General features: G+C 70.8%; 56 protein-coding genes and 1 pseudogene (2 of these 57 running past the window's edge). 36 read left to right on the top strand and 21 right to left on the bottom strand.

From position 1 onward, the window contains the following. The 7 genes from coaD to mutM form a co-directional block, all read left to right on the top strand. Positions 1–422 carry the 3' portion of a pantetheine-phosphate adenylyltransferase gene (gene coaD / locus A4R43_RS18955; RefSeq protein ID WP_113693556.1) on the top strand. Its footprint begins 61 nt before the window's first position, so the window shows 422 of its 483 coding nt (coding positions 62–483); its start codon lies beyond the left edge, outside the window; its stop codon occupies positions 420–422. 99 nt (positions 423–521) lie between these two features. Next, positions 522–941 (top strand): guanyl-specific ribonuclease, encoded by a 420-nt coding sequence (locus tag A4R43_RS18950; protein WP_113693555.1) that lies wholly within the window; start codon positions 522–524, stop codon positions 939–941. A 130-nt stretch (positions 942–1071) separates the two neighbouring features. Next, entirely contained in the window at positions 1072–1788 is a 717-nt protein-coding gene (locus A4R43_RS18945; protein WP_113693554.1) for a flotillin family protein, read from the top strand. Positions 1789–1886: 98 nt separating this feature from the next. Continuing rightward, the gene (locus A4R43_RS18940) at positions 1887–2480 is read left to right on the top strand and encodes a YceD family protein (RefSeq protein ID WP_113693553.1); all 594 of its coding nucleotides are present in this window, start codon (positions 1887–1889) and stop codon (positions 2478–2480) included. Positions 2481–2549: 69 nt separating this feature from the next. Further along, positions 2550–2732 (top strand): 50S ribosomal protein L32, encoded by a 183-nt coding sequence (gene rpmF / locus A4R43_RS18935; protein WP_113693552.1) that lies wholly within the window; start codon positions 2550–2552, stop codon positions 2730–2732. A 12-nt stretch (positions 2733–2744) separates the two neighbouring features. After that, complete coding sequence (gene rnc, locus A4R43_RS18930) at positions 2745–3491, top strand: ribonuclease III (protein WP_113693551.1); 747 nt, start codon at positions 2745–2747, stop codon at positions 3489–3491. Next, positions 3475–4341 carry a bifunctional DNA-formamidopyrimidine glycosylase/DNA-(apurinic or apyrimidinic site) lyase gene (gene mutM / locus A4R43_RS18925; RefSeq protein WP_113693550.1) on the top strand — a complete coding sequence of 289 codons (867 nt, stop codon included), beginning with the start codon at positions 3475–3477 and terminating at the stop codon, positions 4339–4341. Before rnc ends, mutM begins: the two co-directional genes overlap by 17 nt. Before the next feature lie 4 nt (positions 4342–4345). Here mutM and A4R43_RS18920 read toward each other — a convergent pair whose 3' ends face one another. After that, positions 4346–4807 (bottom strand): winged helix-turn-helix transcriptional regulator, encoded by a 462-nt coding sequence (locus A4R43_RS18920; RefSeq protein WP_205215376.1) that lies wholly within the window; start codon positions 4805–4807, stop codon positions 4346–4348. Between the two features lie 52 nt (positions 4808–4859). Between A4R43_RS18920 and A4R43_RS43365 the strand changes: the two genes are divergently transcribed. The 5 genes from A4R43_RS43365 (at position 4860) to A4R43_RS18905 (ending at position 7651) form a co-directional block, all read left to right on the top strand. Next, the gene (locus A4R43_RS43365; protein WP_205215375.1) at positions 4860–5402 is read left to right on the top strand and encodes a hypothetical protein; all 543 of its coding nucleotides are present in this window, start codon (positions 4860–4862) and stop codon (positions 5400–5402) included. A 101-nt stretch (positions 5403–5503) separates the two neighbouring features. Next, complete coding sequence (locus tag A4R43_RS44400) at positions 5504–5593, top strand: DUF899 domain-containing protein (protein ID WP_250645302.1); 90 nt, start codon at positions 5504–5506, stop codon at positions 5591–5593. 43 nt (positions 5594–5636) lie between these two features. Then, on the top strand, positions 5637–5999 hold the full coding sequence (locus tag A4R43_RS43360) for a DUF899 family protein (RefSeq protein WP_335645168.1): 363 nt from the start codon (positions 5637–5639) through the stop codon (positions 5997–5999). A 111-nt stretch (positions 6000–6110) separates the two neighbouring features. Next, positions 6111–6434 (top strand): PadR family transcriptional regulator, encoded by a 324-nt coding sequence (locus A4R43_RS18910; RefSeq protein WP_113693548.1) that lies wholly within the window; start codon positions 6111–6113, stop codon positions 6432–6434. Further along, a complete protein-coding gene (locus A4R43_RS18905; protein ID WP_162788515.1) occupies positions 6431–7651 on the top strand; it encodes a DUF1700 domain-containing protein in 1221 nt (406 codons plus the stop codon). The genes A4R43_RS18910 and A4R43_RS18905 overlap by 4 nt, the downstream gene beginning before the upstream one ends. 71 nt (positions 7652–7722) lie before the next feature. Here the strand turns inward: A4R43_RS18905 and A4R43_RS18900 are convergent, their stop codons facing one another. From A4R43_RS18900 to asnB, 3 genes are all read right to left on the bottom strand, one after another. Next, on the bottom strand, positions 7723–8241 hold the full coding sequence (locus A4R43_RS18900) for a YflT domain-containing protein (protein WP_113693547.1): 519 nt from the start codon (positions 8239–8241) through the stop codon (positions 7723–7725). Between the two features lie 234 nt (positions 8242–8475). Further along, complete coding sequence (locus A4R43_RS18895; protein WP_113693546.1) at positions 8476–9774, bottom strand: ROK family protein; 1299 nt, start codon at positions 9772–9774, stop codon at positions 8476–8478. A gap of 96 nt (positions 9775–9870) precedes the next feature. After that, a complete protein-coding gene (gene asnB / locus A4R43_RS18890; protein ID WP_113693545.1) occupies positions 9871–11709 on the bottom strand; it encodes an asparagine synthase (glutamine-hydrolyzing) in 1839 nt (612 codons plus the stop codon). A 342-nt stretch (positions 11710–12051) separates the two neighbouring features. Here asnB and kdpF point away from each other — a divergent pair, with 342 nt between their 5' ends. Genes kdpF through A4R43_RS18860 form a run of 6 tightly spaced genes read left to right on the top strand, consistent with a single transcriptional unit; the run spans position 12052 to position 19690 of the window. Further along, complete coding sequence (gene kdpF / locus A4R43_RS18885; protein WP_113693544.1) at positions 12052–12153, top strand: K(+)-transporting ATPase subunit F; 102 nt, start codon at positions 12052–12054, stop codon at positions 12151–12153. After that, entirely contained in the window at positions 12153–13814 is a 1662-nt protein-coding gene (gene kdpA, locus A4R43_RS18880) for a potassium-transporting ATPase subunit KdpA (protein WP_113693543.1), read from the top strand. Before kdpF ends, kdpA begins: the two co-directional genes overlap by 1 nt. Continuing rightward, a complete protein-coding gene (gene kdpB / locus A4R43_RS18875) occupies positions 13811–15838 on the top strand; it encodes a potassium-transporting ATPase subunit KdpB (RefSeq protein ID WP_113693542.1) in 2028 nt (675 codons plus the stop codon). Before kdpA ends, kdpB begins: the two co-directional genes overlap by 4 nt. 5 nt (positions 15839–15843) lie before the next feature. Further along, positions 15844–16419 (top strand): potassium-transporting ATPase subunit C, encoded by a 576-nt coding sequence (locus A4R43_RS18870; protein ID WP_113697716.1) that lies wholly within the window; start codon positions 15844–15846, stop codon positions 16417–16419. Positions 16420–16445: 26 nt separating this feature from the next. Next, positions 16446–18965 carry a sensor histidine kinase gene (locus tag A4R43_RS18865; RefSeq protein ID WP_113693541.1) on the top strand — a complete coding sequence of 840 codons (2520 nt, stop codon included), beginning with the start codon at positions 16446–16448 and terminating at the stop codon, positions 18963–18965. 29 nt (positions 18966–18994) lie between these two features. Continuing rightward, the gene (locus A4R43_RS18860; protein ID WP_236809117.1) at positions 18995–19690 is read left to right on the top strand and encodes a response regulator; all 696 of its coding nucleotides are present in this window, start codon (positions 18995–18997) and stop codon (positions 19688–19690) included. 104 nt (positions 19691–19794) lie between these two features. Here A4R43_RS18860 and A4R43_RS42805 read toward each other — a convergent pair whose 3' ends face one another. After that, positions 19795–20355 carry a hypothetical protein gene (locus A4R43_RS42805; protein WP_162788514.1) on the bottom strand — a complete coding sequence of 187 codons (561 nt, stop codon included), beginning with the start codon at positions 20353–20355 and terminating at the stop codon, positions 19795–19797. Between the two features lie 164 nt (positions 20356–20519). Here A4R43_RS42805 and A4R43_RS18850 point away from each other — a divergent pair, with 164 nt between their 5' ends. The 4 genes from A4R43_RS18850 to A4R43_RS18835 all read left to right on the top strand — a co-directional run bounded on the left by A4R43_RS18850 (position 20520) and on the right by A4R43_RS18835 (position 25962). Next, positions 20520–20807 (top strand): acylphosphatase, encoded by a 288-nt coding sequence (locus tag A4R43_RS18850; RefSeq protein ID WP_113693538.1) that lies wholly within the window; start codon positions 20520–20522, stop codon positions 20805–20807. Positions 20808–20904: 97 nt separating this feature from the next. Then, positions 20905–24681 carry a chromosome segregation protein SMC gene (gene smc, locus A4R43_RS18845; protein WP_113693537.1) on the top strand — a complete coding sequence of 1259 codons (3777 nt, stop codon included), beginning with the start codon at positions 20905–20907 and terminating at the stop codon, positions 24679–24681. Positions 24682–24724: 43 nt separating this feature from the next. Beyond that, positions 24725–25114, top strand: coding sequence for a VOC family protein (locus tag A4R43_RS18840; protein ID WP_113693536.1), 390 nt, complete (start codon positions 24725–24727; stop codon positions 25112–25114). Between the two features lie 56 nt (positions 25115–25170). Beyond that, positions 25171–25962, top strand: coding sequence for a DUF3239 domain-containing protein (locus tag A4R43_RS18835; RefSeq protein WP_113693535.1), 792 nt, complete (start codon positions 25171–25173; stop codon positions 25960–25962). 61 nt (positions 25963–26023) lie between these two features. Here the strand turns inward: A4R43_RS18835 and A4R43_RS18830 are convergent, their stop codons facing one another. Both A4R43_RS18830 and A4R43_RS18825 read right to left on the bottom strand, forming a co-directional pair. Further along, positions 26024–27601 carry a sodium:solute symporter gene (locus tag A4R43_RS18830; RefSeq protein ID WP_113693534.1) on the bottom strand — a complete coding sequence of 526 codons (1578 nt, stop codon included), beginning with the start codon at positions 27599–27601 and terminating at the stop codon, positions 26024–26026. A gap of 9 nt (positions 27602–27610) precedes the next feature. After that, positions 27611–28819: an anhydro-N-acetylmuramic acid kinase gene (locus tag A4R43_RS18825; RefSeq protein WP_113693533.1), complete on the bottom strand. Its 1209-nt coding sequence runs from the start codon at positions 28817–28819 to the stop codon at positions 27611–27613. Positions 28820–28961: 142 nt separating this feature from the next. Between A4R43_RS18825 and ftsY the strand changes: the two genes are divergently transcribed. Both ftsY and A4R43_RS18815 read left to right on the top strand, forming a co-directional pair. Continuing rightward, positions 28962–30404: a signal recognition particle-docking protein FtsY gene (gene ftsY / locus A4R43_RS18820; RefSeq protein WP_113693532.1), complete on the top strand. Its 1443-nt coding sequence runs from the start codon at positions 28962–28964 to the stop codon at positions 30402–30404. 319 nt (positions 30405–30723) lie between these two features. Then, positions 30724–31218 (top strand): GNAT family N-acetyltransferase, encoded by a 495-nt coding sequence (locus A4R43_RS18815; protein WP_113693531.1) that lies wholly within the window; start codon positions 30724–30726, stop codon positions 31216–31218. Here the strand turns inward: A4R43_RS18815 and A4R43_RS18810 are convergent. Then, complete coding sequence (locus A4R43_RS18810; protein WP_113693530.1) at positions 31205–31966, bottom strand: IclR family transcriptional regulator; 762 nt, start codon at positions 31964–31966, stop codon at positions 31205–31207. The two genes, A4R43_RS18815 and A4R43_RS18810, sit on opposite strands and share 14 nt — an antisense overlap. Positions 31967–32020: 54 nt before the next feature. Here A4R43_RS18810 and aceB point away from each other — a divergent pair, with 54 nt between their 5' ends. Both aceB and A4R43_RS18800 read left to right on the top strand, forming a co-directional pair. Continuing rightward, on the top strand, positions 32021–33598 hold the full coding sequence (aceB, locus tag A4R43_RS18805) for a malate synthase A (RefSeq protein ID WP_113693529.1): 1578 nt from the start codon (positions 32021–32023) through the stop codon (positions 33596–33598). A 4-nt stretch (positions 33599–33602) separates the two neighbouring features. Next, positions 33603–34814: a DUF6986 family protein gene (locus A4R43_RS18800; RefSeq protein WP_113693528.1), complete on the top strand. Its 1212-nt coding sequence runs from the start codon at positions 33603–33605 to the stop codon at positions 34812–34814. 4 nt (positions 34815–34818) lie between these two features. On the opposite strand, the gene A4R43_RS18795 is transcribed toward A4R43_RS18800, so the two are convergent. Beyond that, positions 34819–36270 (bottom strand): helix-turn-helix domain-containing protein, encoded by a 1452-nt coding sequence (locus tag A4R43_RS18795; RefSeq protein ID WP_113693527.1) that lies wholly within the window; start codon positions 36268–36270, stop codon positions 34819–34821. A gap of 122 nt (positions 36271–36392) precedes the next feature. Here A4R43_RS18795 and A4R43_RS18790 point away from each other — a divergent pair, with 122 nt between their 5' ends. The 4 genes from A4R43_RS18790 to pucD are packed head-to-tail and all read left to right on the top strand — an operon-like array spanning position 36393 to position 41327. Further along, a complete protein-coding gene (locus A4R43_RS18790) occupies positions 36393–37274 on the top strand; it encodes an FAD binding domain-containing protein (RefSeq protein ID WP_113693526.1) in 882 nt (293 codons plus the stop codon). Continuing rightward, positions 37265–37735, top strand: coding sequence for a (2Fe-2S)-binding protein (locus tag A4R43_RS18785; protein ID WP_113693525.1), 471 nt, complete (start codon positions 37265–37267; stop codon positions 37733–37735). Before A4R43_RS18790 ends, A4R43_RS18785 begins: the two co-directional genes overlap by 10 nt. Further along, entirely contained in the window at positions 37732–39087 is a 1356-nt protein-coding gene (locus A4R43_RS18780; RefSeq protein ID WP_113693524.1) for an 8-oxoguanine deaminase, read from the top strand. The genes A4R43_RS18785 and A4R43_RS18780 overlap by 4 nt, the downstream gene beginning before the upstream one ends. Continuing rightward, positions 39084–41327: a xanthine dehydrogenase subunit D gene (gene pucD, locus A4R43_RS18775; RefSeq protein WP_113693523.1), complete on the top strand. Its 2244-nt coding sequence runs from the start codon at positions 39084–39086 to the stop codon at positions 41325–41327. Before A4R43_RS18780 ends, pucD begins: the two co-directional genes overlap by 4 nt. 81 nt (positions 41328–41408) lie before the next feature. Here the strand turns inward: pucD and A4R43_RS18770 are convergent, their stop codons facing one another. Next, the gene (locus tag A4R43_RS18770) at positions 41409–41672 is read right to left on the bottom strand and encodes a hypothetical protein (protein ID WP_113693522.1); all 264 of its coding nucleotides are present in this window, start codon (positions 41670–41672) and stop codon (positions 41409–41411) included. Positions 41673–41912: 240 nt separating this feature from the next. Here A4R43_RS18770 and A4R43_RS18765 point away from each other — a divergent pair, with 240 nt between their 5' ends. After that, on the top strand, positions 41913–43091 hold the full coding sequence (locus A4R43_RS18765) for an IS4 family transposase (RefSeq protein ID WP_162788513.1): 1179 nt from the start codon (positions 41913–41915) through the stop codon (positions 43089–43091). A gap of 239 nt (positions 43092–43330) precedes the next feature. Here the strand turns inward: A4R43_RS18765 and A4R43_RS18755 are convergent, their stop codons facing one another. The 7 genes and pseudogenes from A4R43_RS18755 to A4R43_RS18725 form a co-directional block, all read right to left on the bottom strand. Then, positions 43331–43903, bottom strand: coding sequence for a TetR/AcrR family transcriptional regulator (locus A4R43_RS18755; protein WP_472240951.1), 573 nt, complete (start codon positions 43901–43903; stop codon positions 43331–43333). 15 nt (positions 43904–43918) lie between these two features. Further along, the gene (locus A4R43_RS18750; RefSeq protein WP_113693518.1) at positions 43919–45229 is read right to left on the bottom strand and encodes a nucleobase:cation symporter-2 family protein; all 1311 of its coding nucleotides are present in this window, start codon (positions 45227–45229) and stop codon (positions 43919–43921) included. Beyond that, a complete protein-coding gene (pucL, locus tag A4R43_RS18745; RefSeq protein WP_113693517.1) occupies positions 45226–46098 on the bottom strand; it encodes a factor-independent urate hydroxylase in 873 nt (290 codons plus the stop codon). The genes A4R43_RS18750 and pucL overlap by 4 nt, the downstream gene beginning before the upstream one ends. Positions 46099–46101: 3 nt before the next feature. Further along, complete coding sequence (gene uraH, locus A4R43_RS18740) at positions 46102–46416, bottom strand: hydroxyisourate hydrolase (protein WP_113693516.1); 315 nt, start codon at positions 46414–46416, stop codon at positions 46102–46104. Continuing rightward, positions 46413–46904 carry a 2-oxo-4-hydroxy-4-carboxy-5-ureidoimidazoline decarboxylase gene (gene uraD / locus A4R43_RS18735; protein ID WP_113693515.1) on the bottom strand — a complete coding sequence of 164 codons (492 nt, stop codon included), beginning with the start codon at positions 46902–46904 and terminating at the stop codon, positions 46413–46415. The genes uraH and uraD overlap by 4 nt, the downstream gene beginning before the upstream one ends. 61 nt (positions 46905–46965) lie before the next feature. After that, a complete protein-coding gene (locus A4R43_RS18730; RefSeq protein WP_113693514.1) occupies positions 46966–47361 on the bottom strand; it encodes a helix-turn-helix domain-containing protein in 396 nt (131 codons plus the stop codon). Between the two features lie 18 nt (positions 47362–47379). Further along, positions 47380–47607: pseudogene (locus tag A4R43_RS18725) on the bottom strand (helix-turn-helix domain-containing protein); the annotation flags it as partial. A 111-nt stretch (positions 47608–47718) separates the two neighbouring features. Between A4R43_RS18725 and allB the strand changes: the two are divergent. Both allB and alc read left to right on the top strand, forming a co-directional pair. Further along, positions 47719–49041, top strand: a complete 1323-nt coding sequence (gene allB / locus A4R43_RS18720; protein WP_113693512.1) for an allantoinase AllB — start codon at positions 47719–47721, stop codon at positions 49039–49041. A 14-nt stretch (positions 49042–49055) separates the two neighbouring features. Then, a complete protein-coding gene (alc, locus tag A4R43_RS18715) occupies positions 49056–50054 on the top strand; it encodes an allantoicase (protein WP_113697715.1) in 999 nt (332 codons plus the stop codon). Positions 50055–50142: 88 nt separating this feature from the next. On the opposite strand, the gene A4R43_RS18710 is transcribed toward alc, so the two are convergent. Together A4R43_RS18710 and A4R43_RS18705 are read right to left on the bottom strand one after the other, a co-directional pair. Then, entirely contained in the window at positions 50143–50619 is a 477-nt protein-coding gene (locus A4R43_RS18710; protein WP_113693511.1) for a CoA-binding protein, read from the bottom strand. Then, complete coding sequence (locus A4R43_RS18705; RefSeq protein WP_113693510.1) at positions 50616–51905, bottom strand: O-acetylhomoserine aminocarboxypropyltransferase/cysteine synthase family protein; 1290 nt, start codon at positions 51903–51905, stop codon at positions 50616–50618. The genes A4R43_RS18710 and A4R43_RS18705 overlap by 4 nt, the downstream gene beginning before the upstream one ends. Before the next feature lie 84 nt (positions 51906–51989). On the opposite strand from A4R43_RS18705, the gene A4R43_RS18700 reads away from it, so the two are divergent. Next, the gene (locus A4R43_RS18700; protein WP_113693509.1) at positions 51990–52859 is read left to right on the top strand and encodes an aldo/keto reductase; all 870 of its coding nucleotides are present in this window, start codon (positions 51990–51992) and stop codon (positions 52857–52859) included. Between the two features lie 4 nt (positions 52860–52863). Here the strand turns inward: A4R43_RS18700 and A4R43_RS18695 are convergent, their stop codons facing one another. Together A4R43_RS18695 and A4R43_RS18690 are read right to left on the bottom strand one after the other, a co-directional pair. After that, positions 52864–53484, bottom strand: coding sequence for a (2Fe-2S)-binding protein (locus tag A4R43_RS18695; protein WP_113693508.1), 621 nt, complete (start codon positions 53482–53484; stop codon positions 52864–52866). Next, positions 53481–54299: a putative RNA methyltransferase gene (locus A4R43_RS18690; RefSeq protein WP_113693507.1), complete on the bottom strand. Its 819-nt coding sequence runs from the start codon at positions 54297–54299 to the stop codon at positions 53481–53483. The genes A4R43_RS18695 and A4R43_RS18690 overlap by 4 nt, the downstream gene beginning before the upstream one ends. A gap of 64 nt (positions 54300–54363) precedes the next feature. On the opposite strand from A4R43_RS18690, the gene A4R43_RS18685 reads away from it, so the two are divergent. After that, positions 54364–55161, top strand: coding sequence for an alpha/beta fold hydrolase (locus tag A4R43_RS18685; RefSeq protein WP_113693506.1), 798 nt, complete (start codon positions 54364–54366; stop codon positions 55159–55161). Between the two features lie 225 nt (positions 55162–55386). After that, on the top strand, positions 55387–56213 hold the 5' portion of the coding sequence (locus A4R43_RS18680) for an ammonium transporter (RefSeq protein WP_113693505.1). It continues 505 nt past the right edge of the window; 827 of the gene's 1332 nt are visible here — the first part of the coding sequence; the start codon lies at positions 55387–55389; its stop codon lies off the right edge, out of view.

The following is a 56213-nucleotide window of genomic DNA, read 5'->3' as shown; positions in this document are numbered from 1 at the left end:
TCGAGCGGGCGGCCAAGCTGTTCGACGAGGTCGTGGTCACGGTCATGGTGAACCCGAAGAAGCACGGCCTGTTCTCCATCGACGAGCGGATGGACCTGATCACCGCCGCGGTCACCGGCATTCCCAACGTGCGGGTGGACTCGTGGCAGGGGCTGCTGGTGGACTACTGCCGGGACAACGACATCGTGGCCATCACCAAGGGCCTGCGCGCGGTCAGCGACTTCGACTACGAGCTGCAGATGGCGCAGATGAACCACCGGCTGACCGGGGTGGAGACGCTGTTCATGCCGACGAACCCGGAGTACAGCTTCCTGTCCAGCTCGCTGGTCAAGGAGGTGGCCACCTACGGCGGTGACGTCTCGCACCTGCTGCCGGACGTGGTGCACACCAAGCTGATCGAGCGGCTCGCGGAGAACCGCTAGTCCATTCGGAGCAGCGGGCCCCCTGAATGGTCCCGTTCGCTCGGACCGAGTTCACGTTCGTGTCTCCCGGTGATCACGTGATCGGGCTACGGTTCGTGAATGATTAACCAAAAGTCGCGTGTAGCAGGCGTTCTGCTGGCAATCCTGGTCGCCCTCTTCGGCGGCGCCACGGCGGTCTCGGCGGCTCCGGTGGCACCGGCCGCTCCGGTGACGGTGCAGGCCGAGTGCGGGGACACCTCCGGCTTCGAGCAGGCTCCGCTGGACTCCCTGCCCGCCGAGGCCGGTGAGACCTACGACCTGATCCAGCAGGGCGGCCCCTACCCGTACCCGCAGGACGACACCGTCTTCCAGAACCGCGAGCGGCTGCTCCCGCTGTGCGACTCCGGCTATTACCGCGAGTACACGGTGGAAACGCCGGGCAGCCCGGACCGCGGTGCGCGCCGCATCGTCAAGGGCGAGGGCGACGAGTACTTCTACACCGCGGACCACTACGAGAGCTTCGTGCTGATCACCGTCTGAAGGCACGCGGGCGCACGGGTCACCCGGTCGTGGCGGACACGCCGGGTGGCCCTTCTTCACGCCGTTCCACCCGGTGGACGGGCAGACTGGGGTCCGGCGAAGTGCGAAGTTCTGCCGTGAGGGAGTTGCCGTGTACCGGGTGTTCGAGGCCCTAGACGAACTGGTCACCATCGTGGAAGAAGCACGCGGCGTGCCGATGACGGCCAGTTGCGTGGTCCCGCGCGGTGATGTCCTCGAACTGCTCGACGACGTCCGCGACGCGCTGCCCGGCGAGGTCGACGACGCGCAGGACGTGCTGGACAAGCGGGACGAGCTGATCAACAAGGCCCGCCACGAGGCGGAGACCACGGTCACCGGCGCGAACGCCGAGGCCGAGCGGACCATCGCCGACGCCACCGCCGAGGCCGAGCGGCTGCTCGCCGACGCCCGCGCCCGCGCCGAGCAGATGGTCGCCGACGCACACGCCGAAGCCGATCGCACGGTGGCCGCGGGCCAGGCCGAGTACCAGAACCTCACCGAGCGCTCCCGCGCCGAGTCCGAGCGGATGATCCAGGCCGGCCGCGACGCCTACGACCGCGCGATCGACGAGGGCCGGGCCGAGCAGGCGCGGCTGGTCGCGCAGACCGAGGTGGTGCAGGCCGCGCACGCCGAGGCCGCGCGCATCGTCGACGAGGCACACGGCGAGGCCGACCGCCAGCGCGCCGACTGCGACGCCTACGTCGACGGCAAGCTCGCCGAGTTCTCCGAGCTGCTGGCGACCACGCTGCGCACGGTCGACTCCGGGCGCAACCACCTGCGTGCTCCGACCGGTCTCGGGCGCAACACCGTGTACGACTACCAGGCGTGATGCCGGCGCGCGTCGTCGCGTACAGTGGTGAGGTTGCGCACTCCGGTTTCGAGTGCTGCCCTATTTGCGCACCCTCTAACCTCGTAGCAGAGAGAGTCATGTCTGAAGACAAGAGCGCGCCGCACGTCGACGCGCGCAGTCCCTGGGTGCTCGACACCCGCGAACTCGGCCGCCGGGCGGGCCTGAGCCGCCCCGTGCAGCGCGACGTCGAGGTCACCAAGCCGCTCGGCGTGCCCGACGTGATCGTCGTGCCCGAAGGCGCCAAGGTGGAGCTCGACCTGCTGCTGGAGTCCGTGGTCGAGGGCGTGCTGGTCACCGGCGGGGCGGTGGCCCCGGTGTCCGGGCACTGCGCGCGCTGCCTCGACCCGATCACCGACGAGGTCGAGGTCGAGCTGACCGAGCTGTACGCCTACCCGGACTCGACCACCGAGGAGACCACCGACGAAGACGAGGTCATGCGCCTGGTGGACGACCGGATCGATCTCGAGCCGGTGGTCCGCGACGCGGTGGTGCTCGCGCTGCCGCTGGCCCCGCTGTGCACCGAAGACTGCGCTGGTCTGTGCAGCGAGTGCGGGGTGAAGTGGGCCGATCTCGAGCCCGGACACGGGCATGAGACCATAGACCCTCGGTGGGCCGCGCTGGTCGAGCGTTTCGACGAGAATCCGGCGTCCGGCCCGGACAAGCAAGCCTGACGAGCGCCAGCTCGAAGACCGCAAGCATGCCCGCGCACGCGGGCAGATCGTGATTGAGGAGAACCAGTCGTGGCCGTCCCCAAGCGGAAGATGTCGCGTTCCAACACCCGCTCGCGCCGCGCCCAGTGGAAGGCCGCCCCGGTGCAGCTGGTGCCCTGCTCCAACCGTGCCTGCAAGGCGCCCAAGCCGCAGCACATCGCCTGCCCGACCTGCGGCCAGTACGACGGTCGTCAGGTCGTCGAGCCCGCCTGAGGTAGCTGAGACATGGGGGGAAAGTCGCCCACCGGTCCGGCCAGCGATCCGACGCCCTTACTCGAGGCGCTCGGCGTCACCCTCGACGCCGAGCTCCTCCGGCTCTCCCTTACCCACCGGTCCTACGCCTACGAGAACGGCGGGCTGCTGCCGAACGAGCGGCTCGAGTTCCTCGGCGACGCGGTGCTCGGCCTGGTCGTCACCGACCACCTCTACAACGAGCACCCGGACCTGCCGGAGGGCCAGCTGGCGAAGCTGCGCGCGAGCGTGGTGAACATGCACGCGCTGGCCGGGGTCGCCCGCGGCCTCGGTGAAGGCGGCCTCGGCGCGCACCTGCTGCTCGGCAAGGGCGAGGAGCTGACCGGCGGCCGGGACAAGGCGAGCATTCTCGCCGACGGTCTCGAAGCCGTCATCGGCGCCACCTATCTCGCGCACGGCATCGAGACCGCGCGCAAGCTGGTGCACCACCTGTTCGACAACCTGCTCGCCGAGGTGCCGCTGCGCGGTGCCGGACTGGACTGGAAGACCAGCCTCCAGGAGCAGACCGCGTCGGCTGGGCTCGGCGTGCCCGAGTACCAGGTCGAGGACACCGGTCCCGACCACCGCAAGGAGTTCAGCGCCAAGGTGATCGTTGCCGGGCGCACCCTGGGCCACGGAGTCGGCACCACCAAGAAGGAAGCCGAGCAGAAGGCCGCCGAGGCGGCGTGGCGCACCCTCAACGACGAACTCACCCAGCAGGGCGATGCCGGAACTGCCTGAGGTCGAGGTCGTCCGGGCGGGCCTCGAGAAGCACGTTTCCGGGCGCACCATCGCCGAGGTGAGCGTGCTGCACCCGCGGGCGATCCGGCGGCACGTGGCGGGTGAGGCGGACTTCTCCGGCAGGCTCGCGGGGGAGCGGGTGCTCGCGGCTCGCCGTCGTGGCAAGTACCTCTGGCTGGAGCTGTCCGGGCAGGACGCCGTGCTGGCGCACCTCGGCATGAGCGGCCAGATGCTGATGCAGCCTGAGGACGCGCCGGACGAGAAGCACCTGCGGATCCGCGTGCGGTTCGACGACGACGGGCCGGAACTGCGGTTCGTCGACCAGCGCACGTTCGGCGGGCTGGCGCTGTCCGAACTGGTCGAAGCCGACGGCACGCTGCTGCCGAGCACCATCGCGCACATCGCGCGTGACCCGATGGACCCGGCGTTCGACCCGGTGGCCGCGGTCAAGGCGCTGCGCTCGCGGCGCACCGAGGTCAAGCGCGCGCTGCTGGACCAGACGCTGGTCTCCGGTGTCGGCAACATCTACGCCGACGAGGCGCTGTGGCGCTCACGCCTGCACTGGGCGCGGCCAACGGACAAGCTCACCACCAAGCAGGGCGCGGCCCTGCTCCAGGCCGCCACCGACGTGATGGGTGAAGCCCTGCTGGCCGGCGGCACCTCGTTCGACGCGCTGTACGTCAACGTCAACGGCCAGTCCGGCTACTTCGAGCGCTCGCTGGACGCCTACGGGCAGGAGGGCCGGGCCTGCCGCCGCTGCGGCACCCCGATCCGGCGGGACCCGTTCATGAACCGCTCGTCGTTCTCCTGCCCGCGCTGCCAGCCCAAGCCGCGGTTGACCAGGGCCTGAGCCGTCACCGGGGCATTCCCGGCCCGGGCACGACGTGGATCTGCGCCAGGTCGGTGAGCTGACCGCAGTTCACGCAGGTGGTCTGCTCGGTGATCGTTCCGGCGCAGCCGGTGTGCCGGTACCGGATGGGCGGGCCGTCGGGCGCCGCCCAGCGATCTCCCCATTGGGTGAGGGCAATGATCACGGGTGCCAGATCCAGCCCTTTCCGGGTCGCCGCGTAGGTGCCGCGATCGGGATTTTCCGGGTTGGGGCGCCGTTCGAGGATCCCCGAGTCGACGAGGCTGTCGAGGCGTTTGGCCAGGACGTTGGTCGCGATGCCCAGCCGCTGGAAGTCGGCGAAGCGGGTCGCACCGGCGAAGAGCACGTCGCGCACGATCAGCAGGCTCCACCGCTCGCCGACCGCTTCGAGCGCCCTGGCGGCGGAGCACACCTGCGTGTCGTAGGTCCTGCCCAGCACAGCGGTCACCCTCCCTCTTCGCTTGCTTCATGCAAGTCTACCTTGTAGCTTCACTTTCATCATGCAAGTGCGGTTCGAGGGCTTTCCGGAGGAAAAGATCATGGACACCACCACGCTTCGTGGCGCCTACCGTGCGCTGCTGGATGCCGCCGCCATGGTGGCAGGCGCGGACGACCTCACTGTGGCGGCGGGTGAGTGGAACGCGGAGCAGATCCTCGCCCACGTCAGCATCGTCAACGCCGTCACCATCGCCGCCGCGGGCACCGTCTCGTCGGGGGCCAACACCACCTACGACAACCGCATGGCCCTCGACGCGTGGACCATCGACCGGGTTATCGCCGCCGGTGGCGGCAACGCCGGGCTCCGCGATCGCATCCGGGCCCAGGGTGAGGCCCTGTGCGCGCTGGCCGAGCACGCGTTGAGCGAGACCGAGCTCGACACCGCGGTGCCCACCCTGCTCCTGTCCGCCGGAACGGTCCTGGTCGACCAGCTGGTGCCGCTGCGGGATCTCATCGCGGGCCTCGCCGACGTCGAACTGCCCGGCCACACCGCACAGCTGCTGGCCCTCCTGCCGGACACCACCCCGGCCCCTGTCCCCGCGTGATCCCCGCTTGATTCGGCTCGAGCTGCCTGGCAGGCCGAGATCGACCAGTTGCGGCTACGCGTGAAGGCGACGCGATCGCCGCGGCTCGTCGACGGCTGCCGATGGTCGAGGTCGACCCCGCGATCACGCTGACCGGCCCGCGGGGTCCGGTCACCCTGCTCGAGACCTTCGAGGGCCGCCGAGCAGTGTGAAGGCTGCACGTTCTTCAACGGCCAGGTCCGCGAACTGTCCTAGCTGCATTCGCGCGACATCACCTATGCCACCTTCTGCCAGGGTCCCTACGAGGAAAGCGTTCGCTACCGCGATTTCATGGGCTGGGACATGCCCTGGTATTCGGTGCGGGACTGCGCCGGCGAGCTGCTGGCCGGCCGCCCGTTCTTCCTGCTCGCCTGCTATCTCCGCGACGGCGACCGCGTGTTCGAGACCTACTGGACGACCATCCGCGGATTCGAGGCCTTCTCGCCGAGCCACGGGCTGATGGACATGACCGTCTACGGACGGCAGGAGACCTGGGAAGACTCACCCACCGGCTGGCCCCAGCGGTGGAACGCCCGCGACCCCGGCGTGTGGCGCACCGATGGGCGGCCGACGGCCTAGTGGTCCCGGCTGACCAGGTCCTGAGCTGAAACTACCGCCGGATGGCGGACTCTTGTGCACACTACTGCGCAATGCGTGCTAGTGTTCGCGGCGCAGAACTGGAGGCAACCGGTGGAGATCAGTCAGTTACTCAAAGGGGTGCTCGATCTCGCGGTGCTCGCGGTGCTCCGCGGGCACGACGGTTACGGCTACGACGTCCTCCGCCGGTTGAGACAGGCCGGGCTGGAAGAGGTCGGCGACGCGTCGGTGTACGGCACGCTGCGGCGGCTGTACAAGGCGGGCCTGCTGACGTCGTATGTCGTGCCCAGCGAAGAAGGACCGCACCGCAAGTACTACAGCTTGAACGAGTCGGGGCGCCAGCGGCTGGCGGAGTCGGGCAGAACCTGGACCACCTTCGCCAAGACGATGGACAGCCTGTTGGGAGAGGCAGCATGAGCACCCAGACTCCCGCCGTCGTGCGGGACTACCTGGCGAGGGTCCGGACCGCACTGGCCGACCTCCCGCCAGCCGAAGTGGACGAAATACTGGAGGACGTCCGCCCGCACCTGCTCGAGATCGGCACCGAGCTGGGCGAGGAGGGCACCCTCGCGGCGATGACCGAGCGGCTCGGTTCGCCGGAGAGCTACGCCGCGGAACTGCGTGCCGCGGGGGACTACCCGGCGCCGGAGCAGGCGGGCAGCAAGGGTGATTCCGACCTGGGGGCGCGGTTGGCGGTGTGGAGCATGGCCGCGATGGTGGTCATCCTGCTGCCGTTCGGCCTGTTCACCGCGTCGAGCCTGTCCGCGGAAGCGTTGCTGCTGCTGGTTCCGGCGGGCGCGGTGCTGGTCGCGGGCGGCTGGTACCTGGCGCGTCACGGGGACGGCGCGATCAACCGGCTGCCGGAGCTGAAGCCGTTGCGCACCTTGGCGGGGCGCGAGTCGAAGGCGTTGTCGTACCTGAAGTCGCTGCGCCCGGCGTGGTGGCTGCTGTGCGCGGCGGTGCTGGTGGTGTTCGGCCTGCTGCTGCTGGTGGACGAGGGCCGCGAGGGCATGCTGGCGCTGGCGGTGCTGGCCGTGATCGCCGCGGTGATCGTCTGGGTCGGGCCGAAGTCGGTGACCGACCGGAAGTGGCTGTGGCTGAGCCTGCCGGTTTCGGCACTGGTGCTCGGGGTTTCGCTGGGGCTGGTCGCCGAAGGCGTCTACAAGGTGGCGGACGGCCGATACGGGGGATACGGCTACGGCGGCTACCAGATGTCGAACACGGTGGACGGGCTGCCGGCGCTGAGCTACGGGAACTCGCAGGTGGAGAACATCTACGCGTTCGACGCCCAGGGCAAGCCGCTGACCGAGGTCTACCTGTTCGACCAGGAGGGCAAGCCGCTGACGCTGCCGAGGTACGGCTGTGAGGCCGACACCGGTGCGCGCCAGCGCAAGGGGGCGGACAACCAGTTCCCACGGCCGGAGATCGACCAGTACGGCTACGACGACCGGGGCAACTACAACGGGTACAACGCCTATCAGGCGGGGTGCCGCGAGGTGCCGGGTGTGCCGTTCACCGCGGCGATCCCGAAGGTGCCCGCGCCCGCGCCTGCGCCGGTTCCGCCGTCGGCGCCGGGGACTCCCGCGCCTGCTGTCCCGTCCGCACCGGCCACCGCACCGACGCCGACCGGCTGAGGGTGCGCGCGCGAAGCGAGGAGCGGGATTCGGGGCCCGCTCCTCGCTTCACTTATGTCCTAAGAGGACTGTCAGAACGCCGGTCGGTGGAGTTCGAGCTGGGCGAGCAGCTCGCGGCCCTTCTCCGCGTTGCGCGGCTGGGACAGCACGTCGTAGCGGCGGGCCACCAGCTGGCTGCTCGAGACGAAGTCGCGCTTGCCGCGCGTGGCGCCGTAGCTGATCGCCGCGAACACCATGCCGAAGCCGACACCGGAGAGCAGACCGATCAGGATCGGCGCGAACCCGGCGCCCGCGGTGAACATGCTCAGCAGCAGGCCGACAAAAAGCCCGAACCAGGCGCCGGACAGCGCCCCGCTGGTCAGCACCCGCCCCCAGCTCAGCCGCCCGGCGACGCGCTCGACCAACATCGGCTCGACCCCGACGATGGTCACGTCCTCCACCGGGAACTTGCTGTCGGCGAGGTGGTCGACGGCGCGCTGGGCGCCCTCGTACGAGTCGTAGGAGCCGATGGGCCAGCCGCTGGGCATGGTCGGCAGCTGCGGGGTGGCCTGGCCCCTGGTGAACGCGGTCTGCGAGAAAGCTGTGGTCATTGTTCTCACCTCTCTGCCCCTCACAACGTTCCTACCCGGGTGGACATGCCCGAAAACGCCAGTTCACAGCCACTTCTCAGACTGTGACCCGGGTCGCTCCAGCCGGGGCGGCGGCGCGCGGGGGTGTCACGAATGTGGCTTTCGAGACGCCAGACGTCCCGAAAGCCACATTCGTGACACCCGAGGACGCTCCGGCGGCGAGGGGGTGCGCGGAGGCGGCCGTGTCCGGAGGGGTCAGACGGCGGCGAGCAGTTCCGGGCGACCCGCCGGTGAGCCGTCCGGGAGCCAGCGGGCGAAGAACTCCGGGGCGAACAGCTCGTCCAGCACCATGTGCGCCGCCCCGATCAGGCCACCCTCTTCACCGAGCCGTGCCTTGTCGATTCGAAGCTCCCTTGTGGACAGTGGGAGCGACCGGCGGTAAATGGTTTCCCTGATGGTGGCCAGAAACAGATCACCGGCGCCGGCGATCTTGCCGCCGAGCAGGATGGTGGACGGGTTGTAGAAGTTCACCATGGTGGCCAGCATCGATCCGATCCGCTTGCCCGCCGCGACCAGCAGGCGCACCGCCTGGTGATCACCGGAACGCGCGGCGGCGGTGACGTCGGCGGCGGTGACCCGGCCGTGCTCGGCCAGCACCCGCGCCAGCGCCTCGCTCTGCCCGGTGCGCGCGAGTTCCTCGCCGTCGCGGGCCAGTGCCGAGCCGCCCGCGAGGGCCTCCAGGCACCCGGTTTTCCCGCAGCGGCAGACAACTTCGCCCGCCGGGCCCTCGTCCGCGACCGCGGCGTGGCCGATGTCGCCGGCGCAACCCTGCGCGCCGCGGTGCAGGGACCCGCCGTTGCTGATGCCCGCGCCGATCCCGGTGCCGATCTTGACGTAGAGCAGGTCGCCGCCGTGCTCGTGCCCGCGCGCGGCCGGGTCCCGCAGCTCGCCGAGGCAGAGCAGGTTCACCTCGTTGTCCACCCACACCGGCGCCCGGTACTTCGCGCCGAGCCGGTCGCGCACCGGGTAGTTGTTCCAGCCGGGCATGATCGGCGGTTCGGACGGCCGCCCGGTGGCGAATTCGACCGGGCCCGGCAGGCCGAGGCCGACGCCCCAGATGGCCAGTTCCTCGGACCCGTGCTCGGCCCACAGCTTGTCGAGCGTGGATTCGACCTCGTCGAGCACGATCTCCGGGCCCGCCGCGATGTCGCAGTCGCAGTGCGCGACGGCGAGCACCGTCCCGGCCAGGTCGGTGATGCCCGCGATGAAGCTGGTGGCCCCCAGCTCCGCGGTCAGGATCCGCCCGGCGTCCTTGCGGAACCGCAGCGTCCGCGCCTGGCGGCCGCCGGTGGAGGGGTTCAGCTCCCCCTCCTCCAGCAGCCCGGCGTTGAGCAGCGTGGTGATCCGCTGGGTGACCGCGGTCCGGCCCAGCCCGGTCCACTCGGACAGGGCCGGCCGGGTCTGCGCCTGCCCGCTGCGGACCAGCCGCAGCAGCTTGCCGTAGCTCGCGACCAGCTCGGAGTTCGGCGTTTCGCCTCCGGGCGGCTCTCCCATGGGATCCCCTTCTGCGTGACTCCTTTCATCATATACGCATGACCGTCACACTTCTGCATGGGAAAGACATTTCGCCCGGTAGGATCCGGCGAAAGGTTAGCCGAGCGTAAGGCTTGGGGTGTATTCCTCGAACCACGTCTGCAGTTCGAGCACCCGGTCGAGCCCTTGGCGCACCTCGTCGGTGACCTCCGCCGAGTCCAACTCCGCCGCCTTCGTCACCCATTCCCGGTCCGCGAGCCCGAACACCGCGGCGTCGCGGTCGGCGACCAGTTCCCGTGCCTGCTTCTGCAGCGCTTCCGCGTAGTGCGGGTCCTGCGTCGACGGGTACGGGCTCTTCACCCGCGAAACCACCGACTCCGGCAGCACGTGCTTCGTCGCGTGCCGCAGCAGGCTCTTCTCCCTGCCGTCGAAGGTCTTCAGCGACCACGGCGTGTTGTAGACGTATTCGACCAGCCGATGGTCGCAGAACGGCACGCGCACCTCGAGACCGACCGCCATCGACGCGCGGTCCTTGCGGTCGAGCAGCATGCGCACGAACCGCGTCAGGTGCAGGTGGCAGATCGTGCGCATCCGCCGTTCCAGCCCGCTTTCCCCGTCGAGGTGGTCCACCTGCGCGACCGCCGTGCGGTACTGGTCGCCGATGTAGTCGTCCAGAGCCAGCCCGTCGGTGACCTCCCGGCGCAGCATCGCGGTCCGGCCGCCGGTCAGCTCGCGGAACGCCAGCCACGGGAAGGTGTCGGCGTCGCGGGCGGCCTGGTCGTGGAACCACAGGTAACCGCCGAACACCTCGTCGGCCGATTCACCCGACAGCGCCACCGTCGACTGCTCGCGGATCGCCTTGAACAACAGGTACAGCGAAGTGTCCATGTCGCCCATGCCGCCGGGCATGTCGCGTGCCCTGACCACCGCGCGCCGCACTTCGGGATCGCTCAGCGCGGCCGAGTCCAGCACCACGTTCTGGTGCGCCGAGCCGACCAGGTTCGCCACGTCGCGGATGTACGGTGAGTCGGGCGTGGCGCGGATGCGGTCGGGCTGGAAGTTCTCCTCCTGCCCGGTGAAATCCACCGAAAAGGTGCGCAACTGCTCGCCTTCGTTCGCCACGTACGGCGCCGCGAGCCCGGTGACCGCGCTGGAGTCGAGGCCGCCGGAGAGCAGCACGCAGCGCGGCACGTCGGCGACCAGCTGCCGGTGCACGATGTCGGTCATCAGCTCGCGGACCTTCGCCACGGTCTCGTCCCGCGAATCCGTGTGCTCGGTCGCGGTCAGCTTCCAGTAGGTGCGGCTGCGGATGCCCGATTCGCTGACGGTCACCGTCGAACCCGGCTCGACCTCGTGCATGCCCTTCCACAGCGACCAGCCGGGTGTTTTGGTGAACGCCAGCAGCCCGCGCAGGCCGTCGTAGTCGACCTCGCGCCTGGCCGCCGGATTCGCCAGGATCGCCTTCGGCTCCGAGCCGAACAGCACGCCGTCGCGGGTGGGGTAGTAGTACAGCGGCTTGATGCCCATCCGGTCGCGCACCAGCAGCAGTTCGCGCGTGCGCTCGTCCCAGACGGCGAAGGCGTACATCCCGTTCAGGTGCTCGGGCACGCCCTGACCCCATTCCAGGTAGGCGTGCAGCACGACCTCGGTGTCGCTGCTGGTGGTGAACCGGTGGCCCTTGGCCGCGAGTTCCTCGCGCAGTTCGGCGAAGTTGTACGCCTCACCGCTGTAGACCAGCACCACGTCGCCGGACGGCGTGCGCTCGGTCATCGGCTGGCGCCCGCCGGGCAGGTCGATGATCGCCAGCCGCCGGTGGCCGAGCGCGGCGTGCGTGCCCAGCCAGGTGCCGGAGTCGTCCGGGCCGCGGCAGGACATGGTGGCCGTCATCGCGTCCACCACCTCGCCTCTGGTGCGCAGGTCCGATTCGTAGGAGATCCAGCCGGTGATACCGCACATGAGCCCGCCTCCTGGCTTACTTAGCTATGCGAAATATCCGTAACACCGTTGTAACGCGGGACCGCGGAAATGTCTGCCCGGTATGCCTGCTCCGCCCGAAGCGTCACCGGCGTTGTGGCGGGATTCACCGCGCGTCAAAAAGGCGTAAATGGCCAGGAAAACGGCGTCAAGGACGCGTTAGGCGGGCTCGGTCGCGGCCGGTGACCGGCGCATCGTCGCATCGATCACCGAAACGGGTGATCTTCAGATGGAGAGGTGCGAATTGGCCGACTTGTTCTACGCCGTGCTGCTGATCGGCGTTTTCATCGCGCTCGCGCTCACCCTGCGCGGGCTGGAAAAGCTGTGAGCGGCGCGGGTGTGGTGGCCAACGCCGTCGGCGGCGTGCTGGCGCTGGGGCTGCTCGTCTACCTGTTCGCCGCCTTGATCAGGCCGGAGAAATTCTGATGTCCGACACCACGGCCGGTCTGCTGCAGACCGGCCTGCTCCTGGTCGCGCTGGCGGTGGCGTACAAACCGCTGGGCGACTACATCGCCAGGGTGTATTCGAGTGAGAAGCACCTGAAGGGCGAACTGTTCATCTACCGCCTGGTCCGGGTGAACCCCGGTTCCCAGCAGCGGTGGAGCACCTACGCACTCGGCGTGCTGGCGTTCTCGCTGGTTTCGGTGCTGTTCCTGTACCTGCTCCAGCGGTTGCAGCCGCTGCTGCCGTGGGACCTCGGGCGGGGCTCGGTCGATCCCGGCACCGCCTTCAACACCGCGGTCAGCTTTGTCACCAACACCAACTGGCAGTCCTACGTGCCGGAGTCGGTGCTGGGGCACGGGGTGCAGATGTTCGGGCTGACCGTGCAGAACTTCCTGTCCGGCGCGGTCGGCATGGCGGTCGCGGTGGCGCTGATCCGCGGGTTCGTGCGGTCGAAGACCGACCGCCTCGGCAACTTCTGGGTGGACCTGACCCGCGGCACCGTGCGCATCCTGCTGCCGATCGCCTTCGTCTTCGCCATCGTGCTGGTCGCGCTCGGCGTGGTGCAGAGCCTGTCCGCGGGGGTCTCGGTGACCGGTCCCGACGGCTCCACCTCGACCATTCCGCTGGCGCCCGCCGCCAGCCAGGAGGCGATCAAGGAACTGGGCACCAACGGCGGCGGCATCTTCAACGCCAACTCCGCGCACCCGTTCGAGAACCCGAACTCCTGGACCAACCTGATCGAGATCTTCCTGCTGCTGGTCATCCCGGTGTCCATGCCCCGGGCGTTCGGCAGGCTGGTCGGCAGCCACAAGCAGGGGTACGTGCTGCTGTCGGTGATGGGCGCGCTGTGGGCGGCCATGCTGACCGTGTCGTGGCTGGGTGAGAACCACCCGAACGGCCCGGCGGCGCTGCTGGCCGGTGCCGCCATGGAGGGCAAGGAACAGCGGTTCGGGCTGAGCCTGTCCGCGTTGTTCGCCACCAGCACCACCGGCACCTCGACCGGCGCGGTGAACTCGACGCACGACAGCTTCACCGGGCTCGGCGGCGGGGTTCCGCTGCTGAACATGCTCTTCGGCGAGGTTTCGCCGGGCGGCGTGGGCACCGGGCTCTACGGCATCCTGGTGATGGCGATCATCGCGATGTTCCTGGCCGGGTTGATGGTCGGCCGCACCCCGGAGTTCCTCGGCAAGAAGCTCAGCCGCCGCGAGGTCACCTGCGCGGCGGTGGCGATGCTGGCCATGCCCGCGGTGGTGCTGCTCGGCACCGGCGCGGCGCTGATGCTGCCGGACACCACGAGCGCGATGACCAACAGCGGCCCGCACGGGCTGTCCGAGGTGCTCTACGCCTACGCCTCCACCGGCAACAACAACGGCAGCGCGTTCGGCGGGCTGACCGTGACCAGCGACTGGTTCCAGTCCTCGCTCGGCGTGGCCATGCTGCTCGGCCGGTTCGTCCCCATCCTGGCGGTGCTGTGCCTGGCCGGCTCGCTCGCCGCGCAGCCGAAGGTACCGGTGACCGCGGGCACGCTGCCCACCACCGGCCCGCTGTTCGGCTCGCTGCTCGGCGGCACGGTGGTGCTGGTCGCGGCGCTGACCTTCGTCCCGGCACTCGCCCTCGGTCCCATCGCGGAGGCACTGGCATGAGCCGAAAAGTGGGTACGGGCGTGTTCAGCCCGCGGCAGCTGCTGACCTCGCTGCCCGACGCCCTGCGCAAGCTGCACCCGCGGCACCAGCTGCGGAACCCGGTGATGTTCGTGGTCTGGGCGGGGTCGGTGCTGGTCACCGCCTTCGCGGCGGTCGAGCCGAGCGTGTTCACCGTGTTGATCGCGGTCTGGCTGTGGTTCACCGTGTTGTTCGCGAACCTGGCCGAGGCGGTGGCCGAGGGCCGCGGCAAGGCGCAGGCGGAATCCCTGCGGCGCACCAAGAAGGAGACCGTGGCCCGGCGGCTGACCGCCGACGGGTCCGAGGAGGAGGTGCCGGGCGCCGAACTGCGCGTCGGTGACCTGGTGGTGGTCGAGGCCGGTGGGGTGATCCCCGGTGACGGCGACGTGGTCGAAGGCATCGCCACGGTCGACGAATCGGCCATCACCGGCGAGTCGGCCCCGGCGATCCGGGAGTCCGGCGGCGACCGCTCGGCGGTCACCGGCGGCACCACCGTGCTGTCGGACCGGATCGTCGTGAAGATCACCACCAGGCCCGGTGAGTCCTTTGTGGACCGTATGATCGCGTTGGTGGAAGGGGCTTCGCGGCAGAAGACGCCGAACGAGATCGCGCTGACCATCCTGCTGTCCACGCTGACCATCATCTTCCTGCTCGCGGTGGTCGCGCTGCAGCCGATGGCGGCGTACTCCGGCAGCGAGCAGTCCGTGGTGGTGCTCACCGCGCTGCTGGTCTGCCTGATCCCGACCACCATCGGCGCACTGCTCTCGGCGATCGGCATCGCCGGCATGGACCGGCTCGTCCAGCGCAACGTGCTGGCCACGTCGGGCCGCGCGGTCGAGGCGGCCGGCGACGTGTCCACCCTGCTGCTGGACAAGACCGGCACGATCACCTTCGGCAACCGCAAGGCCACCGAGCTGATCCCGGTCGGGGAGTCCACAGTGGACGAGCTGGCCGCGGTGGCCAGGCTGTCCAGCCTCGCCGACGGCACCCCGGAAGGCCGCAGCATCGTGGAGCTGACCGGGTCCGCCGAGCCCACCGAGGCGGAGCGGCTGGCCGAGTTCGTGCCGTTCACCGCGCAGACCCGGATGAGCGGGCTGAACCTCGGCGACCGCGAGATCCGCAAGGGCGCGGCCGGTGCGGTGCGCGCGTGGGTGCGTGAACGCGGTGGCGAGATGCCGGACAAGACCGAGCGGATCGTCGAGGAGGTGAGTCAGCAGGGCGGCACGCCGCTGGTGGTCGCCGAATGCGTCAACGGGCGGAAAGCCGTGGTGCGCGGGGTGATCCGGCTGTCCGATGTGGTCAAGCCGGGCATGCGGGAGCGGTTCGAGGAACTGCGCTCGATGGGCATCCGGACGGTGATGATCACCGGGGACAACCCGCTGACCGCCAAGGCCATCGCCGCCGACGCCGGGGTGGACGACTACCTCGCCGAGGCCAAGCCCGAGGACAAGATGGCGCTGATCCACCGCGAGCAGGAGGGCGGTCGGCTGGTCGCGATGACCGGCGACGGCACCAACGACGCGCCCGCGCTGGCCGCCTCCGACGTCGGTGTCGCGATGAACACCGGCACGTCGGCCGCCAAGGAGGCCGGCAACATGGTCGACCTCGACTCGGACCCGACCAAGCTGATCGAGATCGTCGGCATCGGCAAGCAGCTGCTGATCACCAGGGGCGCGCTGACCACCTTCAGCGTGGCGAACGACCTGGCGAAGTACTTCGCCATCCTGCCTGCCATGTTCCTGGCGATCTACCCGCAGCTCGGCGGGCTGAACATCATGGGGCTGGCCACCCCGGCCTCGGCGATCCTGTCCGCGGTGATCTTCAACGCGCTGGTCATCGTGGCGCTGATCCCGCTGGCCCTGCGCGGGGTGCGGTACCGGCCGTCCAGCGCGGCCGCGCTGCTGCGGCGGAACCTGCTGATCTACGGCGTCGGCGGGGTGCTCACCCCGTTCGCCGGGATCTGGCTGATCGACCAGCTTGTCCGACTGATTCCCGGAATCGGGTGAAGAACGTGAAGAACCTGTTCAACCAGGCGGCCGCCGGGCTGCGCGTGCTGCTGGTGATGACCGTGCTGCTCGGCGTGGCCTATCCGCTCGGCGTGTGGGCGGTGTCCCGCGTGCCGGGGCTCCAGGCCAACGCCGAGGGCTCGATCGTCACACGGGACGGCCAGGCGGTCGGGTCGGAGCTGATCGGGGTGGACCCGGTGGCCGCCGACCCGGCTGCCGACCCGTGGTTCCACACCCGGCCGTCGGCGAACGGTGACCCGTCGGTCTCGGGAGGGTCCAACAAGTCCGGGTTCAACGAGGACCTGCTCGCCCAGGTCACCGAGCGCCGGGCGGCGATCGCGGCCAGGGAGGGCGTCGCCGAGGCGGCCGTGCCCCCGGACGCGGTGACCGCCTCGGCGTCCGGCGTGGACCCGACGATCAGCGTGGCCTACGCCGAACTGCAGGTGCCGCGGGTGGCCCGCAACACCGGTGTGGCCCCCGATCGGGTGGCGGAACTGGTCCGCGAGCACACCGGCGGGGTCATCCCGGGGGTGAATGTGCTGCAACTCAACCTCGCCGTGCAGCAGGTCACCGGCCGGTGAGGCGGACGCGGGCGCAGACTGGTCACGTGGAGCCGGAAACCGAATCGCCGCCGCGCCGGGGTGAGCTGCGCATCTACCTCGGCGCGGCGCCCGGCGTGGGCAAGACCTTCGCCATGCTCGGCGAGGCGCGGCGGCGGCTGGAGCGGGGCACCGACGTGGTGATCGGGCTGGTCGAGACCCACGGCCGCAAGAAGACCGCCGAGCTGCTCGACGGGCTCGAGGTGGTGCCGCGGCGGACCAGCGAGCACCGCGGGCGCGAGTTCACCGAGATGGACGTCGACGGGCTGCTGGCGCGCAAGCCGGAGGTCGCCGTGGTCGACGAGCTGGCGCACACGAACGTGCCCGGCTCGCGGAACGAGAAGCGGTGGCAGGACGTCGAGGAGCTGCTCGAGGCCGGGATCGACGTGCTGTCCACGGTCAACGTCCAGCACCTGCAGAGCCTCAACGACGTGGTGCAGCGCATCACCGGCGCCACCCAGCAGGAAACCGTGCCGGACGAGGTGGTGCGCCGCGCCGAGCAGCTCGAACTGGTGGACATCACGCCGGAGGCGCTGCGGCGGCGGCTCGCGCACGGCAACGTCTACCCGGCCGACCGCATCGACGCCGCGCTGGGCAACTACTTCCGGCCGGGCAACCTCACCGCGCTGCGGGAGCTGGCCCTGCTGTGGGTGGCCGACCAGGTGGACGTCGCGCTGCAGCGCTACCGCGCCGAGCAGAAGATCACCGACACCTGGGAGGCCAGGGAACGCGTGGTCGTCTCGATCACCGGCGGGCCGGAGAGCGAGACGCTGATCCGGCGCGGCAGCCGGATCGCCAACCGCGCCGGCGCCGAGCTGCTGGTGCTGCACATCCTGCGCGGGGACGGGCTCACCGGGCTCGGGCCCACCGCGGTCGGGCGGTACCGCAAGCTCGCCGACGAACTCGGCGCCACCTTCCACACCGTCGTCGGCGACGACGTGCCCAGCGCGCTGCTCGACTTCGCCCGCGGGGTGAACGCGACCCAGCTGGTGGTCGGCACGTCGCGGCGGTCGCGGGTGGCGCGGCTGTTCGACGAGGGCATCGGCGCGACCGTGGTGCAGCGCTCCGGGCCGATCGACGTGCACATGGTCACCCACGACGAGGCGGGCGGGCGGCTGCGGGCGCGGCTGAACCGGAGCCCGCTGACGCCGTCGCGGCGGCTGTGGGGCTGGCTGCTCTCCCTGGCCGCGCCCGGTGTGGCCACCGCGCTCGGGCTGCTGCTGAGCGAGCAGGTCGACTTCTCCACCGACGTGGTCGGGTTCGTGCTGGCGACCGTGGTGGTGGCGCTGGTCGGCGGGCTCGGTCCGGCGCTGGTCGCGGCGGCGTTCTCCGCCGGGCTGCTGAACTGGTTCTTCACCGAACCGCGGTACCAGCTGACCGTGCAGGAACCGCGGAACGTGATCACGCTGGTGGCGATGATCGTGGTGGCGATACTGGTGGCGGCGGTGGTCGACTCGGCGGCGCGGCGGGCCACGCAGGCGGCGCGGGCACGCACTGAGGCCCAGCTGCTGGCGTCGTACGCGCGCACGGTGCTGACGCACGCCCAGCCGGTCGACCGGCTGCTGGAGAAGGTGCGGGAGAACTTCGGGCTCACTTCGGTGGCGCTGGTGGAGAAGAAGTCGGGGTCGTGGCGGCGGGTGGCGCAGACCGGGCTGGACCCGTGCACCAAGCCGGACGACGCGGACGTGGACATCCCGATCACCGGCGACGTGCACCTGGTGCTGCGCGGGCGGGCGCTGCCAGCGCACGACCGCGGGGTGCTGGAGGCGGCGGCCGGGCAGGCGCTGCTCGCCCTGCGCCAGCAGCGCATGGCGGCCACCGCGGACGAGGCGCAGCGCAAGGCCGAGGCCACCGAGCTGCGCACCGCGCTGCTGTCCGCCGTCGGGCACGACCTGCGCACCCCGCTGACCTCGATCAAGGCGGCGGTGGGCAGCCTGCGTGCCGCCGACATCCAACTGTCCGAAGAGGACACCGGGGAGCTGCTGGAGGCGATCGAGCTGTCCGCCGACCGGCTCGCCGGGCTGGTGGACAACCTGCTCGGCTCCTCGCGGCTGGCCACCGGGGCGGTGCGGCCGCACCTGCGCGCGGTCGGCTACGACGAGGTGGTCGCGCTCGCGTTGTCCACTGTGGATGGTGCGGCGGCGGTCCGCGCCGAGGTGGCCGACGACGTGCCGTGGGTGGAGGCCGATCCCGGGCTGCTGGAGCGGGTGGTGGCGAACGTGGTGGACAACGCGCTGCGGCACGGTTCGCCGCCGGTCTCGGTACGGGCCAGCGCGCACGCGTCCTATGTGGAGCTCCGCATCGTGGATCACGGGCGGGGGTTGAAGAAGGGGGCAGCCGAGTCGGCGTTCGCGCCGTTCCAGCGGCTCGGTGACCGCAGCTCGGCGCCGGGGGTCGGGCTGGGGCTGTCCGTGGCGAAGGGGTTCACCGAGGCGATGGGCGGCACGATCAGGGCGGAGGACACCCCCGGCGGTGGGCTGACCGTGGTGGTGTCGCTGCCGAAGTGGACGGGGAATGGAGAAACATGAGCAGTTCGGGGGTCCGGGGGTCGTCCCCCGTGCAGACCACACAGGGCACGGTGCTGGTGGTGGACGACGAGCCGCAGATCGTGCGGGCGCTGCGGATCAACCTGTCCGCGCGCGGGTACAAGGTGATCACCGCGCACGACGGCTCGGCGGCGCTGCGCGCGGTCGCCGAGACCAAGCCGGACGTGGTGGTGCTCGACCTGGGGTTGCCGGACATGGACGGCAACGAGGTGATCGCGGGCCTGCGCGGCTGGACCACGGTGCCGATCATCGTGCTGTCCGCCCGCGGCGACTCGGCCGACAAGGTGGGCGCGCTCGACGCGGGCGCGGACGACTACGTGACCAAGCCGTTCGGCATGGACGAGCTGCTGGCGCGGTTGCGCGCGGCGGTCCGGCGCTCGGCGGTGACCGGGGGCGAGGACGGCAGCGCGGTGGTGGAGACCGACGCGTTCACCATCGACCTGGCGGCGAAGAAGGTGCTCCGGGACGGGGCCGAGGTGCACCTGACGAAGACCGAATGGGGTGTGCTGGAGCTGCTGGTCCGCAACCGGGGGCGGCTGGTGGCGCAGAAGCAACTGCTGCACGAGGTGTGGGGGCCTTCGTACGACACGGAGTCGCACTACCTGCGGGTGTACCTGGCGCAGCTGAGGCGGAAACTGGAGCCGGAGCCTTCACGGCCGCGGCACCTGCTGACCGAGCCCGGCATGGGCTACCGCTTCGAACCCTGACAAACGGCCCGAGCGCGCGGGCCGAACGCAATGAATGTGGCTTTCATAGCGCCAGACGCTATGAAAGCCACATTCATTGCACAGGTCTACGACACCGCGCGGTCCTACGAAGGGGTGCTGCTTCCGGTGCCCGGGTCGCTCGAGTCCGGCGGTGGGCTGCTCGGCTCACTCGTCGGCGGCTCCGACGACGTCGGCGGCTTCGAGGTGGGCGGGATCGGCGGGGGCGTGGTCGTGGTGACCGGCGGCTGCGGCGGGTCCACCGGGCCGGGCTGGGTGCCGGGCGGGGTGGGCGCGGGCGGCGGGGTGACCACCGTGGTGGTCGGCACGCCGTCCGGGCCGGTGGTGACGATGGTCGTCGGCGCCGCGCTGCTGGGCGAGGTGCCGGGCACCGGCACGCCGCTGACCAGCACCGGGTCCTGTCCCGGCTGCGGGCTGCCGGGCACCAGCGCGCCGGGACCGCCGCCGGGGCCCGCCTGCAGCGCGGGCGGCGCGTCGTCGGCGGAGCTGGGGCTGGAGAACTGCGCGACCGCGCCGAACGCGGTGGCGAGCGCGAGTCCGCTGGCGGCGAGAATGACGTACCCGGTCCGGTGCAGGCGTCCCCCCGGCTCACGGGGCGGGGCGACCACGGCCGGCTGGCTCGGGGAAGACCCCGGCGACTGGGGCATTGGTTCTCCTTGCGGTGCGGGGTGGCTGGACCCGAGCGAGCACTCCGGCGCCGGATCCGGAGGGGACCGTATCACCGTCGGATGACCCTGTGCGAGCGAACCGTCCCCAGGCGCTGACACAGGGTAGCCGACGGGGATTTGCCGACCTGGGGCACCATGGGTTCGTGAGCGAGGAACAGCAGGCGGTGCGCCTCACGGCGTGGGTGCACGGGCAGGTACAGGGTGTCGGTTTCCGCTGGTGGACGCGCAGCCGCGCGCTGGAGCTCGGCTTGACCGGGAGCGCCGCGAACCTGGCCGACGGTCGTGTCGAGGTGGTAGCGGAGGGTAGGCGGGACCACTGTGAGCGGCTGCTGGCCGCGCTGCGGTCCGGTGACTCACCCGGTCGGGTGGACACGGTGGTGGAGCGCTGGAGCACTCCGCGTGGTGGGCTGAGCGGCTTCGTGGAGCGCTGACGGCCCGCCTCCCCGAGCCGGGCAGCCCGCCCAGGTAGCATCGGGCGATTGAACCGAGTCCCCGGCCGTCGCGCCCGGACCGAGAGGGATTGGCCGCGTGCACCTCAAGAGCCTGACGCTCAAGGGCTTCAAGTCCTTCGCCTCGGCGACCACGCTGCGGTTCGAGCCCGGGATCACCTGCGTGGTCGGCCCGAACGGCTCCGGCAAGTCCAACGTGCTCGACGCGCTGCGCTGGGTGATGGGCACCCAGGGCGCCAAGGACCTGCGCGGCGGCAAGATGGAGGACGTCATCTTCGCCGGCACCTCCGGCCGCGCCCCGCTCGGGCGCGCCGAGGTCAGCCTGACCATCGACAACTCCGACGGCGCGCTGCCGATCGACTACACCGAGGTCTCGATCACCCGCCGGATGTTCCGCGACGGCGCCAGCGAGTACGAGATCAACGGCAGCACCTGCCGCCTGATGGACGTGCAGGAACTGCTCTCGGACTCCGGTATCGGCCGCGAGATGCACGTGATCGTCGGGCAGGGCCAGCTGTCCCAGATCCTGGAAGCCAAGCCGGAGGAGCGCCGCGCCTTCATCGAAGAGGCCGCCGGTGTGCTCAAGCACCGCAAGCGCAAGGAAAAGGCGCTGCGGAAGCTGAACGCGATGCAGGCCAACCTCGACCGCCTCGGCGACCTCACCACCGAGCTGCGCCGCCAGCTCAAGCCGCTGGGCAAGCAGGCCGAGATCGCGCGCAAGGCGCAGGCCGTGCAGTCGGAGCTGCGGGATTCGCGGCTGCGCCTGTTCGCCGACGACCTGGTCACCCAGCGCGCCACGCTGGCCAAGGAGGAGGCCGACGAGCACGCCGCCCGCGCGCGCCGCCACGAGGTCGAGCAGGCGCTGGAGATCGTCACCGCGCAGGAAAACGAGCTGGAAGCCTCGCTCGCCGAGGACGCGCCGAGGCTGACCGCCGCGCAGGAGACCTGGTACAAGCTGTCCGCGCTGGCCGAGCGGCTGCGCGGCACGGTCCGGCTGGCGGTCGAGCGGCAGCGGCACCTCTCCGCGGCGCCCGACGCCCACTCCGGCGGCCGCGACCCCGAGGAGCTGCTGGCCGAGGCCGAGCAGGTCGCCGAGCGCGAGCAGGAACTGGCCGAGGCCGTCGAAGAAGCACGCATGCTGCTGTCGGAGACGATCCAGCGGCGCGAGCAGCTCGAACACCAGGTGCAGGCCGCCGAGCGCGCCCACATGGCCGCCGTGCGCGCGATCGCCGACCGCCGCGAGGGCCTGGCCAAGCTGACCGGCCAGGTGGAGGCGCTGCGCAGCAAGAACGGTGCCACCTCCGACGAGATCGACCGCCTGACCGTCTCCATCGACGAGGCCGCCGAGCGGGCCGCGATCGCCGCCGAGGAACTGGAAACCGCCAAGGCCGAAGGCGGGGTCGAGGAATCCGACGACGCCGACCTGCAGGGCCGCCACGACCGCGCGGTCGAGGCGAACAACGCGGCGAAGGCGCGGGTCGAGGAACTGGTCAAGGCCGAACGTGCCGCCGAGCGGGAGATCGCCTCGGAGAAGGCCCGCGTCGACGCGCTGTCGATGGGGTTGCGCCGCAAGGACGGCGCCGGTGTGCTGCTCGGTGCCGCCGACCAGCTGCCCGGCCTGCTCGGCTCGGTGGCCGCGTTGCTGACCGTGGAGCCGGGGCACGAGGTCGCGCTGGCCGCCGCGCTCGGCCCGGTCGCCGACGCGATCGCGGTGACCGGCGGCGAGGACGCGCTGGCCGCGCTGAAACTGTTGAAGAGCAACGAATCCGGCCGCGCCGGCATTCTGCTCGGCAGCGACGAGTACACAGTGGACACAGCGGACTGGCCGAGCCTGCCGCCGGGTGCGCGCTGGGCCCGCGAGGTGGTCACCGCCCCGGTCGCGCTGCGGCCCGCGGTCGAGCGCGCACTGGCGCGAGTGGCCATTGTGGACGATCTGGAGACGGCGCGGCGGCTGGTCGCGGTGCACCCGTCGGTCAGCACGGTCACCGCCGACGGTGACGTGTTCGGCGCGCACTGGGCCATGGGTGGTTCCGCCCGCCAGGAGAGCGTGATCGAGGTGCAGGCGGCCGTCGACGAGGCGCAGAACCGCCTGGCCGCCGCGGAACGCAGCCTCGAACGCACCATCGCCGAGCTCGAAGGCGCGCGGGCCGAGCAGCAGGCGCGGCGTGAAGAGGTCGGCCAGGCGAAGGACGCGCTGGGTGAGGCGAAGGTCCGCCGTGCGCGGTCGTCCGAGCGGCTCAACCGCGTGCAGCAGGCGGCGCGTTCCGCCGAAGCCGAGGTGACGCGCCTGCGTGAGCAGCGCGCGAAGGTGGAGCGCACCCGGGAGCAAGCGCTTGCGCAGCTGGCCGAGCTGGAGGAGCGGCTGAACGCCGTCGCCGAGCAGCCGGTCGACGAGGATCCCGACACCTCCGAGCGCGACCAGGCGAAGGACGAACTGGCGGCGCTGCGGCAGGAGGAGGTCGAGGCGCGGCTGGCGCTGCGGACCGCCGAGGAGCGGTCGCGCGGGCTGGCGGGCAAGGCGGAATCGCTGCGCCGCGCGGCGTTCAACGAGCGGCAGGCCCGGGAGCGCGCGGAAAAGGCGCGGCAGGCCAGGGCGCGTGGTGCGGAGATCGCGGCGGCGGTGGTCGAAGCCGGTGAGTACGCGCTGGACCGGATCGAGGTGTCCGTGCAGCGCGCCGCCGCCGAGCGCGACGAGATCCAGGGTGAGCGGCAGCGCCGGGAGACCATGCTCGCGCAGGTGCGCGGCAAGGTCCGCGAGTTCTCCGGTGAACTGGAGAAGCTGACCGACGCGGTGCACCGCGACGAGGTGCTGCGTGCCGAGCAGCGGCTGCGGCTCGAGCAGCTGGAAACCAAGATCGCCGAGGACTTCGGCATCGGGCTGGACGACCTGGTCGCCGAGTACGGGCCCGACGTGCCGGTGCCGCCGAGCGCCGGGGAGATCGCCGAGTACGAGGCGGCGAAGGAGAGGGGTGAGCAGGTCAGCGCGCCGCAGCCGATCCCGTTCGACCGGCCGACGCAGCAGCGCCGCGCCAAGCGCGCCGAACGCGACCTGACCCTGCTCGGCAAGGTCAACCCGCTGGCGCTGGAGGAGTTCGCCGCGCTGGAGGAGCGCTACAAGTTCCTGTCTACGCAGCTGGAGGACCTCAAGGCGACGCGCAAGGACCTGCTGACCGTGATCAAGGAGGTCGACGACAAGATCCTCGAGGTGTTCAGCACCGCCTACGAGGACGTGGCGCGTGAGTTCGAGATCGTGTTCTCGGTGCTGTTCCCCGGCGGGGACGGGCGGATGGTGCTGACCGAGCCGGACGACCTGCTCGCCACCGGCGTCGACGTCGAAGCGCGGCCGCCGGGCAAGAAGGTCAAGCGGCTGTCGTTGCTGTCGGGTGGGGAGAAGTCGCTGGTCGCGGTGGCCATGCTGGTGGCCATCTTCCGGGCCCGGCCGTCGCCCTTCTACGTCATGGACGAGGTCGAGGCGGCGCTGGACGACACCAACATGCGGCGGCTGATCGGGCTGCTGGAGCAGCTGCGGGAGAGTTCGCAGCTGATCATCATCACGCACCAGAAGCCGACGATGGAAATCGCGGACGCGCTGTACGGCGTGAGCATGCAGGGTGACGGCATCACGAAGGTGATCTCGCAGCGCCTGCGGACGGACCGGAAACCGGCGCCCGCGCGGGTGGCCGCGAGCACGGCGGCCCCGGTTGAGGTGGAAGCCGCCCCGGAGGCGGATGTCGCGCCGGAAGCCGAGGCCGTTGCTTCGGAAGCCGCGCCGGAGGTCGAAGCCGAACCAGCAGCCCAAGCGGAAGCCGAAAGCGAACCGGCTGCTGAGTCCGTGTCCGAGGAGCCCCAGAGCTGAAAATCCGGTGGCGGCGCGAGCCGGTTTGCGGCACCGTCGGCGCATGGTTTCGCAGCTGCAGAACGTCGCGATCGACGCGGTCAATGCCTACGAGCTGGCCCGCTTCTGGAGTGAGGTGACCGGCTTCCCGCTGCATCCGGAGGACAAGCCGGGTGAGCTGGAGACGCAGGTGATGCTGCCCGAGGGGCCGCTGCTGCACTTCAACCAGGTCCCCGAGGCGAAAACGGCGCAGAAGAACCGGCTCCACCTGTGCCTGCGCCCGGAAACCACCCGCGAGGAGGAAACCGAGCGCCTGCTCGGCCTCGGCGCGACCCTCGTCGCCGACCGCCGCGAACCGGACGGCTCGGGCTGGGTCGTGCTCGCCGACCCGGAAGGCAACGAGTTCTGCGTCCTGCGCAGCGCCGCCGAACGAGCCGCCCAAGCCGCCGGTTGAGAGCTGCCCGGGGCAGTTGGCGGAATGTGACCGTTTCGCGCCGTTGTTCTGGCAGGATGCCCCGGGTGAGTGAGTCAGCGTGGCCGGCGGGTGACCCGCGGCGATTCTTCGACGCTCCGATCGATGCCGAGCAGCTGCGCGCCAGCAGCCCCAACATCCACGCCAGGGCGATCGCGGTGACCGTGGGCCTGGTGGCGGGCGCGGTCCTGATCGCGCTGGGCTGGTGGGCCATCGCCGACGGGCGGTGGTGGTCGGTGGTGCTGGGCATCCTGGTGGTGCTCGCCGGGCTGTACGCGGTGGTGCGCGGCTTCCGCGCCGAGCACGCGGTCAAGCCCTTCCGCGGCGGGCAGCTGGTGCCGGGTGTGGTGGTGCAGCAGGCCGACGGCAAGGTCGAGATCCTGGTGCTCGGCGACATCTCCCGCGACCCGGTTTCGCCGCCGCGCTTCGCCTACCGGCTGATTTCGTTCCGCGCCCGCGAAGGCACGCAGTTTGTGCCCGGCCAGTGGGTTCCGTGCGTGATGCACGGGTTCGTCGGCCCCGGCAGGCGCGACACCTGGTGGAACTTCGAGGCCTCCCCGATCTCCTGGGCGACGGCCGACGCGGCGGTGCTGCAGAACGCCGACCGCATGATCCCCGAAGCCGAGTGGACGCAACTGCTCACCGGCGCCGAGCGCATCACCGAACTGCGCCGCCGGCTGAGCAGGCTGCTGGTCATCCCGGACACCGAGCTGCCGGAGACCCTGCGCCGCCCGGCCAGCCGGATCGGCGTGCCGGTCGAATGGCAGGAAACCGGGCGCGCGCGATTCGTCGGCTCGCTTTCGGACCGCGTCCACCCCGCCATGCCCTGAGCACACCGAACACGAATGTGGCTTTCGGGGCGGAAAACGCCCCGAAAGCCACATTCGTGTTCTAGGCGGCTTCTTCGACCGGTTTCGCCGCCGTGGCGTCGGTGGCTTTCGGGTCCTGGGTGGAGTGCCGCAGCGAGAGCAGGCCGCCCACCACCAGGGTGATGATCACCCCGGCCAGCGTGTACCACGGGAACGCCAGCGCCACGTTGTTCCCCGCCGCCTTCGAGAAGTCGACGCCGAGCAGCGCGCCGCTCACCTTGTCGAACTTCACCCCGAGGATCACGAACGCCATCACCACCACGGTGACCACGAACGCCACGATCGCGTCCGCCTGCCGTGCCTTCTTGAACAGCAACCCCAGCAGGAACGCGCCCAGCAGCGCGCCGTAGGTGTACCCGGTGATGCCCAGCGCCTGCACCACGATCGGGTCGCTGGTCGAGGTGTACGACGCGAAGAACCCGGCGAACAGGATCAGGATCCCGGCCCAGACGATCGTCCAGATGCGACCCTGCTTGAGCCGTTCACCGTCGGAGAGCTGCCTGCCGATCACCCGTTCGTACACGTCGGTCACCGTCGAGGAAGCCAGCGCCCCGAGCGACGAACTCAGTGCGGCGGCGAGGATTCCGGCGATCACGAAGCCGGACAACCCGCTCGGCAGCTCGGTGACGATGTAGTTCGCGAACAACTCGTCGTTGGTGTTCAGCCCCAGCTGCTTGACCGGGTCCACGCCGTTGTAGAACGCCCACAGCATCACGCCGATGAACAGGAACAACGCGAACTGCAGGAACACCACCACACCGGAGGCGATCAGCGCCTTCTGCGCCGCGCGCAGGTCGTTCGTGGCCTGCAGCCGCTGCACGATCAGCTGGTCCGAACCGTGCGAGGCCATCGACAGCACCGCACCGCCGATCACCGCGGTCAGCACGGCGTACTGCCCGGTCAGCGGGTTCGACGAGAAGTCGAGCAGCTGGAACTTGTTGGCGTCCACGGCCTTCGAAAACCAGCCGTCGGGCAGGTTGGCCGCCAGCACCCAGATCACCGCGGCCCCGCCGAGCACGTACCAGAGCATCTGGATCGCGTCGACCCACACCACGGCCCGCACGCCGCCGAAGAAGCTGTAGATCACCATCGCGATGCCGAGCGCGATCACGATGGTCCAGTACGACACGTTCAGCCCGTACGCCCCGAGCACCACCTTGACCGGGATCGCGGTGGCGAACAGCCGGATCCCGTCGGCCGCGGTGCGGGTGAGCAGGAAGGTCACCGACGCGGTGCCCTGCAGCCCGCTGCCGAACCGCTTGCCGAGGAAGGCGTACGCGGTCACCAGGTTGCCCGCCACGTACCGCGGCAGCAGCACGAACGACACCACGATGCGGCCGAGGATGTAGCCGATCGCCAGGGACAAATAGGTCATTCCGCCCGCGCCGGGAGCGGCTATGTAGGCGACCGTGGGCACCGACAACACGGTCAGCGTCGACGTTTCCGCCGACACCACCGAGAGGCAGGCCACCCACCACGAGATCTTGCCCTCGCCGACGAAATAGTCGTTACCGGACTTCTGCCGGCCGCCGATCACGATGCCGAGCAACGGCATCCCCACCAGAAAGATCGCGATTATCGCGAGGTCGACTGCGCGCATTGACATCTCCTACCGTGTTTTACCCCGCGGCGCTATACGCAAACGGGTAATGACCGCGGGCAAGGGGGGCGGGAGCGCCGCGTGGCGCGCACCGGGGGTGATGCTGCCGAGCAGCCGCGGGCCGGCGGCGCCGGTGGCGCTCGGCAGGTTCGCGGGCTGGCCGTGCCAGGTCAGCCAGCCCAGCAACGCGGTCAGATAAGCCTCCTTGGCCGCGCGGGGCAGGCCGAGATCATCGCTGGTCCGCAGTTCGGCGGTGAGCCGGGCGGCGAGTGCGCGCATCAGCGCGGGGTTCTCCACGCCACCGCCGGAGGCCACCACCGTGCCCGCTTCGTGCCGCGCGCATTCGGCGGCGATGGTGGCCGCGGTCAGTTCGGTGAGGGTGGCGAGCAGATCTTCTCCGGAAAGGGTGAGATCGCGTGTGTGCGTACGCAGATAATCGGTGTGGAAATGTTCCTTACCAGTGCTTTTCGGCGGGGGAGCGGCGTAGTAGGGGTCGGCCAGCAAGCGATCCAGGAGTCCGGAGTGGACACGACCGGCGGCGGCGAGCGCGCCGCCGAGGTCGCTGCGCTGCCTGCCGCCGGTGACCTCGGCCGCGGCCAGGTCGAGCAGCGCGTTGCCGGGGCCGGTGTCGTAGGCGAGCGCGCCGGTGTCCGCGCGCACCACGGTGATGTTGGCGATGCCGCCGATGTTCAGGCCCACGGCCGGTTTGCCGCTGTCCTCGGCGAGGCCCCGCAGCCAGAGCTGGTCGAGCGTGCTGGCCAGCGGTGCGCCGTGCCCACCGGCCGCGACGTCGCGGGCACGCAGGTCGGCCACCACCGGCAGTCCGGTGCGTTCGGCGATCCACGCGGGCTGGCCGAGTTGCAGGGTGCCGCGTGCTCGTCCGTGCTCGACCCAGTGGAAGACGGTCTGCCCGAGCGAGGCGACCAGGTCCGCGCCGCCGGCGAGCTCGACGCCGGTGGCCGCGGCTTCGGCGAACGACTGGCCGACCAGCGTGTCCAGCCGGGTCAGTTCCTCGGCGGTGCACGGATTGGGCGGCAGCGCGCCGAGCAGCCGCTCGCGGAGTTCTTCGGGGTACGGGATCTCCGTCTCGGCGAGCGGGGTCAGCGCCACTTCGCCGTCCTCGGCACACAGCCGGGCGGCGGCCACGTCGATGCCGTCGATCGACGTGCCCGAGATGAGCCCCACGACGGTGAGGGGCCCGCCAGAACGAGCAGTCACGGAGGAGTGGTCTAGTCCTTGTCGCGGCCGGGGCGCAAGCGGATTCGTTACTTCTTGTCCAAACCGAGTTCACCCCGGTGGAGGCTTGGCCTGCGCGCGGGGGCGGATGGGAGCTGACGGCCCCGGATGCGAGGATGGCCGCGTGTCGAGCAACCTCTGGTTCTGGATCATCGTCGTAGTCGTCGTGGTGCTGGCGGTCGCGCTGGTCGCCGGGCTGACCATCGCGCGCAAGCGCAAGATCAGCCTGACCGAAGCCGAGCAGGCCGAGCAGGCCAAGGGCGTCAAGCCCAAGGGCGGCGGGTACCAGGCGGGCGGCGGCATCGCGCTGGCGCCCGGTGGTGAGCAGACCGAGGAACCGGCGCATCCGGCGGGGGAACGCACCGAGGTCGACGGGCAGCCGGGCGTCGGTGACGACGCCTCGGTGCCGCGGGACGCGCCGCGGCGGGGGATCGTCGATGTCGGCCTCCCGCCCGGCGACACCGAGGACGCGGAAGCGCCGGAAGCCGAGGTCAAGCCCGCACCCGAGGCGCCCGAGACCAAGCCGGAAGCCAAGGTCGCGCCGGAGGCCAAGCCCGCGCCGGAGGCCAAGCCCGCGCCGGAGGCCAAGCCCGCGCCGGAGGCCAAGCCCGCGCCCGAGCCGGTCGAGGAGATCGCCCCGGCCACCGGGCGAATCGAGCGGCTGCGCGGCCGCCTGTCCAAGTCGCGCTCGGCGTTCGGGCAGAGCCTGCTCGGCCTGCTCGGTGCCGGTGACCTGGACGAGGACTCCTGGCAGGACGTGGAGGACACGCTGCTGGTCGCCGACCTGGGCGCGGCGACCACCGCGGAGATCGTCGAGAAGCTGCGCTCGGAGCTGTCCGTGCGTGCGGTCCGCACCTCCGCGGAGGCCAGGACCGTGCTGCGCGAGGTGCTGATCGAGGCGCTGGCCACCGACGGCGACCGCGCGGTGCGCGCGTTGCCGCACGGCAGCGGGGACGACAAGAAGCCCGCGGTGGTGCTGGTCGCCGGGGTGAACGGCACCGGGAAGACCACCACCACCGGCAAGCTCGCGCGGGTGCTGGTGGCGCAGGGCCGTGAGGTGCTGCTCGGCGCGGCCGACACCTTCCGCGCCGCCGCCGCCGACCAGCTGCAGACCTGGGCCGACCGCGTCGGCGCCGAGGTGGTCCGCGGCAAGGAGGGCGCCGACCCGGCCGCCGTCGCCTTCGACGCGGTCAAGCGCGGGACCGAGGCGCGGGTGGACACCGTGCTGGTCGACACCGCCGGCCGCCTGCACACCAAAACCGGCCTGATGGACGAGCTGGGCAAGGTCAAGCGGGTGGTGGAGAAGCAGGCCAAGGTGGACGAGGTGCTGCTGGTGCTCGACGCCACCACCGGGCAGAACGGGCTGATGCAGGCGCGCGTGTTCGCCGAGGTGGTGGACGTGACCGGCATCGTGCTGACCAAGCTGGACGGCACCGCGAAGGGCGGCATCGTCTTCCAGGTGCAGCGTGAGCTGGGCGTGCCGGTCAAGCTGGTCGGCCTCGGCGAAGGCGCCGACGACCTGGCCCCCTTCGAGGCCGGCGCCTTCGTAGACGCCCTGCTCGGCTAAAAGTGTTCGGATGGGTTGGGGAGCGGTGCGGGTGGCGGAACCTCAGCCGCCTTCTCGCTCCGGGATCTCCAACTCATGAATGCCGATTCACCACGTTGAAGCTGTCCTCGCGAGAAGGCGCCTGAGAACCCGCCGCGGTGCGAGCTGACGGCCCACCGCAAGCGGCTCCGCCGCTTAGGACTCGGCTAAATCGGGTGCCCCGGCCCGCGCGGCCGGGGCAAAATGGGCCCCATGCCTGGTTGACGCACTTCCCGCGCCCCTCCTCGTCGACGGTTTGCCGCAAACCGCAACCGCCGCAGCCGCTTCGAGGAGAGACAAGATGAACATCGAACTGCGCCGTCTCACCGGCGCCGACGCCCAGCGCGTCCACGAGATCCTGGCCACGCCCGAGGTCGCCACCTGGTGGGGCGATCCGGACGAGGAAACCGCCGAGCTGGTCTCGCCGCAGGACCCGGACACCACCACCTACGCCATCGAGTTCGACGGCACCGTGGTCGGCGTGATCCAGAGCTCCGAGGAGCAGACCCCGCAGTACCGGCACGCCGGCATCGATCTCGCCGTGCACCCGGACTGGCACGGCCGCGGCATCGGCACGGCCGCGATCCACCGGCTGGCCACGCACCTGATCACCGAGCGCGGGCACCACCGGCTGACCATCGACCCGGCCGCCGAGAACGAACGGGCCATCGCCGTCTACCGCCGGCTCGGCTTCCGGCCGGTCGGTGTGCTGCGCCAGTACGAGCGCCGCCAGGACGGCACCTGGCGCGACGGCCTGCTGATGGACCTGCTCGCGTCCGAGCTCAAGATGCCGTGATGCGCTCCGAAAGCTCCTTCGCCACCCGCTGAACCGCGGGCGCGATGCGGGTGACCGCCTCCTTGGTGAGCCTGCCTTCGGGGCCGGACACCGAGACCGCGGCTGGGGTCGGCGTGCCGGTCAGCGCGACCGCCACGCACCGCACGCCGACCTCCTGCTCGCTCTCGTCCAGCGCGTACCCCTGCTCGGCCACCTCACGCAGGTGGGCGACCAGCCTGGCCGGGTCGGTGAGGGTGTGCGGGGTGTACGCGGGCGTGCCGGTGCGCGCGAGCAGCGCGCGGATCTCGTCCACGGGCAGCTGCGCGAGCATGGCCTTGCCGACCCCGGTGCCGTGCGGCAGCAGCCGCCTGCCCACCTCGGTGAACATGCGCATGGAGTGCTTCGACGGCACCTGGGCGACGTAGACCACCTCGTCGCGCTCCAGGATCGCCAGGTTCGCCGTCTCCCCGGTTTCCTCGACCAGCTCGGCCAGCAGCGGCCGGGTGGCGGTGCCGAACTGCACCCCGGCGTGTTCACCCAATCGGATGAGCCGGGCTCCCAGGGCGTACCGGCGATTGGTGTGCTGTCGGACGTAACCGAGGTCCAGCAGGGTCCGGATGAGCCGGTGGATCGTGGGCATCGGGAGGCCGGACGAGGTGGCCAGCTCGGAGAGACTTGCCTCACCCCCGGCGTCGGCCAGGCGTTCCAGCAGCTCAAAGGCGCGCTGCAGCGACTGCACGCTGCCGGGCCTGCGTTGAGTTTCCGCCATGCAGAAACTATAGTCCGCAAAATAGAAAACGTCTCCAAGTTGGGGTGTTCACACATGTCTCAAGTTCGTGTCCTCGGAGATTCCGTCGAAGGCGGCGAGGAAATCCTGACGCCCGAAGCGCTGGACTTCCTCGCCGGTCTGCACGCCGCCTTCGCCGCTCGCCGGGACGAGCTGCTCCAGGCCCGCCGCGCCCGCCGCGAGGAGGCCGCGCGCACCGGCAAGCTCGACTTCCTGCCGGAGACCGCGGAAATCCGCGAGTCCGACTGGAAGGTGGCCGAGGCGCCACCCGCGCTGCGCGACCGCCGGGTGGAGATCACCGGGCCGACCGATCGCAAGATGACCATCAACGCGCTCAACTCCGGCGCCAAGGTCTGGCTGGCCGACCTGGAGGACGCCAACACCCCGCACTGGCGCAACGTGGTGTCCGGCCAGGTCAACCTGCGTGACGCGATCCGGGGCGACATCGCGCTGGACACGCCGGAGGGCAAGAGCTACCGCCTGCGTGACGACGTCGAGCACGCCACGATCGTGGTCCGCCCGCGTGGCTGGCACCTCGACGAGCGCAACCTGGAGTTCGACGGCCGCTCCGGCGTCGGCGCGCTGGTCGACTTCGGCCTGCACTTCTTCCACAACGTGCGCGCGCTGCTGGCCAACGACAAGGGCCCGTACTACTACCTGCCGAAGATGGAGAGCCATCTCGAGGCGCGCCTGTGGAACGACGTGTTCACGCACGCGCAGAAGGAGCTGGGCATTCCGCACGGCACCATCCGCGCCACCGTGCTGATCGAGACCATTCCGGCCGCGTTCGAGATGGAGGAGATCCTCTACGAACTGCGCGAGCACGCCTCCGGGCTGAACGCGGGCCGCTGGGACTACCTGTTCAGCGTGATCAAGTACTTCCGCGACGCCGGTGAGAAGTTCGTGCTGCCGGACCGCAACAGCGTGACGATGACCGCGCCGTTCATGCGTGCCTACACCGAGCTGCTGGTGCGCACCTGTCACAAGCGCGGCGCGTTCGCGATCGGCGGCATGGCCGCGTTCATCCCGAGCAAGGACCCCGAGGTCGCGGCGAACGCGTCGAAGAAGGTCCACGCCGACAAGGCGCGTGAGGCGAACGACGGGTTCGACGGTTCGTGGGTGGCGCACCCGGGCATGGTCGAGCTGTGCAAGGAGGAGTTCGACAAGGTGCTCGGCGACAAGCCGAACCAGCTCGACCGCACCCGTGACGAGGTCAGCGTGACCGCGGAGCAGCTGCTCGACGTGGCATCCACCGAGGGCGGCGCGACCGAGGCGGGCCTGCGCGGCGCGGTCGACGTCGGTGTCCGCTACATCGCCTCGTGGCTGGGCGGGAACGGCGCCGCCGCCATCCACAACCTGATGGAGGACGCGGCCACCGCGGAGATCTCGCGGTCGCAGGTGTGGCAGTGGGTGCGCAACGGCACCCAGCTGGACAACGGCCAGAAGGTGACCCGCGAGCTGGTGCGCGAGGTGCTCGGCGAGGTGCGGAAGGAGCTGACCGGGACCATTCCGGACGATCTGCTCGAGCCGGCCGTCGAGCTGTTCGAGGAGGTCGCGCTCGCCGAGGAGTTCGCCGACTTCCTGACCCTGCCCGCCTACGAGCGGATCAAGTAACGCGATGGCAGCCGGGCGGCTCTCCGAAAACGTCTACGCGCACATCGACGCCCGCCTCGCCGAGGTGGACGCCCGCGTCGCCGGGTGGTACCCCGGTGAGCCGCCCGGCCGTCAGCCGGTGCACACGGTGTACGTGCCGGCCGGCCGGTTCACCGCCGACCTCGCCGCCAGGTGGGGCGAGCAGGCGGTGGCCGTGCTGGCCGAGCACGGTCCACTTGAGACGGACACGGCGGTGGCCGAGCGGGTGACCGCGAAGCTCGCCGCCGAGCCGATCGAGGACCTGCGGATCGACTTCGAGGACGGGTACGGCCGTCCCGGTGACGAGGCCGAGGACGCCGACGCGCTGGCGGCGGGTGCCGAACTGGCGGCGTCGGTGCGGGACGGCCAGGCGCCGCCGTTCACCGGCATCCGGTTCAAGAGCTTCGAGCAGCCGACGCGGCGGCGCGGCATCCGCACGCTGGACCTGTTCCTCAACGGCCTGCTCGGGGAAGGCGCGCTGCCCGCCGGGTTCGTGGTCACGCTGCCGAAGGTGACCGCGGTCGAGCAGGTGGCGGCCTGCGCGACGGTGCTGGAACAACTGGAAGGCGCGTACGGGCTGGACACCGGGGCGCTGCGGTTCGAGGTGCAGATCGAGACGGCGCAGTCGATCCTCGCCGAGAACGGCACGGTCGCCGTCACCAGGATCATCCAGGCCGGTGGCGGGCGGATCACCGGACTGCACTACGGGACCTACGACTACAGCGCCGGGCTCGGCATCAGCGCGGAGTACCAGAGCATGGAGCACCCGGCGGCGGACTTCGCCAAGGGCTTCATGCAGGTGGCCGCCGCCGGAACCGGGGTGCGGCTGTCCGACGGTTCGACGAACAAGCTGCCGGTGGGGGACCGCGAGGCCGTGCGCGCCGCTTGGCGGGAGCACGCCCGGCTGGTCCGGCGGTCGCTGGAACGCGGCTTCTACCAGGGCTGGGACCTGCATCCGCACCAGCTGCCGAGCCGGTACGCGGCCACGTACGCGTTCTTCCGCGCGGGCTTCGAACCGGCGGCGGCGCGGCTGCGCGCGTACGCGATGCAGGCCGAGGGTGGTTTCCTGGACGAACCGGCGACCGCGCAGGCGCTCGCGGCCTACCTGTGCCGGGGCCTGGACTGCGGTGCCCTCACCGGCGCCGACCTGCCCGACCTGGACCGGGCCACCCTGGACCGCTACGTCCGCCGGGCGTGAGGCGTCAGCCGCTGATGCGCAGGGCCAGGTAGACGTCGACCTGGTTGGTGAAGTCGGTCAGGTCGAGGCCGAGCAGCTCGCCCGCCCGGCCGATGCGGTAGCGCAGCGTGTTCACGTGGATGTGCAGCGCCTTCGCGGCGACCGCCGGCGAGCCGGAGGATTCGAGGAACACTCGCACGGTGTGCACCAGGTCGCTGTGCTGCGCGGCGTCGTAGTCCAGCAGCGGGCCGAGCACCCGGCGCCGGAGCGCGGCACGCAGCTCGTCGGAGACCCCGGCCAGCACCAGCCGGTGCACGCCGATCTCCTCACCGGGCACCACGGCCACCCGGTCCTCGCGGTTCGCCCCGATCTCCAGCGCGTGCACGGCTTCTTCGAGCGCACCGCGGACCCCGGTCAGCGCCGCCGGGCCGCCGACGCCGACCAGCACCCGTCCCGGCGGCAGCGCGGGTTCCACTGTGGACAGTGCGCGGCCGGCCGCGGCCGGCCAGTCGGACGGCCAGCCGTCGGCGGCGACCAGCGCGCACGAGTCGTCGCCGAACCGGCCGCGCAGCACCCGCAGCGGGTACCCGGCGAGCAGCTCGTCGAGCAGGTCACCGGCGACCGCGTCGCCTTCGGTGCGGGTGAGCACCACACGCACCGAGGTGTCCGGCGCCCAGCCCGCCGCGGCGAAGGCCTCGGCGAGATCACCGCCGCCGTTCAGCACCCGGAAGAGTGATCTTTCCGCCTCGGTCTGCCGGGCCGGGGTGCGCCGCCTGCCGATCAACGCGGCCACCTCGGCGGCGATCTCGTGCTGCTCGGCGGTCCAGCGCGCGGTGTCCCCACCGGCCACCAGCGCCCACGGCACGGTGCAGCCCTCACCGGCTGGGAGCACGGTGTGCCTGCTGTCCACCTCCGCGCCCATGCTGAACGCGGCGGCCAGCGGTTCGGCCTCGGGCAGCAGCAATCCGGTGCTCGCCACCACCCGGCCGGTGCCCGCCAGTATCCAGCACGGCACCCCCAGTTCGGTGGCGCCGAGCCGCAGCAACTCCGGCAGCGAAAGCTCGACCGCGTGCGCGGGCAGCCTGCCCGGCGGGGCCTCTCGATGGGCGGCCAGCTCCAGGACCACGCGCTCGACGATCACCGCGAACGACAGGTCGGGCGGCACTTCGAGCAGCGGGATGCGGTGGCGTTCGCAGGCTTCGATCAGGTCGTCGGGAATGCCGCCGGAGTCGGCACCCGACGCGGCCAGCGCCGCCGTGCCCGCCCTGGCCAGCGCCGCCACGAACGCCTCGGCGTCCCCGGGACCGCGCCACCACAGCAGGCCGGTGAGCACCAGCTCGCCCGCGGAGAGGTAGCGGCTGGGGTCCGGCAGCTCGGTGCCGTAGACCCGGGTGACCCGCCGGTCGAGCAGGTCGCCGCCGCCACGCAGGCGCAGGCGCAGCTCCGGTAGCTCCAGCAGAGTTTTCACCACGGTCATAGGTTTGTAGAAAAGCACAACATGCCGGTGGTTCGCTCACGGAGTTTCGTGTCCGGCCACCGTTGCCGAGCCGTTTCACCCGCTGTCTACTGGTGTATCCACCAAGAAGGGACGGGCTACCAGTGGAATTCCTGCGTCCGGCCACGCTGCCGGAGGCCCTCGCGGTGAAGGCCGAGCGGCCCGGCGCGGTGCCGATCGCCGGGGGCACCGACGTGATGGTCGAGCTGAACTTCGACCACCGCAGGCCCGAGGCGCTGCTGGACCTGACCGGGATCACCGAACTGGGTGAGTGGAGCACCACGAACGGCACCATCCGGCTCGGCGCCGGCGTGCCGTACACCAGGCTGATCGACGAACTGGGGAAGCGCCTGCCGGGGCTGGCGATGGCCGCGCGCACGGTCGGCTCACCGCAGATCCGCAACCGCGGCACGGTCGGCGGCAATCTCGGCGCGGCCTCGCCCGCCGGGGACACCCACCCCGTGCTGCTGGCCACCGGCGCCACCATCGAGGTGGCTTCCACGCGCGGGTCCAGGATGATCGCCGCCGACGACTTCTACCTCGGCGTGAAGCGCAACGCGCTCGAAGCCGACGAGCTGATCACCGCGGTCCACCTGCCGGACGCCAAGGCACCGCAGCAGTTCTCGAAGATCGGCACGCGCAACGCGATGGTGATCGCGGTGTGCTCGTTCGGTCTCGCGCTGCACCCGGAACGGCAACGCGTCGGCGCGGCGATCGGGTCGGCCGCACCCACCCCGCGGCGCAGCCGGGCCGCCGAGGACTTCCTGTCCGGCGAGCTGGCCGACGCCGGTTTGTGGGAATCTCCCGCACCACTGCGGGATTCGGTGTGCCGCCGCTTCGGTGAGCTGGTGGCCGAGGGCACCGAACCGATCGACGACGTCCGCGGCAGCGCGGCGTACCGCAGGCACGCGTTGTCCGTGCTCGCGCGGCGCACGCTGACCTGGGCGTGGCAGGAGTACCGAGCAGGGGAGCGTTCATGCGCGTGAACTTGACCGTCAACGGCGAGCAGCGCCAGGCCGACGACGTGTGGGAGGGCGAGAGCCTGCTGTACGTGCTGCGTGAGCGGCTGGGCCTGCCGGGTTCCAAGAATGCCTGTGAACAGGGCGAATGCGGTTCGTGCACGGTGTACCTGGACGCGGTGCCGGTGTGCGCCTGCCTGGTCGCCGCCGGACAGGCCGAGGGGCGCGAGGTCCGCACGGTCGAAGGGCTCGCCGACGGCGACCGGCTGGACCCGGTTCAGCAGTCCTTTGTGGACGCGGGCGCGGTGCAGTGCGGGTTCTGCACGCCCGGCCTGGTGGTGGCCGCGCACGACCTGCTCGCCCGCGTGCCCGAGCCCGCCGACGAGGAGATCCGCGAGGCGCTGGCCGGGAACCTGTGCCGCTGCACCGGGTACGAGAAGATCCTCGACGCGGTGAAGCTGGCCGCGACCCGAGGGGCGGGCGCATGAGCCGGATCGCCATCCAGGGGGTCGCGGTGTCCACTGTGGACGCCGAGGGCACCGATCACCTCGACGGCCACGTGGTGGTGGAGAACGAGCTGATCACCGCGGCCGGGCCGGGCCCGGCGCCGGACGGGGACTACGACGAGCGCCTCGACCTCGGCGGCCTCGGCCTGGTCACGCCGGGGTTGGTCAACACGCACCACCACCTGTACCAGTGGGCCACCCGCGGGCTCGCCGCCGACTCGACCCTGTTCCAGTGGCTGGTCGAGCTGTACCCGATCTGGGGCCGCCTCGACGCCGAGAGCACGCACGCGGCGGCCACCGCCGGGCTGGCGAAGCTGGCCCTTTCGGGCTGCACCACCGTCGCCGACCACCACTACGTTTTCCCGTCCGACTCCGGTGACCAGGTCGAAGCGCTGGTCGCGGCGACCGGCCGGATCGGGGTGCGCAGCCACATCGTGCGCGGGTCGATGGACCGCGGTGAGTCCGATGGCGGCCTGCCGCCGGACAACCTGGTCGAGGACACCGAGGCCGCGTTGCTTGGCACCGAGCAGGCGATCGACCGGTACCACGACACCGCGAAGAACGCGCACGTCCGGATCGCGGCCGGGCCGTGCTCGCCGTTCACCGTCAGCCGGGCGCTGATGACCGGGGCCGCCGAACTCGCGCGGCGCAAGGGCGTCCGGCTGCACACCCACCTCGCCGAAACGCTCGACGAAGAGGAGCAGTGCCTGGCCGAGGAGGGGTGCACCCCGGCCGAATACGCGGACGACATGGGCTGGCTCGGTGACGACGTCTGGCTCGCGCACACCGTGCACCTGGCGCCGTCGGCCATCGTGCGGATGGGGAAGACCCGCACCGGTTCGGCGCACTGCCCGACCTCCAACGGCCGTCTCGGCACCGGCATCGCGCCGGTGCGGGACCTGCTCGACGCCGGTGCGCCGGTCGGCCTCGGCGTGGACGGTGCGGCGTCCAATGAGGACGGTGGACTGGGGGTCGAACTGCATTCGGCGCTGCTGCAGGCGCGCCAGCGCGGCGGGCCGCAGGCGCTGACCGTGCGCGAGGCCCTGTGGCTGGGCACGATGGGCGGCGCGCGCTGCCTCGGCCGGGAGTCGGAGATCGGCTCGCTCGAACCGGGCAAGCTCGCCGACCTGGTGGTGTGGGATCTCGGCGGACTCGACCACGCCGGGATCACCGATCCGGTGGCGGCGCTGGTGCTGGGCAGCGCGCCGCGGCCGCATCGGGTGCTGGTCGGCGGGCGGACCGTGGTTTCCGCCGGTGGGCTGGAAACCGCCGCCATCGCGGCGATCGCCGGTGACCTGCGCAAGGTGAGCGCCCGGCTGAGGGAGGCGAGATGAGCACGTCCACCGAAACCGTGCCCGCCATCGAGGGCGGGATCGGCAGCAGCCCGCAGCGGCCGGACGGCACGGTCAAGGTGCGCGGGGAGTTCGCGTACTCGTCGGACCTGTGGCACGAGGATATGCTGTGGGGCGCCACCCTGCGCAGCCCGCACCCGTACGCGCGCATCCACGGCATCTCCATCGGCGAGGCGCTGGCCGTGCCCGGGGTGTACGCGGTGCTCACGCACGAGGACGTGCCGGGCGCCAACGCCTACGGCCTGGAGCACCCCGATCAGCCGGTGCTCGCCGTGGACGTGGTGCGCTACCAAGGGGAACCGGTGGCCGTGGTGGCCGCCGACCACCCCGAGACGGCTCGCCGCGCGATGGACCGGATCAAGGTCGACTACGAGGTGCTGGAGCCGGTCACCGACGCGGAGGCCGCGGTCGAGGGCGCGGGCCCGCGGCTGCACCCCGGCGGGAACGTGGTGCGCCACGTGCCGATCCGCCGCGGTGACCAGGCCGCCGAGGCCGCGGTGGTGGTGCGCGGGACCTACGAGGTCGGCATGCAGGACCAGGCTTTCCTCGGCCCGGAAAGCGGGCTCGCGGTGCCCGCCGAGGACGGCGGCGTCGATCTTTTTGTGGCCACGCAGTGGTTGCACGTGGACCAGCAGCAGATCGTCGCGGCGCTCGGCCTGCCGCCGGAGAAGGTGCGGCTGACCCTCGGCGGGGTCGGCGGCGCGTTCGGCGGGCGCGAGGACCTGTCGATCCAGGTGCACGCCTGCCTGCTCGCGCTGCACACCGGCAAGCCGGTGAAGATGGTCTACAACCGGGAAGAGTCGTTCTACGGCCACGTGCACCGGCATCCGGCGCGGATGTACTACGAGCACGGCGCCGACGCGGACGGGAAGCTGGTCTACGTTCGCGCGAAGCTGTACCTGGACGGCGGGGCGTATGCGTCCTCGACCGGCGCGGTGGTGGCGAACGCGGCCACGCTCGGCGTCGGGCCGTACGACGTGCCCAACGTGACCGTCGACTGCTGGGGTGCCTACACGAACAACCCGCCGTGCGGCGCGATGCGTGGTTTCGGCGCGGTGCAGGCGGGTTTCGCCTATGAGTCCCAAATGGACAAACTGGCCGAGGCGTGCGGACTGGACCCGGTCGAGGTGCGCGTCCGCAACGCGATGAGCGAGGGCTCGGTGATGCCGACCGGGCAGGTGGTCGACTCCGCGGCGCCGGTGGCGGAACTGCTGGAGCGCGTACGGGACATGCCGCTGCCGCCGGAGACGAGCTTCGACCTGCGGCGCATGCCGGGCGGCGTGTCCAACGCGACGCACGGCGAAGGCGTGGTGCGCGGGATCGGGTACGGCGTCGGCATCAAGAACATCTGCTTCTCCGAGGGCTTCGACGACTACTCGACCGCGCGCGTGCGGCTGGAGGTGGTCGGCGGGGAAGCGGTGGCGACCGTGCAGACCGCGGCGTGCGAGGTGGGGCAGGGGCTGGTCACGGTGCTGCAGCAGATCGTGCGCACCGAGCTGGGGGTGGACCAGGTGACCGTGTTGCCGATGGACACCACGATCGGCAACGCCGGTTCGACCTCGGCTTCGCGGCAGACCTACGTGACCGGTGGCGCGGTGCGGGCGGCGTGCCAGGCCGTGCGGGCTTCGCTGCACGAGCGCGTGGCGACGCCGCTGGTCGCCGACGTCAGCCTGGCGCAGGCGCTCGGGGACACGGTGCTCGAGGAGACCGTCGAATGGCGGCACCGGCCGACGCGGGCGCTGGACCCGGAGACCGGGGCGGGGCGGGCGCACGTGCAGTACGGGTTCGCCGCGCACCGGGCGGTGGTGGACGTGGACACCGAGCTGGGGCTGGTGAAGGTGGTGGCGCTGGACTGCGCGCAGGACGTCGGGCGGGCGATGAACCCGCAGGCCGTGCTGGGCCAGATCCAGGGCGGTTCGGCGCAGGGGCTCGGGCTCGCGGTGATGGAGGAGATCCAGACCGAGGGCGGCAGGATCCGGAACCCGTCGTTCACCGACTACCTGATCCCGACCGTGCTCGACATGCCGCCGATGGCGATCGACGTGCTCGAACGGCCCGATCCGCACGCGCCGTACGGCCTGCGCGGGGTGGGGGAGCCGCCGACCATCTCGTCCACGCCCGCGATCGTGGCGGCCATCCGGGCGGCCACCGGCCTGGCGCTGGAGCGGGTCCCGGTGCGGCCGGAGCACCTGACCGTGGAGCGGTCGCCAGCGCTGAGGTAGCGAACCGGTGTCCCGGTCCCTGGGCCGGGACACCGGTGCCGGACCGTCAGGCCATCGGCGAACCCGGGATCTCCCGGTAGTTCACGGACCCTCGGCGCGGGTCGAGCCGGGATAGGTGATGGTCTTCCCGAAGCACACCGACCACGATTTCGCGCCGACCCCGGACTTCGGGCGATCCCAGTCTTCCAGCACCTGGTGGCCGCTCGGCCGGAACAGGGAAACCGACACGTTCGCCTGGTAGAGGCTGGACTGGTTGTTGCGCACGATCACCGCCCCCTGCATGGCGTCCCCGTCCGGGGACTTCACCAGGCAGGTCTGCGCGAGCACCGACGGCGTGAGGTTCACGGTGGTTCCGCACGTCCAGGAGCAGGCGCGGGAAGTGATCGGATTTGTGTTCGCGTAGGCCTTCCAGGTGCCGGTGGCGGCCGCGGCGGGACCGGCGGTGGCCAGGCCGAGTCCCAGAACGACAGCGCCGATCGCGGTCGATCCCGCGAGAAATCTTCGGGTGCGTCTTAGCGCGCCGCGTCTGCGCCTAGGCCCAATGCCGGTCGGTTAGTTCGTGGGGTGGTCGGTAGCCTGCGGTTTGTGGATCTTGAGGTGGGTGGGCGGCTGAGCTTGGCCGATCAGGCCGCTATCGGTGTGCTGACCAGGACTTTTCCGGTTGAGCTGGTCGATCGGGTGATCGATCAGTATTGGCGGCGTGAGCAGCGGACGCGGGCGTTGCCGGCCAGGCTGGTCTTCTACTTCACGCTGGTGTTGTGCCTGTTCCCGCATGAGTCCTACCGCTCGGCGATGGCGATCCTGATGTCGGTGTTCGGTCGTGGCGGGCGGGGTTACCGGGTGCCCACGACCGGCTCGATCGGGGACGCCCGCCGCCGGCTGGGGGCGGGTCCGATGGAAACCGTGGCGCGGGCGGTGATGAAGCCCGTGGCGCAGCAGGAAACACGGGGTGCCTGGTATCGGGAGTGGTTGCTGACCGCGGTGGACGGGACCACCTTCACCGTGCCCGACACCGAAGACAACGAACGCGAGTTCGGCCGCCCGGGTTCCGGCCGTGGCGAGGGCAGAACGGCGTATCCGCAGATCCAGGCGGCGTGTCTGGTCGAGGTGGGCACGCATGCGGTCTTCGACGCCCGGATGGACGCCTATGCCGCCGGGGAGGCGATGCTGATCGAGGAGATGTTTCCCTCGCTGCGGCCGGGCATGCTGGTGCTGGCGGACCGGCACGTCTACTCGTTCCGGCGCTGGCTGGCGGCGGCGGCCACGGGTGCGGATCTGGCGTGGAGGGTGTCGGCGAACCTGGGGCTGCTGCCCGCGCAACGCCTGGGTGACGGGTCTTTCATCGCTGAGATCACCCCGCCGAAGTCCTCGGGGCAGCGGCCGTTCCGGCTTCGGGCGATCGAGTACACGCTGCCCGGTTCGCAGGAGGTCTACCGGTTGGTGACCACGGTCCTGGACCCGGTGCGGGCTCCCGCGGCAGAACTCGCCGCGGTCTATCACCAGCGCTGGGATATCGAGGGATTCTTCAAGCAGGTCAAGAGTGTCCAGCTTAACGAGGAGAAGATCTTCCGGTCGAAGTCGCCGGAGGGGGTGCGGCAGGAGTTCTGGGCGCATCTGGCGGTGCACTACGCCACGATGTGCGTGCAGGTGGACGCCGCCGGTCAGGCCCTGCTGGATCCTGACCGGCTCTCCCACAAGAACACCGTGCGTGTCCTCCGGTCCCGGATCTGGCGACCGGAGTCTTTTCCCCCTGCGCCACAATGATGATCACTACCGGCTGCTGCTGGCCGACGTCATCGCCGGGATCAACCCGCAACGCCGGGACCGGCGCTATCCCCGTGTGGTCAAAAGGAAAATGAGTAACTTCCCTGTCAAACGGGCAGAGCATCGACAGCAACACAAGGCCAGCAGGCCACCGACCTCAACAATCGCCATTGTCCCGCCCGCCACGACCGGACACCGCCGCCGACCAGCCAAGATCACCTAATCGACCGGCATTGCGCCTAGGCCGGGATGAGGGTCTTCGCGTAGGCGACGCACGAGTCGGAGGCGGCCGCCATGGGTTCGGTGTCTCGCATGGCTCGGCACAGCACGAACGCGCCTTCCAGGGCGTTGACCACGGCAAAGGTGAGCTTCCGCGCATCCGCCTCGCTCAGGCCGAACGCGGCGATGCCCCGCGTACCGGCCTCGATCCAGGCGGTGAACACGTCGGCCGTGGCGATTCGCAACTGCTCGTTCGTGCTCGCCACCTCCAGCGCCACCGTGGCGATCGGGCACGCGTCCGCGTACCCGGTCTCCACCAGCATCTCCGCCGCCGCCGAGAAGAACGTCTCCAGGCCGGTGACCAGGTCCGGCGCCGGCGCGATCAGTTCGTCGAGCAACGCGATGTAGGCCATGCCCGAGGTCCGGATGACCTCCTCGCCGAGCTGTTCCTTGCCACCGGGGAAGAAGTGGTAGAGCGAGCCGAACGGCGCGTTCGCCTCGGCCACGATCTGCTTCAGCCCGGTGCCAGTGTAGCCGTTGCGGCGGAACAGCTCGGCGCCGGCGGTCATGATCCGTTCCTTGGTGTTTCCCACCAGCCCAGGATACCGCTAGAGCGTTCTATCAAGAGCCGGTTCCCGGCTGCGCCCGCCGAACACCAGGTTCAGCAGCACCGCCGCCACGCACCCGGCGCTGATGCCGGAGTCCAGCACGGTCCGCACCGCCGACGGGAAGTGCTCGTAGAACCCGGGCGCGGCGATCGGGATCAGCCCGATGCCCAGCGCCGCGGCCACCACCGCGATGTGCACCGGCTGCTCGAACGACGCCTTCGCCAGCGTCCGGATACCGCTCACCGCGACGCTGCCGAACAGCACCAGCCCCGCCCCGCCGAGCACCGGCTGCGGCACCAGCGCGACGATGCCGCCCGCGATCGGGAACACGCCGAGCAGCACCAGCACCACGCCGCCCGCGGCGACCACGTACCGGCTGACCATCCTGGTCAGCGCCACCAGCCCGACGTTCTGCGCGAACGCCGTGGCCGCGAACCCGCCGAAGATGGTGCTCACCGCGGTGGCGATGCCGTCCGCGCGCAGGCCGTCGGCGATGGTGCGCGGGGTGGACGGCCGGTCGACGATCTCCCCGAGCGCCAGCATGTCCGCCGTGCTCTCCACCATGATCACGATCATCACGATGGCCATGGACACCACCGCCGCGATGTCGAAGGCGGGCGTGCCGAAGTGGAACGGGCTGGCGATGCCGAACGCCGGTGCCTCGCGCAGCGTCGCGGTGTCCACTTCACCGAGCGGCCACGCCAGCAGCGTGCCGGCGACCAGGCCGAGCAGCAGCGCGATCCGGCTGAAGAAACCCGGCAGGAACCGGGTGAACGCGAGCACCGCGAGCAGGGTGAACCCGGCCAGCAGCAGCCCGTGCCCGGTGGCCGAGTCCTGCTGGTTCGCGATCCACTTCACCGCGACCGGCAGCAGCGAGACGCCGATCAGGGTGATCACCGTGCCGGTGACCAGCGGCGGGAAGAACCGGGTCAGCCGGGAGAAGAACGGCGCGGCGAGCACCATCAGCATGCCGCCGATCATGGTGGCGCCGTAGACCACGCCGAGCGCGTTCTCCCCGCCGTGCTGCTTGACGATCGCCAGCACCGGCGCCACGGTGGCGAAGGTGACGCCGTTGACCAGCGGCAGCCGCGCGCCGAACCGCCAGAAACCCAGGGTCTGCAACAGGGTGGCCAGCCCGGCGGTGAACAGGCTGGCGCTGATCAGCAGGCTCAGCTCGCCGGGGCTCAGCCCGACGGCGGCGCCGATGATCAGCGGGGGTGCGACGACCCCGGCGTACATCGCGGCGACGTGCTGGATGCCGCCCGCGATCAGTTGCCCTTTGGACGGAATGGTGTCTACGGGATGGGTCATGGGATATCCACCTCGGCGACTTCTCCATCCCGCAGCACCGTGCCCTCGATCAGCCCGTACGGGCGGTCCGCGGCGAAGAAGACCTCGTTCTCGTTGGTCAGCCCGAACGGGCTCAGGTCGACCGGGAAGTGGTGCTTGTTCGGCAGCGAGAGCCGGATCTCGGCGATCTCGTCGCGGGCCAGCAGCACGGCCTCACCCATCGCGTACAGCGTCTGCTGCAACGAAAGGCTGTGCTTGGTGGCGAAGGTTTCCAGCAGGATGCGGCGGATCTCGCCGAAGGAGGTAGCCCAGTCACCGGTGCTGGAGCGGTGCCGCCAGCGCGCGGTGACCGCGGTGGCCAGGATGCGGTCGTCGGTTTCGGCCAGCGTGGTGTACCGGTCGCGGGGGAAGCCGTGGAACTCCGAGCCGGTGGACTTGAGCACGGTCAGCCCGGTCAGCCCGGACAGCACCCGGACGCGGTCGCCGTCGAAGGTGACCTCGGTGGTCCGGCGCTCGTCCCCGGACCGGTGGAAGGAGTGGTCGTGTGGTTCATCGCCGACGGTGATGCGCTGCCAGCCGTGTTCCTCGATCCGGATGCGCGCGCCGGTGATGTGGTCGAATTCGCCGGTGAAGTGCCTGCCCAGGCGCAGCGCGAAGTCCTCGATCTCGCCGACCGGCTCCTGCTTGGCGAAGGCGTAGACGGTGTTCTTCTGCGTGTCGGTGGCCACCACGTCGGCGTTGTCGCCGGTGAGGTGGGTGCGTTCGAGGTGCCCGCGGAGCGCGGTGGACACGGTGAGGTCGCGGAGGTGGTGCACCGGGCCCGAGCGCCGCACGGTGACCATCCGGACTTCGGCTTTGCCGTACTGGTTGGGGCCCAGGCGGATCGCCACGGCTCAGCTCCCTCGGTAGGTGGAGTAGGCGAACGGGCTGAGCAGCAGCGGCACGTGGTGGTGCGCCTGGGGATCGGTGATCCGGAAGGTCAGCGACACCTCGGGGAAGAAGGCGTCCGGGCCGAGGTAGGCGCCGGTGTCGAAGGTGAGCCGGTAGACCCCGGCGGGCAGGGTTTCCGGGCCGAGGTCGCGGATCCGGCCGTCGTCGTCGGTCCGTCCTTTTGCGACGATCTTGCCGCCGCCCTCCAGTACGACCTCGATGCCGGGCGCCGGGCGGCCGGTGGCGGTGTCGAGTACGTGCGTGGTCACCAGGCTCATGCGACGGCCTTTCCCAAGCGGAGTACGGCGATCTTGCTCAGTTCGCGCCCGGCCACCCCGATCTCCTCGGCCGGGTCGTTGTCCATTCTGGACTTGAGGTCGGCGAGCAGCTCGGCGCCGCTCCGGCCGCTCGCGCAGACCAGGTACACCCAGCCGAACCGCGCTTCGTACGCGGCGTTCGCGGCCCGGAACTCGGCGGCCGCCTGATCGTCCACTCCGGACTGTTCGGAGCGCGACCAGTCGGCCGAAGTTCCTTGCCCGGCGGGCTTTTCGCCGATTCTGGGGTGGTCGGCGATGGCGCGGTGCACCTCGTCGTCGGTGAGCGGATCGGCGGCCTTCGCCGCGGTGTCCAGCAGGGATTCGCGGTCGGCGTAGGGGCGCGCGGCCAGCACCGCGTCGGCCCAGCGCGGTACCGCGAGGCAGGACAGCAGCAGGTCGCGTGCTTCGGTGGTGGTGGCTTCGTTGAACCCGGCCAGATCGACAGTCACGGGCGGCTCCCGGGTCGGGGCGATGTGGTTGGGAGAAGGTACGTCGAGCTTCACCCGACCGTCAACAACTTGTTGAATTCCCGTTCTCGTTGTGGTCCCGGTTCAGGTAGTTGTAAACGGTGAACCGGGTGACGCCGAGCGATTCGGCAATGGTGGCGACCGCTTTCCGCATGGTGAAAGCACCCCGTTCTTCGAGCAGGCGCACGGCCCGCTGCTTCCCGGCGCGGTCCAGCCGGTGCAGTTCGGCGCCCAGCTCGGTTTCCACCTCGTGCACCAGCCGCTCCAGCGCACCGGTCAGCTCGGCGCCGGGCAGCCGGACGGCCCCCACCAGCTCACCCGCCCAGTGCAGCGGCACGTCCTCCGGACGGCGGTCGGCCGGGGCGACCACGGTCGCGTCGATGCGGTCCAGCAGCGGCGCGATCGCGGTCACCAGCGGGTGCTCGGCGGGTTCGGGCATCTAGCCGACCCTGGTGTCGCGCAGCTGGAGCGTCAGCTTGGTGGCCCCGCCGGTCAGCGCCGCGCGGGCGATTTTCGGCAGCGCCGCCAGCACCGCTTCGGCATCCCCGCGGACCGAGGTGCCGAGCGGGCCGAAGTCGGTGTCCAGGCCCGCGGCCAGTGCCGCCTGGCGGGCCAGCTCGGCGTGTTCCGGTGGCGGACCCTCGCCGAGAAAGGGTTCCGTGGTGAACTCGGCTTCCAGTTCCACCTCGCGACGGTAACTCGTTCGGCGCGCGTTCGTAACCTCGGATTTTGTAGGTTCCTACATTGACCGGCCGGGCCGTTCGTGCGGAAGGTACCGGCGGAAGGGAGTCACGAAGTGGACCTGGTCTTGCGAGCGCCGAGGGTGATCACGGCCGAGGGTGAGGTGTCGCGTGCGGTCGGGGTGAGCGGTGGCCGGATCACCGCGATCGAGCCGCTGGATGCGGTTCTTTCCGCCGATCGGGTGATCGAGCTGTCCGAGGACGAGGTGCTGCTGCCCGGGCTGGTGGACAGCCACGTGCACGTCAACGATCCGGGGCGCAGCGAGTGGGAGGGCTTCGAGACGGCCACCGCCGCCGCGGCCGCCGGCGGGGTGACCACGATCGTGGACATGCCGCTGAACAGCCTGCCGCCGACGGTCGATCCGGAAGCGCTGGCGGTCAAGCGGAAGTCGGCCGAGGGCCGGGTGCACGTGGACGTCGGGTTCTGGGGCGGGGCGATCCCCGGCAAGCTGGACCAGCTGCCCGCGCTGCACGAAGCCGGTGTGTTCGGCTTCAAGTGCTTCCTGCTGCATTCGGGCGTGGACGAGTTCCCGCCGCTGGACCCGGCCGGGCTGGCCGAAGGACTGCGCACGGTCAACGAGATCGATTCGATGATGATCGTGCACGCCGAGGATTCCGACGAGATCGCGCGGGCGCCGGAGGTGACCGGCGGGCACTACGCGGACTTCCTGCGGTCACGGCCGCGCGGCGCGGAGAACCTGGCCATCGCGCACGTGCTCGACGAGGCGCGCCGGACCGGGGCGCGGGTGCACATCCTGCATCTGTCCTCTTCGGACGCTTTGCCGATGCTCGCCGAAGCCCGCCGCGACGGCGTGCGGGTGACCGTGGAGACCTGCCCGCACTACCTGAGCTTCATCGCCGAGGAGATCGTGGACGGGGCGACGCAGTTCAAGTGCTGCCCGCCGATCCGCGAGGCGGAAAACCGCGAACTGCTCTGGCGCGGCCTCGCCGACGGGGTGATCGACTGCGTGGTCAGCGACCACTCACCGTGCACCCCGGAGCTGAAGCGGTTCGACAGCGGCGACTTCGGCGAGGCGTGGGGCGGGATTTCCAGCCTGCAGCTCGGCCTGCCCGCGGTGTGGACGCAGGCACGCGCCCGCGGTCATGCGCTGGCCGACGTGGTGCGCTGGATGGCGTTGCGGCCCGCCGAGCTGACCGGGCTGCGGCACAAGGGCCGGATCGAGGTCGGTGCGGACGCCGACTTCTGCGTGTTCGCCCCGGACGAGGCCTTCGTGGTCGACGTGGCGAAGCTGCGGCACCGCAACCCGGTGAGCGCCTACCACGGGCGGCCGCTGGCCGGCGTGGTGCGCGGCACCTGGCTGCGTGGCCGGGAGATCACCGGGGAGCAGCCGTTCGGCGAGCTGCTCACCCGGCCGTGAAACCGAAGGGAGTGCTGGTGAACGACCGTCCTGAATGGACATCCGAGCCGGATCTGGCGTCCCGCCGTAACGGCGGTGGCGTGGTGTGGGCGAACGACGAGCTGTTCGCCGAACGGGAGAACCTGATCAAGCCGGAGCGCCCGGAGTTCCAGCCGTGGAGCTTCGGGCACAAGGGCCAGATCTACGACGGCTGGGAGACCCGGCGGCGCCGGGAGGACGGGGCGGACCAGGCCGTGGTGCGGCTCGGCCTGCCCGGCACGATCACCGGCGTGGTGGTGGACACCGCGTTCTTCACCGGCAACTACCCGCCGTTCGCCTCGGTGGAGGCGGTGGCCGTGGACGGGTACCCGAGCCCCGCCGAACTCGCCGAGCTGGACTGGGACACCGTGGTGCCGCGCTCGCCGTTGAAGGGCGACGCGGAGAACTTCTTCGAGGCGGTGTTCACCAAGCGGTACACCCACGCGCGGCTGACCATCTACCCCGACGGCGGGGTGGCGCGCTTCCGCGTGCACGGCAAACCGGTGGCCGACCCGTCGCTGCTGGACCTGGGCTCGCTCGACCTGGCCGCGCTGGAGAACGGCGCGCGGGTGGTCGGGTGCAGCAACATGTTCTACTCGTCGCCGAGCAACCTGATCGCGCCCGGCTTCGCCGCGGTGATGGGGGAGGGCTGGGAAACCGCCCGCCGCCGCGACGACGGCAACGACTGGGTGTCGGTCGAGCTGGCGGGCGAGGGCGTGCCGCGGCTGGCCGAGCTGGACACCACCCACTTCAAGGGCAACGCGCCCGGCTGGGCGTCGCTGAGCGGTTCGGCCGACGGCCGGGAGTGGTTCGAGGTGCTGCCGAAAACCCGGCTGCAGCCCGACACCCGGCACCGGTTCCTCGTGCCGGACGCGCGGGCGATCTCGTTCGTGCGCCTGGACGTCTACCCGGATGGCGGCATGGCGCGGCTGCGCCTGTTCGGCGGGCTGACCGACCAGGGGCGCGAGACGCTGGAGAAGCGCTACCGCGGTTAGGGCGTGTTTCACGAGTCTGTTCGATGGGCTTCGTGATCCAGGGGCCGCCTGGGCGCGAAGAGCGCGAACAAGACTGGTGAAACGCGCCCTAGGCGAAGTCCGCGCGCTTCGAGCTGATCACGCCGGTGTCGAACCCGGCCAGGTGCAGGCCGCCGGCGAACCGCGCGTGCTCGATCTTCACGCACCGGTTCATCACCACGTCCAGACCGGCTCCGGCAGCCCGCTCGGCCACCGGCTCGTGCCACAGCCCGAGCTGCAGCCACAGCGTGCGCGCACCCGCCTCGATGACCTCCTCGGCCACGCCGGGGAGGTCATCGTGCTTCCGGAACACGCTCACCAGATCGACGTCCGGCACTTCGGCCAGCGACGGGTGCACCGGCTGCCCGAGCAGTTCGTCCAGCCGCGGGTTCACGAAGTGCACGCGGTACCGGCTGGACGAGAGCAGGTAGGAAGCCACGAAGAAGCTCGGCCGCGACGGGTTCGCCGAAGCACCGATGATCGTCACCGACTCGGTCCGGCTCAGCAGGCGGCGGCGGTCGCGGGCGGTCGGTTCGGTCCAGCTCATGCGCGCACCGCCTGGTCCAGGGCTCGGTCGATGTCCCACAGGATGTCGTCCACGTCCTCCAGGCCGACCGACAGCCGGATCAAGTCCGGGCCGACGCCGCCCGCCAGCAGCTGGTCGTCCGAGAGCTGCTGGTGCGTGGTCGACGCGGGGTGGATGACCAGCGTGCGGGCGTCCCCGACGTTCGCCAGGTGCGACAGCAGCTCCACCGATTCGACAAACTTCTCCCCGGCGGCGCGGCCACCACGCACCCCGAACGAGAACACCGCGCCCGGCCCATCGGGCAGGTACTTCCGCGCGCGCTCGTGGTGCGGGTGCGAGGGCAGGCCCGCGTAGTTGACCCAGGCGACGCGGTCATCGGCCTCCAGGTACTCGGCGACCTTGCGCGCGTTCGCCACGTGCTCGGCCATGCGCTGCGGCAGCGTCTCCACGCCCTGCAGCAGGAGGAACGCCGAGTGCGGGGAGAGCACGGCACCGATGTCACGCAGCTGCTCGACCCGCAGCCGCGTGCAGAAGGCGTACTCGCCGAAGTTCTCCCAGTACTTCAGCCCGCCGTAGCTGTCCACCACCTCGGTCATCCGGGGGAACTTGCCGTTGCCCCAGTCGAACCTGCCCGATTCGACCACCACCCCGCCGAGCGTGGTGCCGTGGCCGCCGAGGAACTTCGTCGCCGAGTGCAGCACGATGTCCGCGCCGTGCTCGATCGGGCGGCACAGGTACGGCGTGGCCAGCGTGGCGTCCACCACCAGCGGGAGGTCGTGCGCGTGCGCCAGCTCGGCGAGCCCGTCCAGATCGGCGATCGCGCCGCTCGGATTGCCGATCACCTCGGCGTAGAGCAGGCGGGTCCGGTCGGTGATCGCGGCGGCGTAGTCGTCGAGTGCGGTGCCGCGGATGAAGCTGGTCTCCACGCCGAACCGGCGCAGGGTGCCGTCGAGCTGGGTGACCGTGCCGCCGTAGAGATCGCTCGCCGCGACGATGTGGTCGCCCGACTCGGCCAGCGCGGCGAAGGTGAGGAACTCGGCGGCCTGCCCGCTGCTGGTGGCGACCCCGCCGATGGCGCCCTCCAGGCTGGCCAGCCGCTCCTCGAAGGCGGCCACCGTCGGATTGCCGATCCGGCTGTAGATGTTGCCGTACTTCTGCAGTGCGAACAGCGAAGCGGCGTCGGCGGTGTCCTCGAAGACAAAGCTGGTGGTCTGGTAGATCGGCACGGCGCGGGCCCCGGTGGTGCGGTCGGGCGTGCCGCCCGCGTGCAGGGCGCGGGTGCGGAAGCCCCAGGAGCGCTCGTTCATCCCCCGGCACGCTACCCGGGAACACCGACCGGCGGCCAGCGGTTGTCCCTGGTGTCCCACCTGTCGACCACCGGAGCGATACACATGACGAACACGCAGGTCAGCACGGCACCCGGGGGAGTTTTCCAGCTCGGCGGCGACCTGCCGGTGCACCGGCTCGGCTACGGCGCGATGCAGATCACCGGCGAGGGCGTCTGGGGTGAGCCCGCCGACCGCGAAGGCGCGCTGGCGGTGCTGCGGCGGACCGTCGAGCTGGGTGTCAACTTCATCGACACCGCCGACTCCTACGGGCCCAACGTCAGCGAGGAGCTGATCCGCGAGGCACTGCACCCGTACCCGGAGAACCTGGTCATCGCCACGAAGGCCGGGCTCACCCGCACCGGCCCCGGCCAGTGGATCCCGGTCGGGCGGCCCGCCTACCTGCGTCAGCAGCTCGAACTGAGCTTGCGGAAGCTGGGCGTGGAGCGGATCGACCTGTTCCAGCTGCACCGGGTCGATCCCGAGGTGCCGCTGGCCGACCAGGTCGGCGAGCTGAAGCTGCTCCAGCAGGAGGGCAAGATCCGGCACATCGGGCTGTCCGAGGTCGGTGTGGCCCAGCTGGCCGAGGCCGCGCAGATCGCCGAGATCGCCAGCGTGCAGAACCTGTACAACCTGGCCGACCGGCACCACGAGGACGTGCTCGACTACGCCACCGAGCACGGCATCGCCTTCATCCCGTGGTTCCCGATCGCCACCGGTGAGCTGGCCAGGCCGGGCAGCGTGCTGGAGCAGGCCGCGAAGGACCACGGCGCGACCCCGGCCCAGCTGGCGCTCGCGTGGCTGCTGCGCCGGTCGCCGGTGGTGCTGCCGATCCCGGGCACCCGGTCGGTGGCGCACCTGGAGGAGAACGTGGCGGCGGCGGAGATCCAGCTGACCGACGCCGAGTTCGACGCGCTGTCCGCGCTGGCCGCCTAGGTTTTCAGCCGAAACCCCGGAGGCGCGCGGCGCGTTCCTCCGGGGTCTGGCGCGGGCAGCTCGCGCACTTGTCCGCGCGCGGGATCTCGTAGATCAGGCAGCAGGACGCGCGTTTGACGATGGTGTTGCGGCCGACCGTCGTGAACCGGGGGCGCGGCAGGCTCGGGCCGATCGCCTCGGCGAGTTGCCCGGCCAGCTCCACCGCGCGCGCCGCGTCACCCGACCACAGCAGGCGGTTCGCGATCGAGTCGGTGGCGATGGCCCACAGCGCGTTCTCGGTGGCCCCGCAGGCCTCGCTGATCGGCGGGATGACGGTGGCCAGCGTGGTGCGCATCGCCTGGCCCAGTTCGGGAATGCCGCCGTCGAGCACGCGGTCCGAACGCGCGTCGACGTACCGGCCGTCGGGCTGGAGGTTCAGGGTGAGCGCGTCGAGCGACGGGTCGGCGATCCGGCCGGTGAACAGCGACTCCGCCGAGGGCGCCACGAGCACCGAGGACGCCGAGTACCAGCGGACCGTGCCCAGCACGCGTGGCCCGGCCGCGCGGCCGTACATCCGCTCGGCGGTTTTGAGGTCCTCGCGCAGCCAGCCGGGGTCGGCGAGCACGGTCGCCTTTACCGCCGTCATCGGAACACCGAGACCGTGAAGGAGGCGGTGACGTCGACCGGCTCGGTGAACTCGGCCAGCCGTTCGGCGCGGCCGTCGCGGTGGAGGTGGTGCGCGGCCGGCCCCATGCCGACCACGTGCCGCACCTCGGCCGGTTCGAGGCGCAGCGGGTAGCTGATCTCCTCGCGGTGGTCGAGGGTGAAATGCGCGGCGAGCGAGCTGTCCAGCCGCTGTTCCTTGTCCTCGCCGATGCCCAGCACCGCCGACCCCAGCTCGGCGAGATGCCCCGGATTCGGCGACACCACCACGAGCGCCCCGCCAGGGCGCAGCACGCGGCGGAACTCGGGGGCGTTGCGCGGGGCGAAGACGTTGAGCACCACGTCGGCGGCCTGGTCGGCGACGGGCCACGGCTCCCACAGGTTCCACACCGCGGCGCCGATCGCCGGATGCGCCTTGGCGGCACGGCGGAGGGCGACGGCGGAGACGTCGAGCGCGAGGCCGTGTGACTGCTCGGTGAGTGCTTCGGCCAGGTAGTAGCCCGTGCCCGCCCCGGCGTCGACGATCAGTTCGGGGGAGAAGCGGGCGGTCTGCGCGGCCACCGCGCCGGCGAGCGGCCGGTAGTGCCCGGCACCCAGGAACTCGACGCGGGCGGCGACCATTTCGGCGGTGTCAGCGGTGCCCGCCGGGATCTTGGCGTGCAGCAGGTTCACGTACCCCTGCTTTGCCAGGTCGAAGGAATGCCCGCGGTCGCAGCGCAGCGCGCGGTCCCGCGCGGTGAGCGGGAGGCCGCACACCGAGCAGCGCAGGGCGGCCACGACCGGCTCGGGCAGGTGCATGCCCCCATTCGACCACGGCCGAAATCCGGTTGCCGGGTGCCACCCCCGGTCCGATGATCACCGCATGGGCAGGCGGCTCAACCGGACGGAGTGGGGTCCGGCGGACGGGTACCCGGTGCTGTTCTTCTCCGGGGCGGCGATGGGGTGCGGGCTCGGTTTCGGCACGGACCTGGTGTGGTCGCGGGGGATCCGGCTGATCTCGGTCGAGCGGCCGGGGCTGGGGGAGTCGGGGCCGGAGCCGGGTCGGACGCTGGACTCGTGGGTCGAGGACGTCCGCGCTCTCGGGTTGCCGTCTTTCTCGATCGTGGCGTTCTCGCAGGGGGCACCGTTCGGCCTGGCCTGCGCGGCGGCGGGGTTGTGCTCGTCGCTGGCGATCGTGTCGGGCCAGGACGAACTGCGGTCCTTCGGGGATGCGCTCGCTCCGGAAGTCGCGCGGTTGATCCGGTCCGTGGACGAGGATCCGGCCGCCTTCGAGGCCGCGTTCGCGAATGCCGATGCCGACGGGATGTGGGAACTGATCGCCGGGATGAGTTCGCCGGTGGATCTGGCGGTGTACTCGGAGCCGACGTTCGCGCGCGCCTACCGCTCGGCGCTGGAGGAGGGTTTCCGGCAGGGCGGTGCCGGTTACGCGCGGGACCTGGTGCTGGCGCTGAGCCCTTGGCCGTTCGCCGTGGAGGACATCCGCGTCCCGGTCCACCTGTGCTACGGCGCCCACGACACAAGCCCGGTGCATTCCCCAGACCTCGGCGAGACACTGGCGAGGCGCATCCCAGGCGCTGCCCGCCACGTCTTCCCGGACGGCGGCGGTTCGATCCTGTGGACCCACGCCGCCGAAATCCTGGATTCGATCAAGCCCGGCTGAACGTCGTTACTTCCTTCGGAGTACCGCGTCCCCGCGGGGGCTGACCTCGGGGCATAACGGTTCCGTTTCGGAACCGGACACCATCCGCCGGGTACCGGGAAACGTACCCGTAACAAAGGGCGCACCCGGGTTCACAGACCCGAAACGTCCCTGGTCATCCCGTGCAACACGGCTTTCCCATGATTTGCCGCAATTGCGAATCGGCAATCTTCTCGAGGAGGAAGCGTGGAAGGGAATACGGCCTGGCTGCTCACCAGCGCCGCCCTGGTGCTGCTCATGGTCCCAGGGCTGGCGTTCTTCTACGGGGGGATGGTCCGTTCCAAGAGCGTGCTGAACATGCTCATGATGAGCTTCGGCTCGCTGGGCGTCGTCGGCGTGCTGTGGGTGATCTTCGGTTACTCGACCGCCTTCGGGAACGACGTGGGCGCGGGGCTGCTCGGTGACCCGTTCGAGGCGCTCGGCCTCAGCGGCCTGATGGGCGCGGAAACCTTGTCCAACACCGGTTTCGCCGCGTTCCAGGCGATGTTCGCCATTCTCACCGTGGCGCTGATCTCCGGTGCGGTGGCCGACCGCGTGCGCTTCGGCACCTGGCTGCTGTTCGCCGGGCTGTGGGCCACCATCGTCTACTTCCCGGTGGCGCACTGGGTCTTCGCCTTCGACGCGACCGACGACGTCACCGGCGAGACCACCAAGTCCGGTGGCTGGATCGCGAACGACCTCGGCGCGCTCGACTTCGCGGGCGGCACCGCGGTGCACATCAACGCCGGTGCCGCGGCGCTCGCGCTGGTGCTGGTGATCGGCAAGCGGGTCGGCTGGCCCAAGGAGCCGATGAAGCCGCACAACCTGCCGTTCGTCATGCTCGGCGCCGGCCTGCTGTGGTTCGGCTGGTTCGGCTTCAACGCCGGGTCCGCGCTGGCCGCGAACAACATCGCCGGTGTCGCGTTCATCAACACGCTCACCGCCACCTCCGCCGCGCTGCTCGGCTGGCTGCTCATCGAGCGCATCCGCGACGGGCACGCCACCAGCCTCGGCGCCGCCTCGGGTGTGGTGGC

Origin of the sequence: Amycolatopsis albispora (genome assembly GCF_003312875.1) — a bacterium.
In the GTDB taxonomy this organism is placed as follows: Bacteria; Actinomycetota; Actinomycetes; order Mycobacteriales; family Pseudonocardiaceae; genus Amycolatopsis; species Amycolatopsis albispora.
This window is presented reverse-complemented; position numbering and strand designations above follow the sequence as displayed.

What these genes read in the sequence shown, in the direction of transcription:
- A4R43_RS18795 (WP_113693527.1), bottom strand. Translation starts at nt 36,270, where the DNA reads ATGACCGTGGTGAAAACTCTGCTGGAGCTACCGGAGCTGCGCCTGCGC.
- A4R43_RS18940 (WP_113693553.1), top strand. Translation starts at nt 1,887, where the DNA reads ATGTCTGAAGACAAGAGCGCGCCGCACGTCGACGCGCGCAGTCCCTGG.
- A4R43_RS18780 (WP_113693524.1), top strand. Translation starts at nt 37,732, where the DNA reads ATGAGCCGGATCGCCATCCAGGGGGTCGCGGTGTCCACTGTGGACGCC.
- A4R43_RS18830 (WP_113693534.1), bottom strand. Translation starts at nt 27,601, where the DNA reads ATGCGCGCAGTCGACCTCGCGATAATCGCGATCTTTCTGGTGGGGATG.
- uraH (WP_113693516.1), bottom strand. Translation starts at nt 46,416, where the DNA reads ATGAGCCTGGTGACCACGCACGTACTCGACACCGCCACCGGCCGCCCG.
- A4R43_RS18730 (WP_113693514.1), bottom strand. Translation starts at nt 47,361, where the DNA reads ATGCCCGAACCCGCCGAGCACCCGCTGGTGACCGCGATCGCGCCGCTG.
- asnB (WP_113693545.1), bottom strand. Translation starts at nt 11,709, where the DNA reads ATGTGCGGTATCACCGGCTGGATCTCCTACGAATCGGACCTGCGCACC.
- rnc (WP_113693551.1), top strand. Translation starts at nt 2,745, where the DNA reads ATGGGGGGAAAGTCGCCCACCGGTCCGGCCAGCGATCCGACGCCCTTA.
- A4R43_RS44400 (WP_250645302.1), top strand. Translation starts at nt 5,504, where the DNA reads ATGGTCGAGGTCGACCCCGCGATCACGCTGACCGGCCCGCGGGGTCCG.
- A4R43_RS18800 (WP_113693528.1), top strand. Translation starts at nt 33,603, where the DNA reads ATGGCAGCCGGGCGGCTCTCCGAAAACGTCTACGCGCACATCGACGCC.
- A4R43_RS18900 (WP_113693547.1), bottom strand. Translation starts at nt 8,241, where the DNA reads ATGACCACAGCTTTCTCGCAGACCGCGTTCACCAGGGGCCAGGCCACC.
- mutM (WP_113693550.1), top strand. Translation starts at nt 3,475, where the DNA reads ATGCCGGAACTGCCTGAGGTCGAGGTCGTCCGGGCGGGCCTCGAGAAG.
- A4R43_RS18695 (WP_113693508.1), bottom strand. Translation starts at nt 53,484, where the DNA reads ATGACGGCGGTAAAGGCGACCGTGCTCGCCGACCCCGGCTGGCTGCGC.
- A4R43_RS43365 (WP_205215375.1), top strand. Translation starts at nt 4,860, where the DNA reads ATGCAAGTGCGGTTCGAGGGCTTTCCGGAGGAAAAGATCATGGACACC.
- A4R43_RS18810 (WP_113693530.1), bottom strand. Translation starts at nt 31,966, where the DNA reads ATGGCGGAAACTCAACGCAGGCCCGGCAGCGTGCAGTCGCTGCAGCGC.
- A4R43_RS18690 (WP_113693507.1), bottom strand. Translation starts at nt 54,299, where the DNA reads ATGCACCTGCCCGAGCCGGTCGTGGCCGCCCTGCGCTGCTCGGTGTGC.
- aceB (WP_113693529.1), top strand. Translation starts at nt 32,021, where the DNA reads ATGTCTCAAGTTCGTGTCCTCGGAGATTCCGTCGAAGGCGGCGAGGAA.
- A4R43_RS18685 (WP_113693506.1), top strand. Translation starts at nt 54,364, where the DNA reads ATGGGCAGGCGGCTCAACCGGACGGAGTGGGGTCCGGCGGACGGGTAC.
- A4R43_RS18895 (WP_113693546.1), bottom strand. Translation starts at nt 9,774, where the DNA reads ATGGGAGAGCCGCCCGGAGGCGAAACGCCGAACTCCGAGCTGGTCGCG.
- A4R43_RS18835 (WP_113693535.1), top strand. Translation starts at nt 25,171, where the DNA reads ATGCCCCGGGTGAGTGAGTCAGCGTGGCCGGCGGGTGACCCGCGGCGA.
- A4R43_RS18815 (WP_113693531.1), top strand. Translation starts at nt 30,724, where the DNA reads ATGAACATCGAACTGCGCCGTCTCACCGGCGCCGACGCCCAGCGCGTC.
- A4R43_RS42805 (WP_162788514.1), bottom strand. Translation starts at nt 20,355, where the DNA reads ATGCCCCAGTCGCCGGGGTCTTCCCCGAGCCAGCCGGCCGTGGTCGCC.
- A4R43_RS18705 (WP_113693510.1), bottom strand. Translation starts at nt 51,905, where the DNA reads ATGAACGAGCGCTCCTGGGGCTTCCGCACCCGCGCCCTGCACGCGGGC.
- A4R43_RS18950 (WP_113693555.1), top strand. Translation starts at nt 522, where the DNA reads ATGATTAACCAAAAGTCGCGTGTAGCAGGCGTTCTGCTGGCAATCCTG.
- A4R43_RS18840 (WP_113693536.1), top strand. Translation starts at nt 24,725, where the DNA reads ATGGTTTCGCAGCTGCAGAACGTCGCGATCGACGCGGTCAATGCCTAC.
- A4R43_RS18785 (WP_113693525.1), top strand. Translation starts at nt 37,265, where the DNA reads ATGCGCGTGAACTTGACCGTCAACGGCGAGCAGCGCCAGGCCGACGAC.
- kdpB (WP_113693542.1), top strand. Translation starts at nt 13,811, where the DNA reads ATGAGCCGAAAAGTGGGTACGGGCGTGTTCAGCCCGCGGCAGCTGCTG.
- A4R43_RS18750 (WP_113693518.1), bottom strand. Translation starts at nt 45,229, where the DNA reads ATGACCCATCCCGTAGACACCATTCCGTCCAAAGGGCAACTGATCGCG.
- A4R43_RS18700 (WP_113693509.1), top strand. Translation starts at nt 51,990, where the DNA reads ATGACGAACACGCAGGTCAGCACGGCACCCGGGGGAGTTTTCCAGCTC.
- A4R43_RS18905 (WP_162788515.1), top strand. Translation starts at nt 6,431, where the DNA reads ATGAGCACCCAGACTCCCGCCGTCGTGCGGGACTACCTGGCGAGGGTC.
- pucD (WP_113693523.1), top strand. Translation starts at nt 39,084, where the DNA reads ATGAGCACGTCCACCGAAACCGTGCCCGCCATCGAGGGCGGGATCGGC.
- A4R43_RS18710 (WP_113693511.1), bottom strand. Translation starts at nt 50,619, where the DNA reads ATGAGCTGGACCGAACCGACCGCCCGCGACCGCCGCCGCCTGCTGAGC.
- kdpA (WP_113693543.1), top strand. Translation starts at nt 12,153, where the DNA reads ATGTCCGACACCACGGCCGGTCTGCTGCAGACCGGCCTGCTCCTGGTC.